We start from the raw sequence: 57,671 nt of genomic DNA, 5'->3' as shown, positions 1-57,671 counted from the left end.
ATTGAATTTTGATGTCGCCGAAATTGGTGTGAAGGGTGATCATGGTAAATACCTATTGCATGTTTTTTATTTGAAAGTGAGATTTTAGCGTAACTTAGCGCACATTCAAATGAAGAAATCTGGTTTGAATGAACAATTAAGTAGCGATTAGACCTCCATCTTCAATGGGAATAGGGTTATAATCGCCTCTAACTATTTCAAACCGTAATTATCTAGATAGAGATCATGCTAAAAATATACAACACATTGACGAGACAAAAAGAGGAATTCAAACCCATTCAAGCTGGCAAAGTCGGCATGTACGTCTGTGGCGTCACTATTTACGATCTCTGTCATATTGGCCATGGCCGCACATTTGTATCGTTCGATGTTGTTTCTCGCTACCTGAGATACTCTGGCTATGATCTTACGTTTGTACGTAATATCACTGATATTGACGACAAGATTATTAAGCGCGCTAATGAGAATGGCGAAAGTTGTGATTCGTTAACCGAGCGCCTTATTGGTGAGATGCATGCAGATTTTGATGCTCTTAACATGAAACGCCCAGATATTGAGCCACGAGCGACAGAGTTTATTAAAGAAATCATTGAGCTTGTTGAGCGCTTAATCGAACGTGGTTTTGCCTATGTTGCCGACAATGGTGACGTAATGTTCGAAGTGGGTAAGTTTGACGAATACGGTAAGCTGTCTAAGCAAGACCTAGAACAGTTACAAGCCGGTGCTCGTGTTGATGTAGACCGCGCTAAGAAAAGCCCACTGGATTTCGTACTGTGGAAAATGTCTAAGCCAGGAGAGCCAACTTGGGAGTCTCCATGGGGAGCAGGTCGACCAGGCTGGCACATTGAATGTTCTGCAATGAACTCTTCAATTTTAGGCGATCATTTTGATATTCATGGCGGTGGTTCTGATCTGCAATTTCCTCACCACGAAAATGAGATCGCTCAATCGTGCTGTGCACATGACACTCCGTATGTGAATACATGGATGCACAGTGGCATGGTGATGGTCGATAGAGAGAAGATGTCGAAGTCTTTGGGCAACTTCTTTACCATTCGCGATGTGCTTGAGCATTACGATCCAGAAACGGTTCGCTACTTCCTAATGTCAGGACATTACCGTAGCCAGCTAAACTACAGCGAAGATAACCTTAAACAAGCGCGCAGTGCTCTTGAGCGTCTATATACTTCTTTGCGCGGTTTAGATTTAAGCGTGGCACCTAAAGGTGGCGATGAATATATTTCTCGCTTTAAAGAAGCCATGAATGACGACTTCAATACACCGGAGGCGTATTCGGTACTTTTTGATATGGCGCGTGAAATCAATCGAATCAAGGCTGAAGATGGTCAAGCGGCGAGCGAGTTAGGTGCAGTAATGCGCGAGCTTGCTGACGTGATTGGTATTTTGTATCAAGAGCCGGATTCATTCTTGCAAGGTGATGCAGAAGGTGACGATGAAGTTGCTGAAATCGAAGCGCTAATCAAGTTGCGTAACGATTCACGCGCGTCCAAAGACTGGGCAAATGCCGATATGGCAAGGGACAAGCTAACAGAAATGGGCATTGTTCTTGAGGATGGTCCAGAAGGGACAACCTGGCGTCGTAAATAGTATTTCTTAGCCCTTGCTTGCAGGGGCTTCTTTTTGGTTTCTGGAAGTTGGAATTTCGTTTTGGCTCAAATGTATTTTTATTACTCGGCAATGAACGCCGGTAAATCGACGACTTTACTGCAGTCTTCGTTTAACTATCAAGAACGCGGTATGAACCCGGTTATTTTCACCGCCGCTTTGGATGATCGTTTTGGTGTAGGTAAGGTGAGTTCACGTATTGGTCTGCAATCGGAAGCGCAATTGTTTGGATCTGAATCGAACCTGTTTGATGATATTGCAACGATTCATGCTCAGGAAAAACGTCACTGCGTTTTGATTGACGAGTGCCAGTTCTTGTCAAAAGAGCAAGTTTATCAGTTAACGGAAGTGGTTGATAAGCTCAATATCCCGGTGCTTTGTTATGGCTTGAGAACCGATTTTCTTGGTGAGCTTTTTGAGGGCAGTAAGTACCTGCTTTCTTGGGCAGATAAGCTAGTGGAACTTAAAACCATTTGTCACTGTGGCCGTAAAGCAAATATGGTGATTCGAACTGACGAAAACGGTGTTGCGATTTCGGAAGGTGACCAAGTCGCTATTGGTGGAAACGATAAATACGTTTCAGTTTGTCGCCAACATTACAAAGAAGCGTTGGGTCGCTAAGTTGCGATGCGTCGTAGTAAAAAAAGGAAGCCCAACTGGCTTCCTTTTTTTGTTTTCGATTGTCTATAGAGCATCAAGGGTATGCTGAAATTTAAAATGATAACCTAGAGATTGCAATTTCTCGCTCGATATGACTTTGTCGGGTTTGGAGACAACATTGGGCAACGATGAATCAAGGCCAGCAGCGCGCAATGCCGCTCGATAGAATGTTGCTTTATCACAGGTTGACGGTGTCGTGGCATTGACGATGCAGTTGTTTAACGTGGTGGTGGCAAACATCAATGCGCCGATGGCATCATCCAGGTGCAACATATTGGCAGCAGCCTGGTCACTCACGGAAGAAAGTTTAGTCGCAAAGCGAGAAGGGTGACGATTGGGACCAATAAGGCCACTACAACGTACAATACAATAGTCAAGGGTTGAGCTTCTTACATGCTCTTCTGCCTGCAACATGATTTTGGCTTTTTCACTAAAATGTTCGCTATTGATGGCAATCGGTAAACTGGCCATATCTTCGTTCATGATCTCGGCTTTGTCTGGGTAGACAGTGGTTGAACTGACCATAATGATTTTTTTGACATCAGACGCTTTGGCTACTTCGACAAGTTGTTGCCATTGCTCGCTGTAATCTTCACCTCTACCTTGTCTAAACCCTGGCGGAAAAGCACCGATAATCATGTCGATCATATTGGTTTTTATCAGTTCTTCGATAGCCGCTAACCCCTCAAGAGAACGGTCATTGAGGTCACAAACAGCACCTTGTACCTGATGCTCATCGAGCAATTCGAGACCGTCAGAGGAGGTTTTTGTCGCAATCACATTATAGCCATGGCTTTTTAGCTTGAGACTTAAGGGGAGACCAAGCCAACCTGCGCCAATTAACAAAATATTCGCTTCGTTCATTTACATGCCCTCAAATAGAGATTTAACTAACTCTCTTAACTTCTTATGCGCAAAATCGCTGCTTTTACTTGAGTGTTGTATTAGCTCAACATTGCTGATCGCTGAGATCTTTTCAAACTCGATGGGGACTGGGATCAACGTTCCCTCTTTGAGAGCTTGTTTAGCAAGATAGCAGGGGATGAATGTCCAACCTAGTCCTGCTTTACACCATTCAATAAGCATAGCGTAACTGTCGGAAAACCAGACATCGGGACTTAAGAGTTGGTGCAGGCTACTTTCGTTTGAATTTCTTGAACTTATAACAAGTTGTCTATGCAGTGAAAGTACTTCGATATGAGGTGACACCGCTTGGGCGAGAGGGTGATCCGCGGCAACATAGATATCAAATTCGATGGCACCAACGTTTTCGAAATCAAGTGAAAAGGGTACGCTATATTCGCCAAAAATAAGCCCGGTAGTGGCACGACCCGACTGCACCATTTCGATGATATCTGCTGTCGAAGCCAGCAAACATTCAACTTGAACCCGAGGAACACTCTCGACCAATTTACATATGATCGGAGTGATTTTGTTAAGTGGCAATCCTTCATCGACCGCTAATATGATGGGTTCAAGTTCTTTACGGCTAAGAGAGAACGCCTGCTCACTGAGCCGATTGTGCTGCATAGAAACGGCTCTTGCATAAGGCAGTAGTTTATGTCCGGCGTCATTAAGTGTTGGATAGCGACCTGAGCGATCGAAGAGTTCGATACCGCAGTCGATTTCGAGATTCATTATGTTTTGGCTAACGGCGGATTGCACTTTCCCGAGCTTGCGCGCTGCTGCGGAGAAGGAGCCACAATCTACGGTAGCGATAAAGGCGTCTATTTGCTCAATACTTAACATATCAGTTTAACTTATGGTATCTAGTTACACATAACATAAATATTAACAGATAATCGACGATATAAAACAATCACATCCAGGTTATGTTGGTAACTAAATGAATTTTATAGAGAGAATGTTTCACGCGTTTAGCTTTGAATTGATAGCTCTCGCTATCATTGTGCCTGTTGTATCTTTTTTTTCTGGCACTCAATCGTATGAGCTTGCGGTAGTTGGGATTGGTATGAGTGTGTTTGCTGTGGCATGGAACTATGTCTACAATTTGATGTTTGATCGTTGGTATGGTGCCCGTCGTGAGGAGCGCAGTGCCAAACTCAGAGTATTACACGCGTTGGGTTTTGAAGGCGGTTTGATCTTTTTTACCATCCCATTGATCGCATGGTACCTGCAGGTGGGGCTGCTTGCCGCTGTGGTCATTGAAGGCGGGTTTCTCGTGTTCTTCTTTTTCTACACCACGATCTTCAATTGGCTTTATGACAAATACCAGCCATATCAATGGCTCTTCTCTCGTGGCGCTAATAGTGACAGTGTGAAAGGAGTGCGCGGAAAGAGCGAGTAATTACAAAGTTTAACGATATAAAAAAGGACAGCGTTTAGAATTAACTGTCCTTTTTTGACAATAACTGTTTCAGCGTCGCCTATTGGTGTTATAACTTTGCTGAAAGGACTCGAAGGATCTTATCTGCGTGTTCTGCAACCTCAATACCTTCATCCGTTAAATACCCACCGTCAGGCATTGTGCACAACCCTTTTTCGTAGAGGTATTGCACAGCATTTCTCATATCCTGTGATGCATCTTGATGAACTTTTATGCCGGTTGCGGCGCTACTTAAGTCGAACTGAAGCAGTAGGTTAAGTTGTGAAACGTTTTCGTTAGTGTATTTCATAGACAAACCTCAAAATTGCGTCTTTATGGAATCAACATAAGACGGTTGACGTATTGCTGCAATGAAATATTCAACAAAATGTTAGATTTGACCGCTTTATATTACTAGGAAGAGTACTTTCAGGAAGATTTGTTCAGTAATTAATCAAACAGCACTGGCTGCATGTATTCATTTGGACAAGACCGATGGGCTTGTGGGATATTCTCTGTAATCAGACAAAAAAGCTAGTTACTCTCCATTGATGTCAGTTAGCGTATTCAAAGTTGTGGAGACAAATAGTGCGAAATATTCGTAATGGGGCAATTTTAATTTTAGCGTTGGGGCTCGTTGGCTGCGCGTCTGCGCCATCAAAAACCGACTTGCAAAGCAACTTATCTGCGGAAGCCCTGGCTGAATTTCGCAGCCAGCAGTATCAAGAATTGGCGAAAGTGCATGCTCAGTGGTCAACATCTTTAGAAGGTGTTGAGTTTTTGAAAATCTATGCTCCGGAAAACTATAGGGAGATGATGTCTGCATGGAAAAATGCGCATCAGTTATTTATTGAAGTTCGAAAAGACCCAAGCCAGGTAGACAGCAAGCATTCGGTATTTTCAAGTGATACGTATTCAATCGCTTTTATGGATAGAATCAACACGGTTGAGTATCACTTCAATGCTATCCAAAGGCTAAAAGTTAGGGCTGATAAGATTCTGGGGCCTGCAATCGAAGAGATGGATTATCTGAACTCTTTGAATGCGCGCCAGTATTACCGATACGCCTATGACAGCGCCTATAAAGACTATGAGCGATTGTTTGAGTATCTTGTCGTTGGGGAAGATGAGCAAGCGGCCAGTTCTCAAGAAACGTTTTTGTCTAAAGCGAAAGCATTAGAGGTACGGGTCGTGTTGGCTACTTATGCCGTACCGCTGCAACAAGAAGTTGATGTACTCAGTAAAGCAAAGTATCACGAACTGGCTCCTCTGAGCTTTGGAAGGGTAGAGGGCGAAATTGCGAAGCTGGTACGAATGATCGAGAAAGACCCGCGATCTTTTGCTCTCTTCAAGCAGCAGGTGGATTCTGCTAACTTCGAATTGCGTCGCTTGAACGTTGTGGTTGCTGCGGTCAAAAAGATGATTGATATTGAAAAATCGAAATTTGAGCCAATTGTGTTGCAATCGGAATCGCAGTTGCATGCCATTTCAATCGCGGCGACGGGGAATGACTACCGAGATCAGTCATTAGAGCAGCAATCAGAACGAATAATGGCCGATGTTGAGTCTCTTCGAAACGCTGATGAGGCCAAGCGATTGACAAAAGAAAACACCCTGTTAAAAGAGCGTATTGCTTTGCTCGAGCAACAAACAGAGCAGCAAGCAATAATCGTGTCTCAGACGAGCAGCCATTCAGAGTTGATGAGAGCTCAGATGGATCGTAATGAGGAACAAATCCAAACCCTTGAACGTTTGGTTTCCTCGCTTAAAAAGCAGGCGAAGTCTCAGTAGTATTGCTAAGCTAGGGCAATAGAAAACCCTTATCTAAAAAAGCACCTTTCAAGGTGCTTTTTCTATTTCTGAAATCTAACAAGCCGTATATGGAGACATCTAAATTATATCTTTTATAACAATCGCCTGAGTAGGAACCCTCAAGGTGCTAGGTGATTATTTGTATAACTTGGCTAAATAGATCTTGATTTCATTATTAAATGGAGCGATTATCCGCGCCCTTTCCAATTGTAACTAAATGTTATTGAAGTCATGAACACGAATATGAACCAATTTGATGCGTTACTGCCACCACAAATGGCGGAGCGAGCGGCGGAAGCTGGCGTGGGAAAAGCAACTAAAGATCCGGTGAAGTCTTTTCTACTGGCGATCACTGCTGGCCTTCACATCGGCATTGCGTTTATTTTTTATACAACCATTACGACTGGGGCTGATGCTTTGCCTTGGGGTTTGACCCGTTTTATGGGCGGTTTGGCTTTTAGCCTTGGTTTGGTTTTGGTGATCATCACCGGAGGAGAGCTGTTTACCAGTTCTGTCCTTACCCTGGTCGCACGTGCTAGTGGCAAGATATCTTGGCGCGCTCTCTTTAAAAACTGGGTAGTTGTATATCTAGGAAATATGCTTGGTGCTTTGTTTCTTGTTGGGATTATGCTTACCGCAAAACAGTACATGTTCGATTCTGGTCAGGTAGGGCTTAATACCATCAATATTGCCCAGCACAAACTTCATCATGGCTTTTGGCAAGCCGTAGCATTAGGTGTGATGTGTAATGTACTCGTTTGCATTGCCGTTTGGATGACATTTAGTGGTCGAACACTGACAGATAAGATTGTTGTTATGGTGCTCCCAGTTGCAATGTTTGTTTCTGCAGGGTTTGAGCATTGTATTGCCAATATGTTTCAAGTTCCGATGGCGATTGGGATTAAGAATTTTGCTAGCCCTGAGTTTTGGCAAATGATTGGCCAGTCACCAGCGCAGTTTGCTGATTTGAATGTAATGACTTTTATCATGAATAACTTAATCCCAGTCACTATTGGCAATATCATCGGTGGTGGGATATTTGTTGGTATGTTGTACTGGCTTATCTACTTGCGAGACTAAACCCCGTCACTTGCAGGTAGCCAAATGCTACCGCTATAACAGATGATTATACCTTTACATAGACCATCGCCTTTGCTGCTTAATGTGATCAGCTCGCGATGGTTTTTTTATGTGCCTCTAACGTGTTGTACGCAAAGTAACCAAATTTATCCATAAATCAATTTTGTGATTCTCGTCACCCTTGAATTCAAGGGGAATTCGACTCACATGATAGTAATGTCGGTGGCTGTAGCTCAATTAGATTATCCACATATCCTGTGGATAAGTTGGTTCAAACTAGGTGAGTAACGTTGCAAACGCTTACTTGATAATTGTGATCAGCACCTTACCGTAAGGGGTAATGGCTCTTGCGACAGTAAACTTCAAACAAAAGGAAAGTGAAATGCTCATCATGACAAATATGGCAATCATGATGAGAAGTTGATATTTAATGGCAACAATTGGGCTAGCTCCACCCAATATCTGCCCGGTCATCATACCCGGTAATGAGACAAGTCCCGTCGTTGCCATCGTGGCAATGATTGGAGCCATTGCTTTTTGCAGAGCTGCCTGCAAAAAAGGTAAGGTTGCCAATTTAGGATGGGCGCCAAGCGAGATGGCAGCTTCATATTCCGACCATCGCTCTTCAAGGGAGGTGAAAAAGTGCTGCAGCGCTATGATATTTCCACTCAGGCTGTTGCCTAATAGCATACCAGCTAGGGGTATCACGTATTGGGCGCTGTACAAGGGGGTTGGTTGAACGATCAATAGGCACAGTACAGCGAGTATTGGTAATAGGCCAATACAAAGGGCGAGAGCGACGATTGGGAACAGCAGACGTTTAGTCAGTTGGCTTTTATTGAGTATGGCATTGGAGGCCACTAACACCATAACGATCAGCCAGGCAAGGTTGATCCAGATGTTATTGAGTTCAAATAGGTATTCAAGATAGACCCCAACAAGTAACAGCTGAAACGCCATCCGAAGTAAGCTCACCAGTGCTTCCCCGCCCAAGCCAAGATTGAAGTAGCGGTTAAGTGCAGCCGGTACGATTAACGAAGCGCAAAAAAGCACTAAATAAAACCAAGAAATATCAATGACGTTTTGCATATACAATGACTAATGATGATTCACCAATTGATAATCATACTGCATTCATTATGTTTTTTCAGAAGAATCCCAAATGCGGTATATCACCGTTCCCTAATGAAGTTGAGATGATATTTTTTGGTACAGGAATTCCTTCATTAGCCCGTATTATTCCCGCGTAATTGTTGATTTAACGTTACTTTGTCACATACTTATAACTCTATTAATTTTTCATATCTGTTCACATACTTACACATAAAATGGTAATTAAATACATCTCTGGATGACCTCAAAAAAGTGTTGATTAGTACGGTTTAGTAAGGGGTAAATGATTGAACCATACAATGAGTATGGTTTAACATTTTCCAATAAATAGAGTTAATGAATGAGGGGCTAGTAGGCTTGCTCATGGAAAATACACGATACAAAATAGGCAAATGTATGAGTGATGTTAATAAAGTTGAGAGTGCTGAAAAGCACGGTATGGAGTGGAAATCTTTTTTCTTCATCTGCGCCGTTTTCTTCCCTCTTTTGAGTGTGGCTATCGTTGGTGGTTATGGTTTTATCGTTTGGATGCTCCAGGTCTTCGTATTTGGTCCTCCTGGTATACACGGCTAGTTTTGTAGCCCTTTGTTCAATTACGATATTCAAGAGAGTGAGTCATGAAATCCTTTTTAATTAAACTTTGGCGTACGATTAGCCGCCCAGCTGTGCATATTAGCCTGGGCGTATTGACTGCTGGTGGCTTTATCGCCGGTGTTATTTTTTGGGGTGGTTTTAACACTGCACTAGAAGCCACTAATACCGAAGAGTTCTGTGTCAGTTGTCATACCATGCGAGATAATGTCTACGTAGAGCTACAAGAAACCGTCCACTGGAAAAACCACTCCGGTGTGCGTGCAACCTGCCCAGACTGTCACGTTCCTCATAACTGGACAGATAAAATTGCCCGTAAAATGCAAGCGTCTAAAGAAGTATTTGCGCAAATTTTTGGTGACTTAGATACGCCTGAAAAATTTGAAGAGCGTCGCTTTGAACTTGCTCGTCATGAGTGGGACCGTTTCTCAGCGAACAAATCTTTGGAATGTAAAAACTGTCACAACTACGAATCGATGGACTTCGAGAAGATGTCGCCGACAGCTCGTATTCAGATGAAGTCAGCGGCTGAGCGTGACCAAAGCTGTGTCGATTGTCACAAAGGTATTGCCCATAACCTTCCAAAAGATATGGACAAAGCAAGCGGCATCGTGGGTGACCTAGAACAGATCGCAAACGGCACATCATACTCGAAAGGTACAGAAGTGGTTTCTATTCGTCACCTTCCACTTTATACCAACGAAACGGGTACAACAGAGGCTGGGTTGTTAAGTCCGGCTAGTAAAGTTGAAATCGTGGATGTGAAAGGCGACATGATCAAGGTTGAAATTGATGGCTGGCGTAAAGCTAAGGGCTTTGGTCGAGTGATTCAAGAGGACTTTGGTAAAAACATTTCTACCGCGATTCTGACTCGTGAAGTTTCACAAAGTAGTGATGTGCAAATCGGTAAGAAGAAAGAGGATGAATTGACAGGTCTTCCATGGGAAGAAGTCGCAGTTGACCTATGGATGAAACAAGGCTCAATGGTCTCCGACTTTACTCCAATCTGGGATGCAGCAGGTGAAGCGTATCAAACTAACTGTTCAACATGTCATACACAGCCAGATGTTGCGCACTTTAGCGCTAACGGTTGGGTCGGTATGCTAGACGGAATGATCGCGTTTGTGAACTTCGACACAGATACAGAAGCATTGGTTCTTAAGTATCTACAGAAGCACTCTTCAGATTATTCTGAAGGTCACCACTAAATAGACGTCAATTGGAGTAATAAAATGGCAATTACAAGAAGAAGCTTTCTTAAAGGCATTGCAGGTTCGAGTGCAGCCACGCTGATTGGCCCAAGCTTATTAGCTTCGGCGTCTGCTAGTGCAGCGGAAACCGATGGAGTCTGGAAAACCTCTGGCTCTCACTGGGGCGCGTTTCGCGCCCGTGTGTGGGCGGGTAAAGTTCAGGAAGTAAAACCTCTTGAGGTGGATAAATACCCAACGGACATGTTAAACGGCGTTAAGGGTATTATTTACAGTCCGTCACGTGTTCGTTATCCAATGGTTCGTCTAGATTGGCTTAAAAAACACAAATACGCGGCGGATACTCGCGGTAACAATCGATTTGTACGTGTGACATGGGATGAGGCTCTAGACCTGTTCTACCGTGAGCTAGAACGCGTACAGAAAGATTACGGTCCATGGGCACTACACACAGGTCAAACTGGTTGGCGTCAAACTGGTCAAATGCACAGCTGCACTAACCATATGATGCGCGCGATGGGGCTGCACGGCTACTCGGTTAAAAAAGTGGGTGACTACTCAACGGGTGCTGGTCAGACAATCCTGCCTTACGTGTTAGGTTCTACAGAAGTATACGCACAGGGTACATCTTGGGAATTGATTCTGGAGAATAGTGACAACATTATTCTTTGGGCTAACGATCCGGTTAAAAACCTGCAGGTAGGTTGGACTTGTGAAACTCATGAGTCGTTTGCTTACCTAGAACAGCTGAAAGAGAAAGTCGCTAAGAAAGAGATCAACGTTATTTCGGTTGACCCGGTTAAAAACAAAACTCAGCGTTACCTTGAGAACGATCATATCTATGTTAACCCGCAAACTGATGTGGCGTTTATGCTTGGTATGGCTCATACCTTGTATAAAGAAGAACTGTACGATAAAGAGTTCATCGATACTTATTGCTTGGGTTTTGAAGATTTTATCAAATACGTTCAAGGTGAGAGCAAAGATAAAGTTGAAAAAACGCCAGAATGGGCATCAGAAATCTGTGGTGTTTCAGCTGACAAAATCCGTGAATTTGCACGTATGCTGGTTAAAGGCCGCACTCAAATCATGTTCGGTTGGTGTGTACAGCGCCAGGAACATGGTGAGCAACCCTACTGGATGGGGGCTGTGCTTGCGGCAATGATTGGTCAAATCGGCCTGCCTGGAGGTGGTGTGTCTTATGGTCACCATTACTCTGGGATCGGTGTCTCATCAACAGGCTTTGCAGCTCCGGGCTCATTCCCATTGAACATTGATCAAGGGCAAACGCCAAAGCACACAAATCAAGATTTCAATGGTTACAGCCGCGTTATTCCAGTGGCACGTTGGGTTGACAGTCTTGTTGAGCCGGGTAAGAAGATAAACTCGAACGGTTCCGTTGTGACCCTACCAGATCTTAAGATGATGGTATTCAGCGGCAATAACCCTTGGCATCACCATCAAGACCGCAACAGAATGAAGCAAGCGTTTAAGAAACTGCATACCGTGGTATCTATTGACTTTGCATGGACCGCGACATGTCGTTTCTCAGATATCGTTTTACCTGCCTGTACTCAGTGGGAACGTAATGATATTGATGGTTATGGTGCGTATTCAGGTCGCGGTCTAATAGCGATGCATAAGCTAGTTGATCCTTTGTTCCAGTCTAAAACTGACTTTGACATCATGACCGAGCTTACTCGTCGTTGGGGACGTGCTGATGATTATACTCGAGGCATGTCTGAGATGGAGTGGGTGAAGTCGCTGTATAACAACTGTAAAGATGCCAATAAAGGTAAGTTTGATCTTCCTGAGTTTGAAGAGTTCTGGGAAAAGGGTTTCCTTGACTTTGGTACGGGTAAACCATGGGTTCGTCACGCGAGTTTCCGTGAAGATCCTGAAATCAATGCACTAGGTACGCCTTCTGGCTTTATCGAAATCACCAGCCGTACTATTGGCAATATGGGCTATGAGCATTGTCAAGAGCACCCAATGTGGTTTGAAAAATCTGAGCGCTCTCATGGAGGGCCGGGTTCGGACAAACACCCTTATTGGTTACAGTCTTGTCACCCAGATAAGCGCCTTCACTCTCAGATGTGTGAATCTGAGGAGTACCGTGCAACTTATGCTGTACAAGGTCGTGAACCGATCTATATCAACCCACAGGATGCGAAAGCCAAAGGCATTAAAGATGGCGATTTGGTGAGAGTCTTTAACGACCGTGGCCAACTGCTTGCAGGTGCAGTCGTCACCGATAGCTACGCTTCGGGTGTAGTGCGTATCGAAGAAGGCGCCTGGTATGGGCCTCTAAGTGAGAAGATTGGCGCACTAGATACTTACGGGGATCCAAATACCTTAACTCAAGACATTCCATCGTCCGAGTTGGCCCAGGCTACTTCGGCCAATACCTGTTTAGTCGATTTTGAAAAGTTCACGGGCAAGGTACCACCGGTAACAGCCTTCGGTGGGCCGATAGAAGTGTCCTAACCTCATAGTTTAAGAATAAAACCCATCCTTCAGGATGGGTTTTTTATTATTAACCGTTATAGTAATTAATATTGATGTTGGAAGTCTTGTGAGGTGTTTATGACGGAATATATCCCATTGAAAAGTGGCGTTGATGCCTTACTGACTAACCATGATGTTCATTGTGAAGCGAACGGTGAACTATTGAGTTTTGAGTATCGTGGAATTCACCTTGAGCCTATTTCGACTCACTATCCGCTGGTCCAGTTTGAAAATCAAGTTGAGGTTGATGCTAGCCTCATTGGTGACGGATTTCAGATGTTATGTCAGACAGCCGGTACTCCAGAAAAGCTAAAGGACATTGGTCGTTGCCCTGATAACAATCTCAGTTATCGGATTTATCCCAATAAGGCGCCAAAACGATTTTACAATTACCTCGTGATAGAGCAGTCCACCGGATTTCAACTTTTTGGCTTTACCAGTTGCCATCGGTTTGCGGGCTATTTTGAACTACACCGGGGCCGTATCGGTACTGACATACTGGCCTATATCGATGGTGAAAACAGTGAACCGCAGCATTGGGCGAGTAATCGACTTGAATCCATAGCGGTCATCAAAGGAACAACGCTGGAAAGTGTGTATCTTCAATATAGTGAATTGATAGCCCAGTCTCATCCGGTTAGAAAAGGCGTGCAGCAACCAGTTCCGATTGGTTGGTGCTCTTGGTATGCATATTACGCTGATGTCACAGAGCAGCTTATTAAAGATAACCTGAGATGTATGCAGCAAGAGTTGCCCGAGCTTGAGTGGGTATTATTAGACGATGGCTATCAAGCGTATATGGGAGACTGGCTAACACCCTCTGATAAGTTCCCGGGTGGGGTAAAATCACTGATCCAAAACATTCGTGAGAGAGGTAAAAAGCCAGCAATTTGGTTGGCCCCATTTATTGCTCAAGCTGAATCCGAAGTCTTTCAGCAGCATCCAGATTGGTTTTTGCGCGATTCTCAAGGTCATCCCCTTAAAGCCGAAGAGGTGACTTATGGAGGTTGGCGCTGTACACCTTGGTATGTGTTGGATGCCTCTAATCCAGAAGTCATCGCTCATCTCACTCACTTTGTCAGTGTTATGCGTAACGAGTGGGGGGTTGAGATGTTTAAACTTGATGCCAATTATTGGGGGACTTTGAAAGGTGTTCGCCAAAAAGAGGGTATCACAGGTGTAGAAGCATACCGAATGGGAATGGAGGCCATAATAGAAGGGGCAGGAGACGCGCTAATTTTGGGCTGCAATGCGCCAATGTGGCCATCTTTAGGGTTAGTTGATGCCATGCGCGTGTCCGACGACGTTGAAAGGGATACTCAGCGCTTTGAACAGATCGCAAAAGAGACGTTTTATCGAAGTTGGCAGCACCAAAAATTGTGGCTCATTGATCCTGATTGCGCGACTTTTACATCATTGGCCAATCAAGCAACGGAACGTGCAAGTTACGAATTTCATCGTAATGTTTTGCTCGCCAGTGGGGGGATGTTGTTATCTGGAGACCCACTTCCAGAGTTAACGGGCTTTGCAAAGGAAAGTCTGAAACGTTTGATTGAGCGTCAAAAAGCCACAGGCCGAAGTGCTGAGTTTCATTCATTAAGTTTAAACCATGGATATTTAAAGCTCACTGAGCAAAAACATTTACATTGCCTTTTTCATAGCGATGAAGAGATCAATGAATATACCTTGACCTCTGATTTCGCAAGTGATTGGTACGACTTTTGGACGGGTGAAAAACTTAATGAGGAGCCTACACAGCTTATCGTTGTGCCGATCAACAGAGGTCTCGATAGCCGCGCGATACTATCGGTCATCTGAATCAAAGCTCAAATAGCAAGTAGTAGCCATACCCGGTAATCATTGCTGGCACCGCTGAATACAGTGAGGCAATAAGTGCCGCTTTTGGGGCCAGCGCGATTATCGGGAAAAGTGCGTCGCCATCATTGGATATGGCATTGGCAATCTGAGCTGACATGGGAACAGATCCGCTAAGGTATAGGCTGGTGATCAATAATTGTGGGCCACATCCAGGTAACAGTCCCAGCAGTACTCCCATCATTGGCATGTATGCGCCCCAATCAGATAGCCACAGCTTTAAATCGAGCGATGATACAAGCATCAGTAATTCGAATGCTAGGAACGTTGAAATGACCCAAGCACTGACAAAGTGCGTGTCTTGAGCGGCTTGTTGTATTGGGCTGGCTTTGGGCTGTTTAATATCCTCGCTCACGATACCCTGATAGCTTTTGACTTCATGACTAACACCCCACAACAGCATCATTGTGACGGATAACACAGCACCGAACCAATGGATACTTTGAGAAGGTAAGTTGGCGAGTTGCTCTATGTCTAACTGAAAAGATAATGCGATAGAAATCAACATGGAAGGAATTAGGGTTGCCTTCCAAAACAGTCCCTGACCGTTAATCGCCTTGTTATTTAGTGTTTCGGCCTTGCCTTTACGAACAGCTGCGTTCTGACAACATGTTTGTACTCGTTGAGTAAGGTTTTTAGCCTTTGGGCGCAGAAAGTCGTCATGATGAAAATGATTGACCAGCCAGCCAGAGAGGCAACCAACGACGACGCCACAGGCGATTAGGGCGACACCAGTATCGGGTTCACTAGCTAGCAGAAGAAAAGCGGCGTCGCCCATTGTTGCTGTAAGAACCGCGACAACTGACCCAAATCCCACTTTTCCTGCGATAAATTGGCTTGTGATGACGATAGCACCTCCACATCCGGGCAAGGCTCCAAGCAATGAAGCAACAATAACTTGGTTGCTGCGAGAGCCGTGGTAGTGAGTGAAGAAGTGGTTGTCTTGTGACATTCTATTTTTGATCGAGTGGTAAACGACCAGTGTAAACGCGACATAACATGAGACCGCCCAATAAGCGTCAGATAGAGCATTGAGGGTGGATTGCCGTGTTGTATCGACACACAATAGTGCGATCATGCTTACAGGAAGAATCAGCCGTTTGTATGAAAGTGACAAGTTTGCTAACTCAAAACTATTTAGAGTGGAAATAGATTTTACGTGTGACATAAACCGGCTCAATCGCAAATGAGAATTATTATCAATAATACATGGTTGAGAATAATTCTCAATGGTTTTGGGTTTTTACACGCGTTTTTGACTCAATCGCATTCAAAGCGATGACAAATTCTAAAATTCAGGTAAAGTAAGTGCCTTTGTGAGTAGTGCTGTAAGGACAATGGTCATTGCAGCAATCAATAGAACTTGATAGGAATAAAAATGATTCTAGTTGTCGGTCATAAAAACCCAGACAGTGATAGTATCTGCGGTGCTCTAGTTGCGGCGGAACTTCTTAAGTCTAGAGGTCTTGAAGCTAAGCCTGTTCGTCAAGGTGAAATCAATAGAGAAACACAGCACATCCTTGCGACAGCTGGAGTAGATCAACCTGAATTTCGCGATTCGGTAGCGGGCGAGAAAGTATGGTTAGTGGATTACACCGATCTTGCACAAGCGCCAGATGACATCAATGAAGCAGAAATCTTGGGTATAGTCGATCACCACCGCCTAGGCGACGTGATGACAGTAAACCCACTTGAAGCTTGGATTTGGCCTGTAGGTTGTACGTGTACAATTTTATTTAACCTATTCAAGATGGAACAAGCAGAAATCACCAAGCCTCTCGCGGTTCTAATGATGTCCGCAATTCTTTCTGATACAGTAGGTTTTGCTTCTCCGACGTGCACTCAAAAAGACAAAGATGCAGTTCAAGAGCTTGCGGCTATCGCAGGTATCGAAGATTTAGATGCGTTCATCAAAGCTCTATTGATTGCAAAAACCAACATCGAAGGCCTAACGGCGGCCGAGTTGGTTGAAAAAGACCTGAAAGCCTACCCGTTTAATGGACGTGATGTTGTCGTAGGTCAAGTAGAGCTTGCAACACTTGATCAAGTTGACGGCATGATCGAAGCACTTGAAGCGGACTTAGTACGTCGTTGTACTGAAGACAAGCTGGCGTTTGCTGCTGTGATGTTAACCGACATTACTACGGCTCAAACTCGTTTGATCTATAAAGGTGAGTGGGCTGAAAAACTGGTTAAGCACGAACAAGATGGCCAGTTAATGATGGAAAATACGCTAAGTCGTAAGAAACAAGGTTGGCCTTGGCTTCAAAACGAACTGGTATAACTCTTCGTTAGCCAAAATTTGTTAAGCCCTAGTACTTATTGTTAGTACTAGGGTTTTTTATTGCACTAGAATAATAGAAGTTCATTAGAACGTTTGTTTCCCAACCGATAGGTAGAACAAAAATGACCTCAACCTTAGATCCGCAACAAATCGAACAAATCTCAAATTACGATGGAGAAAAGCGGCTAAAGTACAGCATCAAGGAAATGGTGGCTCAAAGAGAAATTTGGATACTTACCGATGAGCATGGTTGTGTCATGCTAAATACGGAAGACGAAGACTGTGTACCCGTTTGGCCGCATCAAGAGTTTGCTCAGGCCTGGGCAACGGGCGAGTGGGAAGAGTGTAAGCCTGAAGCTATTTCGCTGAACAAATGGCATAGTCGCTGGAGCTATGGCTTAGAAGAAGACGAATTGTCTGTGGTCGTTTTTCCAAATCAAAATGAAGAAGGCGTTATTCTTTTTCCTGATGAATTTGATTTTGAATTAAAAAAGCAAGCCAGTAAGGCACGCTAACTCTTTGAGAACGATTAGCCTGTTTCTCTAACAACAGGCTAGTTTCACTTACCCATGGTATTGTGTTAACCCTGCTCTTTATTTTCCCTATTATCTTTAGTAGGTTATGTTATTTCTTCTACAGTTCGACTGAGGATGTTGTACATGACTGAACTTGAGAAAATGCTCGCAGGGGAAGACTTTGATACCCTTGATAAAAGCATACATGCACTAAGAACAAAAACGTTTTACGCGTTGCAAAAATTCAATTCGACGCCTCCAATGGAAGGTGCGGCCTTGTTTAAAGACATTGTTGGTGAATGTAAAGGGATGTGCGCAGTGATGCCGCCTTTTCACTGCGAGTTTGGTAAAACCATTACCATTGGTGATGGTGTCTTTATTAATATGGGAGTGACCATGTTAGATAATGCGCCCATCACGCTGGGTAACAATATTCTTATTGGCCCGAATACTCAGTTTTACACGCCATCACACCCACTTCACTATAAACCTAGGCGTGATTTTGAGACGACGTGCCTACCGATAACCGTCGAAGACGATGTATGGATAGGTGGTAATGTGGTCATTTGTCAGGGCGTTACTATTGGGGCTCGTTCAGTAGTTGCTGCGGGTTCAGTCGTAACAAAAGATGTACCTGAAGACACCCTAGTTGGAGGCTCTCCTGCTAAGGTAATAAAGCCACTCAACCAGGCTGACAACGAGTAAATGTTACTTATTTCAGAAGTATAACTGGGTCAAAAGGTCGAGGGAGCAAACTGCTCCCTTTGTTACGTTTAGCGATGGATGGGTGCTTTGTTGAAATGGCTTTCGACCATGCGTTGGGTGATATGATGCTGAGGATTGGCCAATACCTCTTGAGTGTCACCGTATTCGACTACTTCACCTTCATGCATCACCATCACTTTGTCGGTAATATGCTTAATGATTCCCAGGTGTTGGGACACATAAACAAACGATAGCCCCATCTCTTCCTGCAGTTCTAGAAACAAGTTGATGATCTGCGAGCGCATTGCCATGTCTAGACCGTTGAGAGCTTCATCGGCCACGATAATGGAAGGCTGAAGGATAAGGGCTCTTGCCAAGTTAACGCGCTGTTTTTGCCCTGTGGCAAGCATTTGCGGATAGTAATGAGCATGTTCTGGTAACAACCCGACTCGCATTAGAGTCGCTTTCACTCGGTTCATTCGAGCTTCAGGAGTCATGTTGGTGTTTCTTTTTAGCGGGCCTTCAAGGATCCTACCAATTTGAATGCGTGGGTTGAGTGACGTGTTCGGGTCTTGGAAAATCATGCGAATCAGCTTACAGCGTGTAGAGTAATCTTTATGCTCTAAACGCTCTCCATTGACTCTAATTTCACCGGATGTAGGCTCCACAACACCAGAAAGCATTCTCGCGAGGGTCGATTTCCCTGAGCCATTCTGTCCAATAAAACCAATGGTTTGTCCCGCTTCCAAACTAAAACTCACTGGTTTTACAGCATGTTGCACTTTGCGCTTAAATAGTTTGGAGCGCGTCGTGAAATCTTTGGCAAGATTGTTTACCTCGAGTAACGCACTCATTTATTTTTCTCCATATTAAGCGGAAAGTGGCAGCTAAATTTGTGATTTTTAATACGTCTAGCCCGTGGTATCTCGACGCACTGGCGCTGCGCATATGGACATCTTGGCCCAAGTCGGCAGCCTATTGGTAAGTGCTGCAGTGGGGGGATTGATCCTGGAAGTGACTGGAGTTTCTCTTTATGTGGGATCCAATCATTGAAGTCTGGCATCGCTCTTAACAAGGCAACCGTATAAGGGTGCTTTGGTGCTTGGAGAATTTTTTGGGTATCAGCAGATTCAACAGACTGACCGCAATACATGACCGTAATACGATTGGCCCATTGAGTGATGGTTGTTAAATCATGGCCGATCAATATGATAGTGGTATTGTTGAGCTGATTCATTCGGCTAAGCAGACGCAGGATTTGGGATTGAGTGATTGGATCCAAATCATTTGTAGGCTCATCTGCAATCAATAGTCTAGGCTTCGTGGCAATGGCCATCGATATCATGATCTTTTGGCATTCACCATCTGTTAGCTCGTGAGGATAGCTATTCATGACTCGGGTATGCTCTTTGATACCCACTTTATGCAGTAGGGCAATAGCTTGCTTTTTACGCCATTTGAATCGCTCCCACCATTTTCCGGTAAAAGATCGAGATGGTATCGATTCAATGAGCTGCTTGCCAACTTCTTCAGACGGGTCAAGACAGGTCGATGGCTCTTGAAATATCATAGCGACGTCACGAGCAATAACCCGACGGCGCTCTTTTGGGGTCAGTTGCAATAGGTCGATGTTTCCGAGTCGCATGCGGTCTGCAGACACTCGCCAATTGTCCTTACATACGCCAACAATCGCTTTAGCGACCAAACTCTTACCGGAGCCAGACTCACCAACCAAACCACGAATCTCCCCGTCATTGATGGTAAAGCTCATCTTATCGACGGCTTTAACCATCCCCTGTGGAGTTTCAATTTCTATGGTTAAGTGTCGGATATCTAATACTGGCATTATTCGGTTCCTGCATTTAGCGCGCTACGAACGCCTTCACCGACAATATTGACGACAACAACGGTAAAGAGTATTGCGAGACCTGGAAGGATCACTGTCCAAGGAGCAAGATAGAGAAGCTCCGCAGCATCGGCAAGAATTGCTCCCCACTCACTGCTTGAAGCTTGAGCCCCTAGGCCAAGAAATCCAAGAGCAGTGATGTCTAAAATCGCAATGGAAAGCGCAAACGTGAACTCAGCGGCAATCACGGTGAGAATGTTGGGTAATATTGAGTTCCAGAGTAAATAAAAGTCGTTCGCTCCGTCTAGCCGTGCTGCCATGATGTAGTCTTTTTCCACTTCGGTATGAACTGCCACATAAACGGAGCGGATAAAACGTGGGATCAGCGCCAAGCAAATCGCCAACAAAATATTGAATTCGCCAGTCCCTAAAAAAGCAACGAAGATAATTGCCAGCAGCAGCGAAGGGATCGACATAACTGTGTCGAGCAAGTGATTGAGCGTGCTCGACAATAAGCCTTTAGTCATTCCCGCTAGCACCCCAATCAAGCATCCAATCAACGCTGAAATGGAGGTGATAATAATCGCAGCACCAAAAGAGAGCCTTGAGCCATCAAGGATTCTAGAAAGAATATCCCGCCCTAGATCGTCGGTACCAAAAAAGAAATCGACAGTGCCTTTTGGATCCCATGACGGTGGAATCAATAGATTTGAACTTTGAGCCATTGGCTCGTAGGGCGTTAACCACGGCGATAATATGGTGAGGAGTAAAATAAATCCTAAACACCAAAGGCCGAACATAGAAAGGCTATTTGAGCGGAAACTGCGTCCAAATCGTTCCCATTGACCGGGGATATGTTCTTCCTGATAGACGTTATCGACTAGCATACCATTCCTTCCTTACCAATGGATTGATCATCGCGCCAACAAGATCTGAAACAATGCTCGCCGCAAGCACAATCGTCGCCACGACAATAACGCCAGCCTGAATTGAAGCATAATCTTGGTTAGACAGTGCATCAAGTAGCCAACGACCGATACCGGGCCAGTTAAAAATCGACTCTGTCATGATCGCCAGAGTGAGCATACTTGACAATTGAACACCCAGCTTCGGGATGATAGGGGGGATCGCGTTTCTCAGTACATGCTCAATAACGATTTCGTAATTGGACAAACCTTTTATTCGAGCCGCTCGGATATAGTTTTTACTCATCACCTCTGTTACTGAGGTCCTCATCATGCGAATGACCTGCATTGTTGGCGCCAAAGCCAAAACCAAACACGGCAATATCATATGCTCAATAACACTTTGCAAAGCTTTTGCTCGATATGGTCCCTCTGTTAAATAGGCATCAATCAGCGCAAACCCCGTGAGATGGTCAATTTCATACAACAAGTCGTAGCGCCCAGCGACAGGAAACCACTGAAAATTCAGTGAAAAATACATAATCATCAGTAACGCAATCCAGAATAGTGGTGCTGCGTAGCCAACCATGGAAGTAAACGAAATAATGGTATCAAGCCATTTGCCTTGCTTCATCCCAGCCAAAGTTCCAGCAGGAATGCCAATGACGACGGATAAGGTGAATGCAACCAGGCAGAGTTCTAACGTCGCTGGGAGTACAGCAGAAAGCTCTTGTGCAATAGGGACACCATCTTTGGTCAGCCCAAAATTAAGATGAGAAAGTTGTTGTAAATAGGCTAACCATCCAGTGAAAAAAGGCTGGCTGGTCCATACCGAGTCTGGCTCTAAGCGTAACAAAGAGAACCCAACCATGGTTAGCATTAACAATGTAATGATAAATAAATTGAATCGTCTGACAGAATACCAAAACATCTATTCGATCCTCTCTACTTCGTCAAATGGTTGAGCATTAAAAGGGCTGGTTTTGAAGCCCTTGAGCGACTTACTGTGCGCCTGGAATTTTTGGCCATGAGCAATAGGGATCACTGGCATTTCGGCGTTGAGGACGTTTTGCGCTTGTCGATACAAATTTAAACGATACCTGACTTCGCTCACCTCTAAAGCTAAATCCAAAAGGAAGTCAAAGTCAGAATTACACCACATCGATAAGTTGAGGCCTACTTTTTCAGATGAGCACGAAAGGAGCGGCCTTAAGTAGTTATCAGGATCGCCAGTATTACCTGTCCACCCGGTCAGTAATAGATCGACATTTTCAATGTTTGATAGTTCGGTTCTATCGACTCGTTCATCGGTAAGAATATTTAACTTTACGCCAATGTCGGCGAAATTTGCTTGAATGAGCTCTGCAGTTTTACGTGGGCTAGGGTTATATACGCGAGCCTCCAGCGGAACAGACATTGTCAATTCTAAGCCATCGGCGTAGCCAGCCTCTCTTAACAAAGCCATGGCATAGTTTCTATCGTATCTAACTTGAATGGGATCTTTTTGATGGGCCCAAGAACTTGGTGGCAATAAAGAGTAGGCCTTTTGACCGGTACCGTAATATACCGCTTCCAAGATCGAGTCTCGATTAATCGCTAAATTCAGTGCTTTTCGCACACGAGCATCGCTCAACGCACTGTGGCCTGTGTTGATCGCGATAAACGATACGTTCATTGCAGGTTTTGCTTTTAGTTCAATCGATTTCTCGTTTTGAATGACAGGGATTTGGCTAGAGATAGGGGAGTTAAGCACATCACACTCTTCTCGTAGCAACTTAGCCAATGCGCCAGCACCGCGATGTGAAATGTCAAACACAACTTGCGCCATTTTTACATCGTTTCGCCAATAATCAGGATTACGCTTTAAGCGTACTAAATCAGAGACTTGATATTCATCTAAGTAAAAAGGCCCCGTCCCTACTGGATGAGTATCAATTTGAATTTTATTGTCTTTAAATAGTAGTTGCCCAGCGTATTCCGCTGAATGGATGGGGGCGTGAGCCGTAGAAATGTTGGAGATAAATGAGTTATCAGGTTTGGTCAGGGTAAATTGTACTGTCTGATCATCAAGAGCAACGATATCTTTCACTAACTTACCAAAAGAGATCCCAGCAAACCATGGGTAAACGCTGTCGCTAACACTATGAAATGGGTTTTCTGGGTCGATAATTCGCTTAAAACTAAATACCACGTCTGTTGCAGTGAGTTTTCGCGTTGGGGTAAACCAGGCGGTGGTTTGAAAGTGAACATCTTCTCTTAACTTGAATGTGTATTGGGTGCCTTTTTCGTTAACACTCCATTGCGTTGCGATATTGGGTACTGGTTGGTGGCTATTGGGATCGAGTGTCAGCAAAGTATCGAATATTTGCGGAGCAATAGACTCGACAGTAATGCCACTGTCGACAAGTTGCGGATTAAAGGTGCTCGGTCGCCCTTGATCACAAAAGACAAAACCGTCTTTACGTATATCTGAGTGATCCACTTTATCTCCGCAGCCAGACAGGAAGGCAAGGCCGGTAAGAGCTATGGTAATTTGGAATAGTGCCTTCATAGTGCCGCTAACTTTTATTAAGAGAAGGGGAATTTGTCTTATGATCCGCATAATCTAACATTTTTTAATTCCTCACACCAAGCAATGTCATCACTTATCTATTGAATTGTTAGGGATAATTCTATTAAGAGTTCACATTTAGACCAATTTGTATTTTCGAACGAACCCTCTTAGTTGATCATAACTCAAACCCAGCAATTTCGCTGCCGCTCTCTGGTTGTATTGTGCTGACTGTAGTGCTTGTCTGATCACGCTGATCTCTGTGTCTTTTTGCCACTGTTTAAAATCGATAGGAAAGACGATACTACGTGGTTCGCTAGCCGTGGCAACCTCTGCCTCTTTTTTCGGGCTTTTAGGTTCAGTGGATTCTGCTTCGCTTTTTGATGCTTTAATGAGCTGAGAATCAAGTGAGTACTGAGATTCAAATGGATTGATTGTGAGATGGTTTATAGGCATTTCTTGGTTACCATGTTGATAGACGGCTCGCTCTACAACATTTTTTAGTTCTCGGACATTGCCTGGCCAACGATATTCACTGAGTAACAACCAAGCATGCTCACTAAAGCCAACGAAAAAAGGCAACCCAAGTTCTCGACACATTTTAATGGCATAGTATTCAGCAAGTAGTGCGATATCTTCACGTCGCTCGCGCAGAGGAGGAAGGTGGATGACATCAAATGCCAATCGATCAAGTAGGTCAGCTCTAAATTTATTTTGAGCCGCTAACTTCGGCAAATCTTCGTTCGTCGCACAGACTAAACGTACATTAGCATCAAGAGATTGGCTACCGCCCACGCGTTCATATTGGCCATATTCAATGACTCGTAACAGCTTTTCCTGTACAGAAAGTGGCGTCGTAGCCAGTTCGTCAAGAAACAAAGTGCCACTTTCAGCTCGCTCAAAGCGTCCCTGATGACGACCTTTAGCACCGGTAAACGCCCCAGATTCGTGACCGAACAGTTCTGAATCAATCAACCCTTCGCTCAGAGTCGAGCAATTGAGTGACACCAATGGTTGGTCCCAACGCTTTGATAAGTAATGCAGCCGCTGAGCAATGAGCTCTTTACCGGTACCGCGCTCACCGATAATTAATACGGGTCGCTCTATCGGAGCCAATTTGGAGACCTTATCTAGGACCGATAAGAAAGCAGGAGATTCACCGATGAGATTCTGGGCCATTAGATACTCTACTGTTGGTTTAAATTACCAAATGTTGGTAATCAAGCTTAGCATAGTATATAAAAATCGAATATAAATTGAGCTAATTAATTGATATATATCAACTAAACTACTTGGCACGGTATTTGGATGGAACAGAATATATATGAATAGCCAGAAATGACCTCCTGTCATGCAAATGTGCTATTCGTTGTAACCTTGAACATCAATTAGGAGAACTATCATGGGTATTTTTTCTCGCTTTGCTGACATCGTCAACTCAAACATTAGCGCTTTATTGGACAAGGCAGAAGATCCTGAAAAAATGATCCGCCTAATAATTCAGGAAATGGAAGACACGCTTGTAGAAGTTCGCACTAACTCAGCGAAAGCTATCGCTGACAAAAAAGAGTTGGCGAGAAAAGTGTCGGCGATGGAAGACCAAATTTCAGAGTGGCAACAGAAAGCCAGCTTGGCGATTACTAAGCAGCGTGAAGACTTGGCGCGAGCCGCGCTCATTGAAAAGCAAAAACTTGAGAAAATCATCAAAGGTTTGCATGATGAACAAACCTTAGTTGCCGAAACCATTGAAAAACTGACCAGTGAAATTGCCAAACTTGAAACGAAAATTGCTGAAACTCGAGCGAAACAACAGGCTCTGTTGATCCGAAACCAAGCCGCTCATAATCGTCGTGATGTCCAAAAGCATCTGCATACCAGCCGTACACATGAGGCAATGGCTAAGTTTGAACAATACTCCCGCAAGGTCGATGAGCTTGAAGCTGAAGCAGATTTGTACTCTCAGTCAGGTAATGCGAAATCACTCGATCAAGAGTTCGCAGAGTTACAGGCTCAAGATGAAATAGAGAAAGAGCTATCGAAACTCAAAGAGCAGATGAAGAAGAACGAAAAATAACCATGATTTAGGGGGAAAGAATGTCATCTTTTTTTATTGCAGGACCAGTAATTGTTTTTCTTATTTTCGTAGCCCCATTATGGCTTTTTCTGCACTATCGAAGTAAACGCAAGGCGGAAACTGGCTTATCGGGCGATGAACATCAAGAGCTTCAGCACCTGGCAAAAAAAGCAGAGCAAATGAAGCAGCGAGTAGAAAACCTAGAAAGGATCCTTGATGCTGAATCACCAAATTGGAGAAGCAACCATGATGCATAAGGAGCTTTATCGAGATCCTGTGAATGGTAAATTGACCGGTGTATGCGCAGGATTGGGGAATTATTTTGGTATTGAAGTGTGGTTAATTCGTATATTAGTGATTTCAGCCGCATTACTAGGGGGTAGTTTTTTAGTGATTTTGGCTTACATTGCGATGAGCCTTATGGTCGAAAAACAGCCTGATAACTTTGTTGAACAAATGAAGCATCAACAAGAACATCGACTAAAGAGCAAGCCATGGAAACAAGGCCAAACGGCAAAAGAACTACTGGCAACCATCTCACAAGACCTAGATTCTATGGAGAATAACGTAAGACAAATGGAAGCGTATGTCACATCAGAGACATTCCGTGTGAATCGAGAGTTTAGGGATTTATAAAAAATGGCACCGTAAGGTGCCTTTTTTTTCTTGGTCATTATAAAATTTCCAACTATTTATTAACCACTTATACTTTTTTCACGTTGGCAATTTTTGACTGAGTAAGCTATGTTTTTAAGACGTAAAAAACATGGATGATTTGCAATGTATAGAAAGTTGTTTGGTGTCGCTGTTGCATGCACTTTATTGACCGCCTGTGGAAAAGAGCCGCCACCAGTTCCCGAACCAGAATCTAGGCCGGCCAAACTCTTTTCTGTTTCTGTTGGTAATAGTAAGTTTGAGCGTGACTTTCCAGCGGTGTCTGAAGCAGGCGATCGCGCCGTGTTGGCGTTTCGCGTGCCGGGGCAATTGATGAGCATTGACATCCGTTCTGGGCAAAAGGTTGAAAAAGGGCAGCTGTTAGCGCGGTTAAATCCAGATGAATACACTTTGTTGGAGAAACAAGCCAAAGCAGTTTTTCGCTTGGCAGATGTTCAATATCAAAGGGCGTTAAAACTTCGTAAAGATCAAGTCGTTTCAGAGCAGGATTTTGATCAAGCCAAAGCCAATCGTAACTCTGCCCGGGCTTCTCTGTCTCAAGCCAGCGCCAATTTGGATTACACCAATTTATACGCCCCCTATGACGGAACGATTTCGATTATTCCCGCAGATAACTTTGAGTTTGTCCAGGCGAAAGAAGGGGTGATGAACATCCAGTCCGATACGTTAATGAAAGTGGTATTTCAGTTACCTGACAGGCTATTAAGCCGCCTGCAATCCAAAGCAGAAATTGACGCCAACATGATCTTTGATGCTGCACCCAACAATACTTATCCACTGACTTTTCAAGAAATTGATACGGAAGCTGATCCGAACACAGGTGCGTATAAAGTAACCATGATTATGGAAAGGCCGAGCGATGTTGGCATATTACCGGGCATGAGTGGCCAGGTTTCTGTGTCTGCATCTGGCTCGGGAGCAACGGTTATCCCTAATACTGCGCTTTTTGAAGAGGATGGTCAGGAGTGTGTTTGGCGAGTTGGAGATGAAGGTATTGTGGAAAAAGTTGCCGTATCGCTTGATGATCAAAGACGTATTATCGAGGGGTTAGAGGATGGTGACCAAATCATTATCTCTGGGGTGCGAAGTATGACGGCGGGGATGCGAGTTAGGGAATGGATTAAGGAGCGAGGCTTATGAGTGTTTCAAAGTACGCTGCAGCACTTATTTGCTCGGTATTTCTTATAGCCTGTAGCAAGCCTGAAATTGGCGTGAGAGATGAGGTTCCAAAAGTCAAAGTCACCGAGTTGGGAATCTCTGATTTAAAAAACCGCCTGTATTTTCCAGCGGTTGCTAATGCCGCTGAGCGCTCACACCTTAGTTTTCGTGTTGCGGGTGAAATCTTGCAAATTGAGCTAAAAGAGGGGGATTTTGTCAAAAAGGGAGATGTTCTGGCTAAGCTTGATCCTACCGATTATCGATTGGACGTTGATAATGCTCAGGCCAGATACAGTGTGATAGATAGCCAGTACCGACGTTCGAGCCCTCTAGTTAAAAAAGGACTGTTAGCTAAATCTCAATTTGATGAGATTGCCGCTCAAAGGTCGATGGCATTAGCTGAATTGGAATTAGCTAAATTGCGCTTGTCGTTTACCGAGCTAAAAGCCCCTGTCGATGGGGTTATTTCCAGAGTATCGGCTGAACAGTTCGAGAATGTCATTGTTGGACAGCAGGTGGTTAACATTCATAGTTTGGAAGAAGTCGAAGTGGTTCTGCAGCTTCCTGACCGTTTTTCGGTAAATCAGCCAACACCTGAAGCGTTGGCTAAAATTGAGTCCATTGTGCGCGTCCCCTCAGGCAATGAATACATTGCGAAAGTTAAAGAGTATACAACGGAGCCGGATCCAGCCCTTGGCACGTTTACAGTGACTCTAGTTCTGCCAATGCCAGAAACGGAGTTCATCTTGGATGGTATGGCCGTTGATGTGACTTCTAAAGCAAGAGATGTCGGGCTGAAAATCAACCTTGGTGTGACCGTTCCTATTGGTGCATTGTTTAATGCTGACGGAGACTCTCTAAGAGATAATGAGAAATTTGTATGGGTTGTCGACGATACGCAGACGGTATCGAAACGAAAGGTTGCCACTGGTAAGGTGTCACAGTCGACAGTACAAATTCTACAGGGTTTAGAAAGTAATGAGCGTGTCGTGACAGCGGGCGTGCCGAGATTAAGAGAAGGTATGACAGTGGAAGTAATATCGCAGGAGGCGAAATTATGAGTTCTCTAGAACAAAGCAAGCAGCCTCAAAGTGACGATGAGATAACGGGTGTTGCAGCCTACTTTATCCGCAACCGCGTGATCAGCTGGATGGTTTCTCTGATTTTCCTAATTGGTGGCGTGTCAGCCTTCTTTGGTTTGGGGCGCTTAGAAGATCCTGCGTTTACTATCAAAGATGCAATGGTAGTCACCGCTTACCCTGGTGCAACACCACAACAAGTAGAAGAAGAAGTGACGTATCCCATAGAAAAAGCAATTCAACAGCTAACCTATGTGGACGAGGTCAATTCCATTTCAAGTCGAGGCTTGTCGCAAATCACCGTGACCATGAAAAACAATTATGGCCCTGATGACCTCCCACAGATTTGGGATGAACTGCGACGCAAAGTGAATGATTTAAATGGTTCTTTGCCTCCAGGTGTACAAATGCCAACGGTTATAGACGATTTTGGAGATGTTTACGGTGTTTTGCTGGCTTTAACTGGTGAAGGGTACAGTTACAAGGAGATCCTGGACTATGTGGACTACCTGCGGCGCGAACTCGAGCTAATCGATGGTGTAAGTAAGGTCTCTGTTTCAGGGCATCAGCAAGAACAAGTCTTCATCGAAATCTCAATCAAACGCATGAGTGCGCTTGGCATTTCTCCAAAAACGATATTCAATTTGCTTGCTACCCAAAACGTGGTCTCTGACGCGGGTGCTACGAGAATTGGTGACGACTATATTCGTATCCAACCAACCGGTGAATTCTCGGATGTATCAGAACTTGGCAACTTGATCATTAACGAGAGTGGCTCTTCAGGACTGATTTATCTTAGAGATGTCGCGGAAATTAAACGTGGATTTGTCGAAGTTCCTAGTAACATCATAACATTCAACGGCGATCTCGCGCTTAATGTCGGAATATCATTTGCCAGCGGTGTCAATGTTGTGGAGGTGGGGAAACGTGTAGATAGGCGATTGGCCGAGCTTAAATACCAACAGCCTATCGGGATCGAAATCTCAGAGATCTATAGCCAGCCCAAAGAAGTTGACAAGTCAGTTCGAGGCTTTGTAATCAGCCTAGGGCAGGCTGTCGCGATTGTAATTGTTGTCTTGCTATTTTTCATGGGATTACGCTCTGGTCTTTTAATTGGTTTGATATTGCTGCTTACCGTATTTGGCACGTTTATTTTTATGCAATACATGGCGATCGATCTGCAGCGGATCTCATTAGGTGCTTTAGTTATCGCTTTAGGGATGCTGGTGGATAATGCCATTGTGGTGGTAGAAGGGATATTGATAGGTACTCAAAAAGGGCGAACCCGTTTACAAGCGGCGACAGATATCGTAACCCAAACCAAATGGCCTTTACTTGGTGCTACGGTCATTGCAGTGACTGCTTTTGCACCTATCGGTTTGTCAGAAGACTCAACAGGTGAATATTGTGGGACATTGTTCTCGGTGCTACTTATCTCATTGATGTTGAGTTGGTTTACAGCCATCTCGTTGACACCATTTTTTGCCGACATCTTTTTTAAAGGACAAAAGAATACGCAATCAGGAGAAGGCAGCGATCCTTATAACGGGTTTGTCTTTGTCGTTTATCGTCGATTCTTAGAGTTTTGTATGCATCGAGCATGGATGACAATGATGGTGCTGCTAGTGAGCTTGGTTGTTGCACTCTATGGTTTTACTCAGGTAAAGCAGGCGTTTTTCCCATCGTCAACAACACCAATATTCCAGGTCGATGTATGGTTGCCAGAAGGGACAGACATTCGAGCCACTAACACCAAACTTAAGGTACTTGAGAATTGGTTGGCTGACCAGCCAGAAGCCGAACACATTACCACAACAGCGGGTAAAGGGTTGCAGCGTTTCATGCTGACCTACGCACCAGAAAAAAGCTACGCTGCATACGGTGAAATCACTGTTAGGGTGACCAGTTTTGAGGTGCTTGAACCATTGATGAAGCGCTTTAGAGTTTACGTGAGTGACAGCTTCCCTGAGATTAATTACAAGCTTAAACAGATAGAGTTAGGTCCCGGTGGTGGTGCTAAAATCGAAGCGCGTATTGTCGGTTCTGATCCAACGGTGTTGCGTGGTATCGCCAAAGAAATTATGGACATCATGTATGCAGATCCAGGAGCGCATAATATTCGTCATGACTGGCGTGAGCGTACTATGGTGTTGGAGCCTATTTTCAACGAGAGTCAGGCTAGACGTTACGGCATCACAAAGTCGGATGTTGATGATGTACTGATGACCTCATTTTCTGGGAAGTCTGTTGGCTTGTACCGTGATGGCACGACGTTACTTCCTATCGTGGCAAGGCCTCCGGAAGATGAGCGTGTAGACATTAGAAACATCGAGGGTCTTAAAATTTGGAGTCCATCATTGGCTGCGTTTATTCCTTTCCAACAAGTGACACAAGGTTATGATTTACGTTGGGAAGACCCGCTGATTGTACGTAAGAACCGAAAGCGAATGCTGACCGTTTTTTCCGATCCAGATTTGCTGGGTGAAGAGACGGCGTCAACGTTACAAAAACGAATTCAACCTTTGGTTGAAGCGATCGAATTGCCGCCAGGATATTTTGTTGAATGGGGAGGTGAGTATGAGTCATCGAATGATGCTCAAGAGTCTCTATTTAAGACGATGCCGATGGGCTACCTGTTTATGTTCCTCATTACAATTTTCCTTTTTAATGCAGTGAAAGAGGCATTAATTGTATGGTTAACGGTGCCTTTGGCTGTGATAGGGGTAACGACGGGGTTGCTCGCATTAAATACACCATTTGGCTTTATGGCGCTTCTTGGATTTTTGAGTTTGTCTGGTATGTTGCTGAAAAACGGGATTGTTTTGCTTGATCAAATTGAAATTGAGATCAAATCAGGCAAAGAACCGTATCTTGCTGTTGTCGACGCGGCGCTGAGTCGTGTGCGTCCAGTGTGTATGGCAGCGATAACGACAATTTTAGGGATGATCCCGCTGCTACCAGATATCTTCTTTAAACCCATGGCGGTGACCATTATGTTTGGATTGGGCTTTGCCACAGTTCTTACTTTGATTGTTGTGCCAGTCTTGTATCGATTATTTCATCGGGTGAAAGTAGTCAACTAATAGCAGAGGCACTGGCTAAGGGCCGTGCCTTTTAATTTATCTAAGGAAAAGTAATGTGCAAACGTTGCCCTTGGCTTGATGAAAGCAAGCCGGACTATGTGGAGTATCATGACAAGGAGTGGGGCGTTCCTGTCTTGGATGATAAAACGATGTTCGAATTTCTAGTGCTAGAGTCTGCACAAGCCGGTCTGAGTTGGTACACCATCCTAAAGCGACGAGAAGGCTATCGTAATGCCTTTGCTAATTTCGATGTCGATAAAGTCGCGTGTTTTACCAAAGAAGATGAAGCTCGATTGGTTATTGACTCAGGGATAATACGTAACCGAGCTAAAATCAGTGCCACGATAAATAACGCGAAATGCTATCAAGAGATCCAGCGCGAGTTTGGGTCTTTTGTAAATTACATCTGGGGATTTGTCGGTAACAGAGTGATTGTTAATCAATGGTCATCACTTGAAGATTACCCTGCGACGTCACCGGTTTCAGATGCACTTAGCAAAGATATGAAGAAACGTGGCTTTAAGTTTGTTGGCTCTACCATATTGTACGCTCATTTGCAGGCTGCAGGGCTTATCAATGATCACAGCGTTGATTGCTATCGAAGACAAAAGATCATTGATAGCTATGAAAATCTTGGCTTGCAATGGCAAGACGGCTAGCATTACCCAATCAAAAAGCCCTAATGAGTCATTAGAGCTTTTCTGTGGTTATTTGAGAAATAAAGCAGGTCTATACATGCAGCTTTTCTTGAAGAACCGAGTTGTAACGTTCTAACCCGGCAGCCAAATCGGCAATAAGATCGTCAGTATCTTCAAGCCCGATATGAAGTCGAATCAATGTGCCTTCAAAGTTTGGATTCGCAACGGTTCTTAAAGAGTGAAAGCTTTTCGGCTCGTTAGCCAAAATTAAGCTCTCAAAGCCGCCCCATGAATACCCCATACTAAAGTGTTTCATGCCATCTAGCAGGGCGGTTGTTGCCTGAGGGCAAGTGGTTTTTAACACAAATGAGAATAGGCCGTTGCCGCAGCTAAAGTCGCGATGAAAATACTCGCTGCCAGGGCACGTTTCTAGCGCCGGGTGACGGACGTGATCTACTTCAGGGCGAGATTGTAACCAGTTGGCCACCGTTAAGCTGTTGGCTGCGTGTTGCTTAAGACGTAGTTCGAGAGTACGGATCCCTCTAAGTCCTAAATATGCATCGTCTGGTGAAACACACTGACCCATAAGGTAGCTCTGTTCACGTAGTTGGTCCCAGCACTTTTCATTGGCAACAGCGGTGCCAAGCATTACGTCGGAGTGGCCAATGATGTATTTGGTCGCTGCCTGAATAGAGATATCAACACCAAAGTCAAATGGAGAGAAACCAACACCAGCACTCCAAGTATTATCTAACATGACAATCACATCATGCTCGTGTGCAACGCGAGTCATGGTGGGTACATCCTGTACTTCCATGGTAATTGAGCCAGGGGATTCTAAAAATAGGATCTTGGTATTTGGACGAATTAATTCGCGAATACCAGCACCAATTACCGGATCATAGTAAGTTGTTTCAATTCCCATTTTCTTAAGGATTTTGTCGCAGAAGTCTCTTGTCGGCTCATAGCATGTGTCGACCATCAAAATATGATCGCCAGTTTCTACAAAAGAAAGTATTGAGTTTGAAATGGCAGCCGTACCACATGGATACAGTGCACAGCCAGCGCCCCCCTCAATTTCTGTCATAGCATCTTGAAAAGCAAAATGAGTAGTAGTGCCGCGGCGCCCATAAAACAGCGTTTTGTTTGCTCGGTTAATGGTCGCGTGTTGCTTTTCAGCTACGGTGTTAAAGACAACGGTTGAAGCGCGCTGAACAGGGGGATTAACCACGCCTTTTGTCCACTTTTTATCTCGACCTGCGGTGACAAATTTTGTTGTTTTACTTTCTGACATTGCGATTCCCTGTCCTTAATGTTTTGGATTGCTTAGTGCAATAAACCATGAAGAGAGATGAGTTTCAAGAACTAGAGGTAACTTGTTATAAAGAATAAAGTATTACGTGCTACTTGAAGCGCTTGTGGAGTATCAGTGGTATTTGGTTACACGCGTTAGAATCGTTAAAATTGGTAAAAAGAGAGCAAACTAGCTCTCTTTTTACCATATCGAATTATAGAGTGCGTATCTTACAGTAACGGGTTGAACAAATAGAAAATACGCTCAAAAAAGCGATTATATAGGCTTCGCCTGTGCCAAGTTTCCATATCAACTGTATCGGATTGTGCCATATAATTTTTTTGTAATGAGTACATTTCCTTTGTGAAAACAGGATCTTCCACTGCTAAGGTCAGTTCAAAGTTTAGCCATAGACTGCGCATATCAATATTGACTGTACCGACAAGACAAAACAGTTCATCAATCACAACCGACTTAGTGTGCAGTAACCCCCCGTAGAACTCATGAATTTGTACGCCAGCTTCCATTAATTCAGTGTAGAACGCACGCGACGCCCATTTCACCATTAACGAGTCATTTTTTTGTGGGATGATCAATTCCACCTTCACGCCTCTTTGCGCGGTCATTTTGATGGTTTCAAGCAAATCGGCGCTAGGAACAAAATAAGGCGTTGTGATTGTTACTGAATGATTAGCTTGGTGCATTGCAAGGGTCAGGACTTGATAAATCAAGTGTTCAGGCATTCCGGGGCCAGAAGGCACCACCTGGATGGGTTTGGAGTCAATAGGGATCTCTATCTCACATTCAGGTTGTACTGGGAATGAGCGCTCTCCAGTTTCGACTTCCCAATCCCAGCAATGTATTGCAGACAGAACATTAACCGTTGGCCCCGTCACTCTAACCATGATGTCGATCCATTGTCCCACTCCTGAACCCTGCTTGAAGTACGCAGGGTCAACCATATTCATTGAACCGGTATAGGCTATATCGTCATCAATAACAATGATTTTTCGGTGCTGGCGAAGGTCGAGTCTACGAAGAAAAATACGCCAGGGACTGACCTCTAAGCCCTCGACTAGCGAGACGCCATTATCCTTGAGCATTTTAGCCCAGTGGCTGCGAAAGAAAGTATTGCTGCCGGCCGAATCGAGTAAGACTTTTACATCTACTCCTCTCTTAGATGCATGAATTAGGGCAGACGCCACAGAATCAGCTAAACCACCGGGATACCAAATATAAAATACCATTCTGATTGAATGTTGCGCTTCTTCGATGTCTTGAATCACGGAACGTAAAATCTGTTCGGGTGTAGTTTGAAGATCTAACGTGTTTCCGCATAGGGCAGGGATCCCAATTCGGTTATTACACAAATAGTCAATTTTGGAAATATGGATCCCTAACTGATCGGGGACATGGGCTGTGCAGTCATTTAGCTTATGGAACCAATTACCAAATGGCTGGAACATATCTTTAGCTCGATCGGCTCTTTTTCTGCCAAGATTTAACTCACCAAACATGAAGTAGCAGATAACGCCTACGACAGGAATGATGTAAATAACCATTAGCCAGGCGAGCGAAACACTCACAGAGCGTCTTTTAAGCACGACCCGTATGGTTACACCAGCGACAAGCAACCAATAGACGGCAAGTCCAGCTAATGTAAGAAAATGATAGACCTTGTCCATAGAGTCCAATTAATCAAAAGAAGTTATTAAGATAATAATGTTTAAAAGAGAGTTTTGGAATACAAGGGCGAATGTTAACGCAATTTCATACGTTACAAAGGATAAATCAAACCGTTATATAAGCTATGCGGCGGGTGATTGTTGTGCTCGCAATGTTATTGTTGGTTAATAGTTTTGATGTTTGGTTGCAATGGTGGGGTGTTATTTTAAAGTTAATGTGAAAATTGGACTAATATAGCGCTGGGGCTTTCAATCCTACAGTGAAGCTGTTTTACTTACCACTAACTTAAAGTTATCTGCCTGTGCGTGAGGTGTAAAGTTTATTGCACACCTGTTCTGGCAGCATTAATTCAATAGAAATACTGGTAATAAAATCATGGCAAGTAGTTCGAGGGGACAATTTTCTTCAAGGATAGGATTCATCATGGCAGCCGCTGGCTCGGCTGTTGGGTTAGGTAATGTTTGGGGCTTTCCGACGCAAACTGCAAGTAATGGCGGTGCTGCGTTTTTGGTTATGTACCTGCTGATGATGGTTTTGCTAGCGTTTCCGATGTTGGTGGCTGAATTAACTATTGGTCGATATGGCCAATCAAATCCTATAGCATCGCTAAAAAAGATCTGGGTTAGAAATCAGGCGTTGGCTATCGTATTTGGCAGCATTGCAATGTTAGCAGCGTCGCTCATTCTTAGCTTCTACGCCATATTGGCTGGATGGCTCATTGGATTTGGCGCAGCGCCCGTTATGGAGCTAGTAGGGCTCAAGGGTTTTGCCGAGTGGCTCGAAACATACGGTGTGGCGAGAAACCTTGTGCTAACGGTTCTTTTTATGGGCTTGACCGTTTATGTGGTTCAAAAAGGGGTGGCGAATGGCATTGAGAAGTGGTCTACACGCTTAATGCCTCTGCTGTTTGTTCTCTTCGCAGTCTTGATTGGATATATTTTCACTCAAGAGGGAGCTATTGAAGGCCTGGAAATGTATTTGATCCCTGATTGGAGTCATGTCAATGCCGGGCTGGTCGTCAACGCTATGGGTCAGGCTTTCTTCTCTCTGTCATTAGGGGTTGGGGCGATGATGGTATATGGCTCGTATCTAAAAAAGGACATTAATATTGTGCGAACGGCGGGCCAGGTCGCAGTTATTGACACTGGTGTTGCGTTATCGGCAGGATTGTTGATTTTGCCAGCGATGTTTGTTGCTAAGCACAATGGGGTGCAGATCTTTAATGAGGTTGGTGAGCTGATTAGTTCGGGTAACCTGGTATTTACGGTACTGCCGAGCCTGTTTGATACGATGGGGCCCATTGGCGAAGTTATTGGGTTGGCGTTTTTTGCACTCATGGTTATCGCGGCGTTGACCTCGTCAATTGCTATGCTAGAAGTGCCTGTGGCGTGTTTGCATGAAGAGCTGAATATACGACGTGAGAAAGCAGCTAAAATTCTTGGTCTGGCCATTTTGATTCTTAGCGTTATTATCGTTGTGAACTTCTCTAGCCTGTTTGATCTGGTCGCAACGATTTCAACAATGTATATGCAACCTCTGCTAGGCGTCGTGTGGGCAATTGTCATCGGATGGATCTGGCATAGAAACAAACAGCTAGAAGAAATAAAACAAGGCAACCCGGACATTGAACAAGGGTGGTTTTGGAAGATTTGGCCATGGTACGTTAAATTTGTCTGTCCAATTGCCGTTTTGACCGTGTTCCTGTATCCACAGCTCTGATGTGAAAGCTGCCTTTTAGGCAGCTTTTGTGTATCATCGACGACATTATTTAACGGACTGTAAACGATTTATGTTCGATCTCGTATACGCGTGTGATGACTTTGTGGTGATCAACAAACACCCTAATGTCAGCGTACATAAAGATGATGGTGATACAATGCTGGTACACGATGTTGCCAAAGCATTGCAATGTGAAAAACTCTATCTGGTGCATCGACTCGACAAGATGACATCAGGTTTGCTATTGCTGGCCAAAAGTAACCAGGCAGCCAGTGTGCTATCCCAGCTTTTTGCTCACAAAAAAATAGAGAAGTACTACCTCGCGCTCGGAGCTAAGAAACCTAAAAAGAAACAAGGTTTAATCGAGGGGGATATGGAACGGTCTCGACGAGCTTCCTGGAAATTATTGCCATCGAAGGTGAATCCGGCAATCACCCAGTTTTTTTCTTTGTCGGCGAAGCCGGGTGAACGACTCTTTTTATGCCGACCTCATACAGGTAAAACCCATCAAATTCGAGTCGCGTTAAAGTCTATAGGTTCTCCGATAATTGGGGACCCTATTTACAATCCAAGTAGCGATGCCGACAGAGGTTATTTGCATGCGTTTGCGTTGCGTTTTGGATTTAATGAAGAGTCATTTGAATTTACCTGCGATCCTCGAGAATTTGCTGCTTGTGGTAGTAAATGGACAGAGCCAGTAGTGAGCGAAAATATTAATCAGTGGAGTGAACCTTGGAGTCTACAATGGCCGAAAATCAAGTAATAAGCGAAATGCTAGCCAGCGAGTTACCCGTATTTTTTGAAGAAGTAACTCAACAGTTGACCAGTATCCCCAATGAAATTCGCCGTCTTTTTCACGGCAGAGGAAAGCACTGGCCGGGACTTGAGCAGATCACTTGCGACTGGGTGCAAGGCCAAATGATCGTCAATGTGTTTAAGAGTGTTGATGACGAGTTTCTGCAAACTCTAAAAGTGGGTTTAGATGCATTGGCTCAATCGGAACTCTGGCAAAAGCGCAGTGGCTCATGTATTGCGATACAGCATCGCTATCAAGAAGGCGCTCCTACAGAGGTTCTCTATGGGGAATTAGATTCCCGACCTGTAGTGATAGAGTCTGGTTGTCAGTATCAACTTGATATTGGTCGAAATCAGAACTTTGGTTTGTTTCTGGATATGCGTCTTGGTCGAAATTGGGTACAACAAAGAGCTCAGGGTAAGAAGGTGTTAAACCTATTTGCCTACACCTGTGGTTTTTCCGTGGCAGCAATTCAAGCAGGGGCCTGCGGTGTTATGAATGTTGATATGTCGCGTTCATCGCTCAATAAAGGTCGCGATAACCACCGCCTTAATCAACATGATTTATCGAAAGTGTCCTTCTTAGGGCATGATATCTTTCGCTCTTGGGGCAAAATTAAAAAGGGTGGGCCTTATGACATGGTGATTATTGATCCGCCATCGTTTCAGAAGGGAAGCTTTGCCTTAACCAAAGACTACAAAAAGATACTAAAGCGTCTGCCTGAGTTATTAAACGAAGATGGGGTTGTTATGGCGTGTGTTAACTCCCCAACAGTTTCTCCTGACTTTCTTATCGAAAGTATGCAGCTAGAAGCGCCGGCACTAGAGTTTCAATACCGTTTAGATAATCCACCTGAGTTTATTGATGTGGATGAAAGCGCGAGCTTGAAAGTGATGATTTTCCAATAGATAGAATGAACCCTAGCGACAACATGCAGCTAGGGTTTTTCTATTCGATTCTACTTAACAAAGACGTGGATATTTAGTTTACCCAGTCTCTGAGCTTGAAGGTCAAAGTATGCTCAGAACCCTTTAAAACTAATGACTCTTTAGTCAGTGTCATTTCGCTCCAATCGGATAGTGTCTTAGACATAGACATTTCAATGTTCATGGCATCATCGCCACACATTTTCATTGTCATGCCCATTTGTTTGACACGGAACTTACCGTCTTCAAGTTCACCCTGGCCAAAGTAATTGTTGCAGCCCGCGTTACCGTTCACGGTCATATTCTCTCCGACTTCCAAACGAGGCGTTTGGCTCTTGTCTTCAACAGAGATCATTTGTCCATCAATTTTTGCTAAGTTCCAGTTGTGATGTTGAAGATCTTGCGGTGTGATAACTTGTACGCTCTTTTCCGAATTAGAATTCTGCGCTGAACAAGCTGTGATCAAAACGGGCAGTACAACAGCAGCGAGTAGCGCTTTTTTGTTAATCTTCATTTAGTTGGCTCCAAGTAGGTGTGATATTGAATAAGCATATTTAATAAAACACTGTTTTTTGTCAGCAGTAGGTTAGCTTTAGTATAGTGGACTTTCAATACTGAATTTCGAAGTCATGGATTCGTATTCAGATCTTTAATCGCGAGACTATGTACCTCATCTTGCTTTATGACTATTCTTCTAATAGTTAGTTCAACAGAGGGAAAAGATGGAACAACTCGAGTTTTTTCAAGTACCCAGCCCCTGCGTCGGCGTATGCACAGTAGACAATCGCGGGTATTGTCAAGGTTGCATGCGCAAAAGGGAAGAACGCTTTAATTGGTTATCCTATACCTCAGCACAGCAACTTCATATCATAAAGCTGTGCAAGCAACGCTACTATCGGAAAATGAAAAAGGAAAGACTGCAGCAGAGTATCGAAGAGCAAGCTGACATTAATGGTCAACAAGAATTGTTCTAACTGGCTAAATTCGATTAACTTTCAGTTAGTTGTTAAATTTTTTGCGCGTTTTCATCTCTATGTTATGAATTTCTTTGTTGTGCGCTTAGCATAATTATACTTATCGTCTCTACTTAGCGTGAAGGGCGTCAAATCTGTGATGTTCATTCAAAATAGTAATGGTAATTAGACGTAAATTCTGTTTATTATAAATTGTTACAAATATAACAATAATGAATGGATGCATGCGAATACTGATATGTGATGACTCATCAATAGCGAGAAAATCTCTTGGTAATTGTATTGATACGACTCAAAATGTATCAATATTGTACGCCAATGATGGTGCCCAAGCGCTTGATATATTGAGCCAGCATCACGTTGATGTTTTATTTCTTGATATCACTATGCCCGTTATGGACGGTTTTGAAGTGCTACTCGCTCTTCAACCCATACCTAGTAACTTAAAAGTTGTTATGGTGTCAGCAGATATCCAAGATAAAGCGAAACAGCGGTGTTTCGAACTTGGAGCCAAAGCTTTTATCGAAAAGCCTCTTCATCCTAATTCGGCCATTCCATTATTTCATGATTTAGGCATTGAGTTTTGTCAATTTAAACTGAAGCAAGCTTCCTTGACACGTGTGGAAAGTATCGAGTGCTTCAGAGAAATTGCCAATATAGCATTGGGGTCTGGCGCGGCAACGATTGCCGATCATCTACAAGAATTTATTCAGCTTCCTGTTCCCGTTGTCGGTGAAATCACTTTTGGTGAAGTCACCATGACCATTCAAGATTCATTGGCACGAAAAAATACCTGTGCAGTTTCTCAACGCTTTGTGGGCGGAGGCCTACATGGTGAAGCGTTGGTTTGTGTTCGCAGTGACTGTGTGACTTTGGTGGGGCAGCGATTAGGGTTTGATACTACAGACTCTTCTCATGATGAGATCATCGTGAATGTTGTTAATTTGCTGGTGTCGTCCTTTTTAATATCTTTATCCAATCAATTGGGTATCGAATTTTCATTGCGCCAGCCACTTCGTGTCGAAGAGTTCTTTCCGAAGAAATCTGAAATGAAAGACACAGAACAGATATTTGTTATTGAATACACCTACGAAGCCGAATCTATGGATCTCGGTTGTGACATTTTGTTGTTACTCGACGCACCATCGGTTGATGTAATTTGCCAGTTGATGGAGGGCTCCTATTGACGACCATGACGCTTGACTTGTCCGATTTCCATTGGACGATGCAACTTGTTGATACGTTAGACGCAGGGCTCATTGTGATCGACCGAGATTACCAGGTCTGTGCATGGAATAGTTTCATGCAAAATTACAGTGGCGTTAATGCGGATAAAATCATGGGGCAGAACTTGTTTGAGCATTACCCCAATTTACCCGTGAAATGGTTGAAGGCAAAAATAGCGTCGACAGAGATACTGAAAACGCGCGGCTTCTCGAACTGGGAAGATCGGCCCGTCATTTTTGAGTTCCAGAATTTTTCGCCCGTCTCACAGGGGCTTGAAAACATGTACCAGAATATGGTTATTACACCACTCAAATCACCGCGCGGAGAAGTCACGCATTTTGCGATCATGTTGCAAGACGTCTCGGATGTTGCCAAGAGCAAGATGTTTTTGAAACGATCCAATGCAAAGTTGGCCGAGATAGGGCGCACAGACGGGCTGACAGGCCTATATAACCGGACCCATTGGGAGAGGTGCCTGATTGATGTTTATCAGGAATGCAAAACCAAGGGACAGGTAGCGACTCTGGTTATGTTCGATATCGATCATTTTAAAAGTGTTAATGACAACTTTGGTCATGCGTTCGGTGATGAAGTGATAAGAGCGGCCGCAGAGCAACTCATTCATACCGCGCGGGGCGACGACGTGTGTGGGCGCTATGGTGGTGAAGAGTTTGCGGTGCTTTTAAAAGAGACAACGGCAGAACAGGCGTTTTATTTTTCCGAAAGACTGCGAAAACGCATTGAGCAATCGGTAGTGATGTGCTCGGAACATGAAGCAAGTTACACCATCAGCCTTGGTGTGTGCCAATTTGACTCAGATTACAGTAGTCATATCGATTGGCTAAAACGAGCTGATAAAGCTCTTTATCAGTCAAAAATGGCAGGTCGAAATCAAACATCAGTTGTTAAAACATGCTAGTTATTCGCCGTACAGTGGTTCACTCACTCACTCACTGACTGCCATACAATTAGGTTAGTTACAGCGCTGATTGTTTGCGATATAGCAGCCACACAATCGCACCTAGTACCCCCAATACAACGCCGCTAATTGCCAAGAAAGCCATGACATGAGCAACAGCATTAAGCTCAAATAGCCAGCCAACAATAAAAGTCCCGATAGCAAATCCTAGTGAAATCGCGGCAGCGACAAGCCCTTGAGTTGCAGCGGGTGTCATTGGGCTTAACTCATCGGCAAGAGCGGCTAATGAAATATCGTTCCAAGCACCATTGATGATAGAAAAAATGATCAATGACATTGGTAGTAAACTTAGTAATGAGTGACCAAACATTGCCCAAATACTCACGCCGACAATTAAGTTGATTAAAACGGTAAGTAGCCACAAACCGATAGAGCCGTGGCGCTCCATCCATTTTCCGGCAGGCACAAGTGCAAATATTGTCACAAGAGCAGAAAGAGCCATTCCAAACGCCGAGTTTGACAACTCGATTGAAAACCCTTTGTTAATAATGAGCGGTCCCATTTCGACCATATTTGAACCCACAAACATTGAAATGAACGTGGTAAAAATAAAAGTGAGCCAAAGTAGCCACGTTCTGCCATGAGTAGCATTCTCGTGCGTATCGGCTTCTGAGCGGTGGCAGGGCAGCGGGGCGGGAGGATTCAGGCACAGTATCGTGAAACAGCAAATGTCTAAGATCAATAGGGCCGAAATCTGTAAGTTAGTGGAGTAGTCCAAGCGATCCATTAATCCAACTACAGATCCAGCAATAACCACTCCAAGCATTTGTAGTTGAAAAAGTAGTTTCAGGCTTTTGGCCTTGTCGGAGCTATTAGGATTAAGTTTCACCGCGAAGGTGGGGTTTAACACAAACAGCAAGTTGCTACCGAGACCAAACAACAAGGCTATCAGCCAGTAGTAGCTATCGCACTGCGCGGGGTAAAGTAACAACGCCAATGCGGAGATATGACACAAAAGTGCAAATCTTAGCATTGGTCGATGCGCATGGAATTTGTCGGCAAGGCCACCAAGCATTGGAGCGACTAAACCGCTTAGCCCCAATATGAGCATCGCCTGACCAACTAAAAGGCCGCTGCCCGTTCTCTCTAGAATGGTAGGGCCAAAGAGTATAGCGATACCAATCCACTGAACGATACCTATTGACGCTTGACTGACAGACCAAAGTTGACTCTTGAGCATGAAACGACCTTAAATTGGGTGCAACATGCTATTTTAATCGTTACCGCTAGTCTATTTACCGTCACTCACCGTCAACTTTTCTGAACTGAATACTTGGTTAACGTCAATTGTATGAGTGCCTGCCATTGCTTTCTTTGCTGGACCAATTCGCACTTGGCTTGCGCAAGGCGGATCGCGACCAGAGAGCGCTCATAGCTTTCACTCATGCCTTTCTGACTTATCTGCAGAAAATGCTTTTTGGTTTCATAAAACTCTGTCACGCTTCTGGTTAGGCGTAAGAACTCATTTTCTAGCTCAGTCAGCGCCTGTTGAGTACCAGAGCAAGAGGCCAAAGAGTGTTGGGTGTTTTGCAATGTTTGCTTGGCTTTTGCCAGCTCGATTTTGCTGCTTGGTGCTTTCTTTAGCTTGCTAGTAAGTTTAAAAAAGGATGCAGCTTTGATAAACCATTTAGTGGGATCAAATTGCCACCAATAAATTCCATTTCGATAATCATTCTCGAAAATATGGTGATAGTTATGATAGCCCTCACCAAAGGTTAAAAACGCCAATAACCCGTTGTCCTTTGCAGTATTTTTATTGGTGTACGGTTGGCTGCCCCAAAGGTGGGCCAAAGAGTTGATAAAAAAGGTGGTGTGATGGCTTAACACTAAGCGCAGTACGCCCACAATAAGTAACATTCCTATAATGTCACCGTGCAGGAAACCGAGCAGTATCGGAACTCCAAAGTTCATGGTAAGAGCCAGGGGAAGATAGTGCTTGTGTTGCCAGGTAACCACTTTGTCTTTTTGTAGATCTCGGCAGTTTCGGTAATCACTGTAGCGTTCGCTTTGATACTCACGCAACATCCAGCCAATATGAGAATACCAAAATCCTCTTTTAGCTGAATAGGGGTCTTTATCGTTGTTGTCGACGTGCTTATGGTGCACCCGATGATCTGATGACCAATGAAGAGCGCTATTTTGTAGGGCAAACGCACCACCTAAAGCGTAGATATACTTAAGTGACTTGGATGCCTCATAAGCCTTGTGAGACCATAGTCGATGATATCCGGCAGTAATTGACATACCACAATAAGTGAAGCTGATGACTAACCATACAAAGTGGGCGGTGGAGTATCCATAGAAGTACCCATAGAGTGGAACAAGAACAATTGCGACTATGAACGTCGATAGAAACAGTACGATGTTGAGCCATATTAGGGGCGGTTTGCTTTCATTAGCCACGGGGAATCTCCTTTAGTGTACACTTGTACGCTAGAATATCAGCGTACACGTGTAAGTCAAAAGGTATCGTTATCAAAAGTGCTACAAGATTTAACGCGCAGAGCACTTGATAGCAAAAAAACAAAAAGGTGCCATATAGGCACCTTGTGAATTTCGTGTGTCTTCGTTAAAAGGGAGTACGTTATCCGAACGCGGCGGCCGCTTGCATTAACAGGCCACTAATGTATGCACCATAAGTGCCCAAAGCATAACCAAGAACGGCAAGTAAGATCCCAACTGGAGCCAAAGCCGGATGGAACGCTGCTGCTACCACAGGAGCTGAAGCTGCACCACCAACGTTCGCTTGGCTACCAACAGCCATAAAGAACAGCGGAGCACGGATTAACTTTGCAACGCCAATCATCAGTAATGCATGGATTGTCAACCAGGTAATACCAATTAAGAAGTATCCAGGGTTGTCGAGAATTGCAGTGACATCCATTTGCATACCGATAGTCGCGACTAGAATGTAGATAAAAGCAGAGCCGATTTTAGACGCGCCAGCATGCTCTAAAGAGCGTGATGACTTAAACATAGAAGCGATAAGGCCTAGGGTGGTCGAGATAACAATTAGCCAGAAGAAACCAGACGTTAGGCTGTATTTTTCTAGGTAGGGAGCGTTCAACTCAATCCATGGTGCGATTTTGTCACTAAAAAAGTGAGCAACGCCGGTTAAACCAAAGGCTACCGCAACAATCTTTACAATGTCGGTTGTGGTGATAGGGCGAGCGTTTTCTTTCTCATAAGCGGCAACTGTATGCTTAAGTTCATCAATACTGGTCGTGTCCGCTTTGAGCCACGCATCCATTTTTTTCTGGCGGCCGGCCATAATCAACAAAATAGCCATCCAAATGTTAGCGCAGATTACATCGACGGTAATCATGGCTGAAAATAGTGTGCCATCTACATTGAATACTTCTTTCATAGCAGCCTGGTTAGCGCCACCGCCAATCCACGATCCTGCAACAGTTGTTAGGCCACGCCAAACATCACCTGCAACTAACTCTGGGCTAATGAAATCAATAATGATGATCGCAGCAGGTCCGCCAATCATGATACCAAGCGTGCCGGTTAAAAACATGATGATGGCTTTTGAACCCAATCCACAAATCTTTTTAAGGTCTGCAGATATGATCAGTAGTACCAACGCAGAGGGGAGTAGGTAACGACTCGCCACAAAATATAAATTTGAATTCGCTGCGTCGATTAGCCCTGCAGTGTTAAGAAGTGAAGGTAAGAAGTAGCAAAGCAGCAGGCCAGGAACGACGGAATAGAATTTTTTGAGTGCTGGGTGATCACTCTTTTCGGTGATGAATACCACGCCGAGAATGACGGCAAGCAATCCCATGGTAACCGCATCATTTGTAATCATTGTTATACCTCTATTGATGTGTGTTTTTGCAAGGTGGTGGACTATACAATCTGAAACATTCTGTGACAAATATCTGTAAATTAATGAATCGATTAGGTTAAATGCCACTTTTTACTACATGTCGTTAACATTTGTAGCTGGGTTTATAACGCGAGCACTCGCCTTTTGAGCACAAACTGAGTATCAAATACTCTCTTGATCATTAACTAAAGCATCCACCTTGATAAAGAATTTCATTTTTGATTGTTCTTGTGAATCTTGATTGAATGAAAGGTATTCAAAGGAAAAGGCAGGTGAATGTGTGCTGTTGAATGTGTTGAAAAAATGTGGCTTGCGGAAAAATTACAATGCTACTTGTGTGATCTGAATCACGAAATGTGTGGTGTTGATTTGGAGGAATTCACGCTCTTAGAAAGAAATATTCATATTCAGTGATTTTTGAATGAGTTGTGATCGACTTATCAAATGACATTTGCAACTTAGGAAAACGTTTGCTTTGCAAAGAAGATATCGGTAACTTGCAAACAAATGTTTGCAATACGGACATGTGTTATGACTGAGCGAGAGCAGCAAGTTCTAGACATCCTTAAAAATGATCCTTTGATTCAACAAAATGTGTTAGCAGAGAAGCTGGGCTGCAGTCGCAGTGCGGTTGCTGGCCATATTATGAATTTGATGCGTAAGGGCTTTATACAAGGAAAGGGTTATATTATCGCTCCAGAAAAGTATGCAGTGGTTATTGGTGGTGCCAATATGGATTTGTGTGGGCGTTCTGATAACACATTGATTGTTGGTGACTCTAACCCAGGCTCGCTAACAAGCAGTGCTGGTGGCGTCGGGCGCAATATCGCAGATAATATGGGACGTTTAGGCAGCTCTGTTCAGTTTATCGGAGTTGTCGGAGGTGACGCTTGGGGAGAGCAGTTACTGCAATCTTGCCGAAACGCTCATGTGGGGGTTGAACATAGTTTGGTTATGTCGGGAAGAACCTCAAGTAATTACCTCTCTATTCATGGTCCTGACGGAGAAATGCAGTTAGCTCTGAATGATATGAAACTCATCGATGAGCTCAACTCAGAACAGCTAGCTAAGCGCTCGGGCGTACTCAATCGCAGTTCTGCGATCGTTATTGATGCCAATTTGAGTGACAGTGCGCTTGATTATCTATTTCATGCACATGGGGATAAAGCGATACTGGTCGATCCCGTCTCTTCCGTTAAAGCTTCAAAGCTTATTCCGTATTTGTCACATATCCACACGTTAAAGCCGAATCGCTTGGAAGCTGAGCTGCTATCTGGCGTCACAATCAATAGTGATGAGGATCTACCAACAGTTGCAAATACACTGCATGGTAAAGGTGTAAAACACATTTTAATCAGCTTAGGTGCGAAAGGGGCGTATGCCAGTGTCGATGGCGTCGGCCAGCGTATCTCTGCAGAAAAAACACAAGTTAACAATGTCACCGGCGCGGGCGATGCTCTAATGGCGGGTCTATCACATGGCTTCCTGCAAGGCTGGTCATGGGACGAAACGGTCAATTTTGCATTAGGTGCAGCGCGTCTGGCATTGCTTGCCAATACCACCATTAACTCTGTTATGTCAGAGCAAGCGGTACATAATTTATTAGAGGAATCGTTTACATGTTAGAGAAATACTTAGATATCCAACCTGAGGTTGCACAAGCGCTTGCGAATAATCAGCCAGTTGTTGCACTTGAATCAACAATTATTTCTCATGGTATGCCATATCCGCGCAATGTTGAAACGGCTCTATTGGTTGAAGAAACCATTCGCGAACAAGGTGCGGTTCCTGCAACAATTGCAATTATTGAAGGGCGTTTAAAGGTCGGTCTGAGTAAAGAAGAAATCGAATACCTTGGAAAAGCCGGAACAGCGGTCACCAAAGTGAGCCGTCGAGATATTCCATTTATGGTTGCAGGCAAAAAAGATGGTGCGACCACGGTTGCAGCGACCATGATTTTGGCAGAAATGGCGGGTGTAAAAGTATTCGCGACAGGTGGAATTGGTGGCGTTCATCGCGGCGCTCAGGAAACCTTTGACATTTCGGCTGATCTGCAAGAGCTAGCCAATACCGATGTGGCAGTAGTTTGTGCAGGCGCGAAGTCAATTCTTGATCTTGCGTTAACTCGTGAATACCTAGAAACCCAGGGCGTACCCGTTATTGGCTATCAAACGGAGAGCCTGCCAGCTTTCTATACTCGAGAAAGTGAGCACAGCGTAGATTACCGATTAGATACGGCGCAAGATATCGCAATGGCATTGAAAGCCAAATGGGAAATGTCACTTAAAGGTGGTGTTGTGGTGGCTAACCCAATCCCTAAAGAGTATGCAATGCCAGTTGAAGTGATCACCAATGCGATCGATACAGCACTAGCTGAAGCCGAAGAGCAAGGTATTGCGGGCAAAGAATCAACGCCTTTCTTGTTGGCTCGCGTGTGTGAACTCACCGGTGGCAACAGCCTGGATTCGAACATTCAGTTAGTTCTTAACAATGCTCGTTTAGGTGCGGCTATCGCAAAATCATACTGTGCATAGCCTTTAAAGCTAAAAACTCAAAACATAGAGCGTAATTGTTAGAGATTGACGCTGTCCATGCACGAAAACCACTCCTATCTTTGAGGGAGTGGTTTTTTTATCTATCTGTATAAAAAGAAACTCACAATCTGTAGTTCGTGCCATTTAGGCTGTGTGGTAGAATGCGCTGCGATTTTTAGACAAGCCCGTCTGTTATTTTTTTCTTACTTTCGAGAGTGAATATGTCATTTTCTGCACTTGGACTGAGTGATTCCATTGTCAAAGCCGTTACAACAAAAGGTTATGACACACCGACTGAAATACAAAACAAGGCGATACCTATTGTCCTAGCTGGCGATAACTTGATCGCCGCAGCGCAAACCGGTACCGGTAAAACAGCCAGCTTTGTATTGCCTATTTTGGAACGCCTCGCTAAAGGTGAAACACAGCGCAAGAAGCGTATTCGCTCTCTGATAGTCGTGCCTACGCGCGAATTGGCCATCCAGGTGGACAACAACATTGCCGCCTACGCTAAACACACGGCCATTAAATCTTTGGCTGTGTATGGTGGTGTTGATGATAAGCCATCCAAGCAAAAGCTGATTGATGGTGTCGATATTCTTGTTGCTACGCCTGGGCGACTTCTGGATCTCTATACCCAACGAGCGGTTCATTTCGAAGAAATCGAAGTGTTGGTATTGGACGAAGCCGACAGAATGCTGGATATGGGTTTTATTGAAGATATCAATAAAATCATCGCTCGCGTACCTGAAGATTCACAGAGCCTCCTATTTTCGGCCACTTTGTCAAACCCAGTTAGGGATTTAGCTCGCTCAGCTATTCACAACCCTAAAGAGATTTCCATTGCTAAGCACAGTGCCTCTAAAGCCAATATCGAGCAGTGGTTAACTACGGTAGACAAGGATAAAAAATCCTCGTTGTTGAGCCACCTAATCAAGGAAAATGAATGGGATCAGGCATTGATCTTTATTGAAACCAAGCATGGCGCGGCAAAACTGGTTTCTCAATTAGAAAAACGCGGTATTGATGCTGAAGCCATCCATAGTGGACGGAATCAGGCGGTTCGAGCCCAAGTATTGGAAGACTTCAAAGCGGGCAAGATTAAGTATCTGGTGGCAACAGGTGTCGCGGCGCGCGGACTCGATATTCAGGATTTAAGCCGAGTCGTGAATTACGACTTACCATATCCAGCGGATGATTACGTGCACCGAATTGGCCGAACCGGGCGAGCAGGGGCGATAGGTGAAGCTATCTCTTTAGTATCGAAAGATGATTTTAAAAACCTTTGTATGATTGAAAGTCGTCTCGGTCACTTAATCGAGCGTCGAGAAATCGAGGGTTTTGCCCCGCGTAAAGAAGTGCCTATTTCTATTCTGAACTATGTGCCTAAGCATAAGCGTCAACAAAATAAGGATTGAGGCTGATACAATGAAAGACCTTAATTTTGAAGCTGCGATTTTTGATATGGACGGACTCTTGCTTGACACCGAGCGTGTCTGCATGAAAATCTTTAGCCAAGCTTGTGAGACCTTACAGGTTCCATTTAAAAAAGACATTTACCTGAGCATCATTGGTTGTAATGCAGCGGGAATAGAAAAAATATTCCGAGCGGGCTACGGTGATGACTTTGATTATCCAGCGGTCAATCGTGAATGGCGTGAACGATATCAAAATGTGGTGATGCACGAGGCTATTCCAGTAAAAGAAGGGGTTGTTCAACTACTTAACTGGTTAAAGGGCAATGATATCCCGATTGCCGTTGCGACCTCTACCCAACGAAATGTCGCAGAGCGTAAACTTGAGTTAGCGGGCTTAAACCACTATTTTGATCACATCAGCACTGGTTGCGAAGTCGAACAGGGTAAACCTCACCCTGAAATTTACTTGTTAGCGGCTAAGCGGTTAAATATCGCCCCGGATAAGTGCCTTGCTTTTGAGGATTCAAACAATGGTGTGCGCTCCGCAGTAGCTGCCAACACGATCACATATCAAATCCCCGATTTGGTTGAGCCATGCCAAGAGGTTTTGGCTTTGGGTCATAAGGTTAGATCTTCGCTTAATAGCGTTTATCAAGAATTGGCGTAGCAACGCAAAATTGCCGCTTTAAGGTGAAATCTCTGGCTTAACTCATTACTATTGCTAGTGTTTTAAGCCTGCTCAACACAGGGAGTTTAAGTTGAAGCAAACACAACGTCATCGAGAAATACTGTCCATGTTGGCACAAAGTGGCTTTTTGACCACAGAGGAATTTGTTGACGAGCTGAGTGTAAGCCCACAGACGATTCGACGCGACTTAAATGAACTAGCGAATCAAGGTGTGATCAGTCGACATCATGGCGGCGCATCTTTGCATTCAAGTACTGAGAACGAAGCGTATTCCACTCGAAAGATTCACTTCCAAACAGAGAAGTCTTACATCGCTAAGCAATTGGTTAAACGTATTCCCAATGGCTCCTCTTTGTTTATCGATATCGGTACGACCACCGAAGCGGTTGCATCGGCACTCTTAGAGCACCGGGATCTTAAAATAGTGACTAACAATATCAATGTTGCCAATATTTTAAGAGTCAAAGACGACTTCACGGTGATTGTGGCAGGCGGCCAGATCCGTAATAAGGATGGCGGCATTATTGGTGAGGCGGCGAAAGAATTCATTGAGCAGTTTCGTTTGGATTTTGGCATTATTGGTATATCGGGTATTCATGAAGATGGCAGCTTGTTGGACTTTGATTTTTCTGAAGTGCGAATCGCTCAAGCGATCATCGCGTGCTCTGGGCAAACGATTCTAGCGGCGGACAGCAGTAAGTTTAATCGCGGAGCAATGGTAAATTTGGGGCATATCTCTCAGGTCGATGCGCTGTATACCGATATTTTGCCTCCGGCGAGTTTGGTCGAAGTGATTGAGCAAAATGATGTCGATTTGATAGTCTGTCAGTAAAGCGGCTTTCCACGTACTAAGCGTTGGCCTGTCGAGTTCACAATAGAAAAGGTGAGTTTATACTCACCTTTACGTCATTTATGAATAGCAAATCTTTCCGCTAAGAGCGCGTTCGTTTAATTGCGTTTAACCAACCCTTGTAGAGCTGCTCGCGAGCACTGCGATCGAGCTTGGGAGAGAAGGTTCTTTCTATCTCTTTCTTATCCGCCAGTTCCACTCTTGAGTTCCAAAAACCAACCGCAAGTCCGGCTAGCATTGCAGCGCCTAACGCTGTTGATTCCCTAATCACAGGGCGAACAACTTTGTTACCCATAATGTCGGCTTGAAACTGCATCAAAAAGTCATTGGCTACAGCGCCACCGTCAACACGAATTTGGTTCAGTTTTATGCCTGAATCTTCTTCCATGGCTAGAAGGACATCCCGGCTTTGGTAGGCAATGGACTCAAGTGCAGCGCGAATAATATGATTACGATTGGTGCCTCGCGTCAGACCCGTTAGTGAGCCTCTTGCATGTGGATCCCAATACGGAGCACCCAAGCCAACAAAGGCAGGCACAAGATAAACACCATTGGTGTCGTCCACTTTTTCTGCGAAGTATTGGGTGTCTGAGGCATCTTGGATCAGACCAAGTTCATCTCGAAGCCACTGAATCGTAGCACCGCCCATAAATACGCTGCCCTCTAACGCATAGGTAACTTCGTCACCAATCTGATAGCCGATTGTGGTTAGCAAGCCATGTTTAGAATTGATGGCATTGCTTCCTGTATTCATTAGTAGGAAACAACCAGTGCCGTAGGTGTTTTTTACCATGCCCTTTTTAAGACATTGCTGGCCAAAAAGAGCCGCTTGCTGATCGCCAGCGATGCCACTTATTGGAATATCAACACTGCCGCCGCCAATGTTTGTATAGCCGTAGATTTCGCTGCTTGATTTTACTTCCGGCAACATGGCTTTTGGGATGTTGAAGAGATCCAGCAGAGTTTGATCCCATTGCAAGGTATGAATATTAAAAAGCATGGTTCTTGAAGCGTTGGTCACATCGGTGACGTGCGATTTACCGTGCGTCAACTTCCAGATAAGCCATGTATCTACTGTTCCGAAGAGCAACTCACCATTTTCAGCTTTGTCGCGTGCGCCTTCAACGTTGTCTAATATCCACGCGATTTTTGAACCTGAAAAATAGGCGTCGATGACTAAACCAGTGGTTTGACGGATATAGTCCTCATGCCCGTTACTTTTGAGTTGGTCGCAGTACTCTGCGGTGCGGCGACACTGCCACACGATAGCATTGTAAATAGGCTGGCCAGTATTTTTATCCCAAACGATAGTGGTTTCTCGTTGGTTGGTAATGCCTATAGCAGCGACTTCGTCATTCTCAATGTCCGATTGAGCAAGAACTTCCGTAAGGGAGGAGCGCTGAGTCGCCCAAATCTCCATTGGATCATGTTCAACCCATCCTGCATTAGGGTAGATCTGGGTAAATTCACGCTGCGCGGTACTGACAATATTCGCATCATGGTCAAAAATAATGGCTCTGGAGCTGGTGGTGCCTTGATCCAATGCAACGACGACTTTGTTATTTTTTCCCATATTGTCCTCTTCCTAATTTGAACAATTACTCGCTCCATGTGACTTTCGTTTTCGCAAACAATGACCAGTGAAATGTCACATCTAATTGTCAATAATGTTAAATAATTAATTGGTGTTTTGCAAAGATATGGCTCTCATTCCTCGCTATATAGGACTTTGTTCACTATTTTCTTGTGATGTATAAATAATGCTCGATCTTTTCGTTTTTGATGCTTATATTAACTATAAATGAGCACAAACGAACATATACGAATTTAAACGAGTGTGTCTGAGTATGGATAATTATCAAAAGCATTATGATTTGGTGGTAGTTGGTGGTGGGATCAATGGTGTCGCTGTTGCTGCTGATGCCGCCGGCCGAGGCCTGAAAGTGGCCTTGTATGAGATGAATGATCTGGCCTCGGCTACTTCGTCTGCGAGTAGCAAACTGATTCATGGTGGATTGCGTTACCTCGAACATTATGAGTTTCGTTTAGTCTCAGAGGCACTGGCTGAGCGCGAAGTTCTGTTAAAAAATGCGCCTCATCTAGTTTCACCATTGCGTTTTCAGCTCCCCCATCGCCCACACTTGCGTCCGGCCTGGATGATTCGAGCCGGATTGTTTCTCTACGACAACCTGGGCAAGCGAATCTCTTTACCAGGCAGTAAGCATGTCAGGTTTGATGAATCTGGTCCTTTACTGCCCGAAATGAAAGAAGGTTTTGAATATTCAGATTGTGCCGTTGATGACTCACGACTGGTGGTGATTAACGCCAAACTCGCACAACAAAAAGGCGCTCATATTGCCACATGTTCTAAATGTGTTGGTGCAAAGCGCAGTGAAGATAACTGGGACATTGATATAGAAAACACCTTGACGGGTGAGGTCGAAACAGTGAGAAGCAAAGCGTTAGTCAATGCAGCTGGCCCATGGGTCGACCGTTTTTTTGATTCTCAACTCAAAATGCGCTCGCCAAGAGGGATCCGTTTGGTGAAAGGAAGTCATGTGATAGTGCCAAAAATGTATCAGGAAAATCACGCCTTTATTTTGCAAAACGAGGACAAGCGCATCGTGTTCGTTTTACCTTATCTAGATCGCTACTCGGTGATAGGCACGACTGATGTGGAATTTTCCGGAGACCCTGCTGAGGTCAAGATAGATAATGAAGAGATTGAATATCTGTGCGAGATTGTCAATCAACATTTTAACAATAAAGTGCTACCCAATGACGTCATCTCAGCTTGGTCGGGCGTTCGACCGTTATGCGAAGATGAATCGTCGGATGCGCAAGCGGTAACAAGAGACTACACCATTGAGCTTGACCAATCAGTCGCGTCAGCACCGCTATTGTCAATCTTCGGCGGCAAGTTGACGACGTATCGAAAACTTGGACAAGCGGCCGTTGATAAGCTTTTGCCCTTTTTCCCACACATGGGATCAGGTTGGACAAAAGATGCCGTCTTACCAGGGGGGAATTTCTCGTGCCGAGATGCTTTTATCGAACGCGTTCATAAAGATTATGCCTGGCTTGATATTGCTATTATTTGTCGTTGGGTTAAGGCCTATGGAACACTCGTTTACCAGTTCCTTGAAGGAAAAACATCGACGACTGAATTAGGGCATTGTTTTGGCCACGGTTTATTTCAAGCTGAAGTGGACTATTTGATTGACCAAGAGTGGGCAGTGTCTGTTGACGATATTTTATGGAGAAGAAGTAAACTCGGTCTTGAGTTTAGCCAGGAAGAAGCAGAAGTCTTGGCGCAGTACTTAGTGACAAAGCAGGCGGGGCAGCAAGCTTTGAAGTGCGTGAGTTAACGTTTAACCGCAAGGTGATGGCTCGACAGTTCCGCCCCAATGACAAGTAAGGTTGCAGCCCAATGTGAATTGGGCGATAACAGTAGCCCTGAGCACAAATTTCGGTTAGCATGCTCGACCTTTTTTCTTGTGGTTGAGGTGCAAATGTACATAGGATTTGATTACGGAACGGCTAACTGTTCGGTGGCTGTTATGCAAGGTGACCAACCAGAGTTGGTCGCGCTGGAAAAGGGCAACCCGTATATTCCCTCAACAATTTGTGCTCCTACTCGTGAATCGGTTTCCGAAGACTTGTTTCGATTTCGCGACATCCAACCGAGCGGTGATATCGGTGAACGCCTATTGCGACGTTCTATTGCCTTTAATAAGGAAGAAGATATCCGCCTAGAGCAGGACGATGTCCACTATGGTGAAGGCGCACTTAATACCTATTTGCAAGAGCCTGGTGAGGTCTACTATGTCAAATCCCCCAAATCATTTCTTGGTGCTTCAGGACTTCATGAGAACCAATTGAGTTTTTTTGAAGATCTTGTTTGCAGCATGATGGCCAATATTAAACATCAAGCCGAATCACAACTTGAGCAAACCATACATCAGGCGGTGATCGGAAGGCCGATCAACTTTCATGGCCGAGGGGGGGAAGCGGCGAACAAACAAGCCATCAGCATACTCAGTTCTGCCGCAAAAAGAGCAGGGTTTCAAGATGTTCAATTCCAATACGAACCCGTTGCTGCGGGTTTAGAGTATGAAGCGTCACTAACTAAAGATATGACGGTATTGGTGGTTGATATTGGTGGTGGTACCACCGATTGCTCGTTAATTCAGATGGGACCAAGCTATCGCACGTTATCAGATCGTAGTGCCAGTCTACTTTCCCATAGTGGTCAAAGAGTGGGAGGAAATGATCTGGATATCTATCTAGCGTTTAAACGCCTTATGCCTGCGTTTGGATTAGGGAGTAAAGCGACGAGTGGCATTGACATGCCAATCACTCAGTTTTGGAATCCAATTGCAATCAATAATGTAGAGGCACAGAAGTCGTTCTATGCTCGACAAAACCTGGCGGATTTAAAAACACTACAGAAAATGGCACAGGATCCAAGCAAACTTTCCCGATTATTGCAGGTCTATTTTGATACGTTAGGGCATCATTTAGTGCGCAAAGCAGAAGAGGCCAAAATCGCGCTGTCTGACAACCAGCATTTCGCTGCCAAATTGGCTCACCTTAGCGATGCGATTGAAATCGACATTAGTCAGTCGCAGATGATTGAAGCCATCGATTCACCAAAAAGTAAAATGATAGAATTGGTTAAAGAAGCGGTACAACGGGGACAAACTCAGCCAGACGCGATATTTATGACGGGAGGCTCGGCTCGTTCGCCGATCTTACGTGACGCGGTTCAGCAGGTGTTACCTAATGTTCCGGTGATTGGTGGTAATTACTTTGGCTCAGTAACAGCAGGCCTGGCTCGTTGGGCGCAGACCTGCTATGCATAACTTGTGAACTACCCAGCGACACGCAATGCGTGACCTCTGGGTTATCTCGCCAACGTTCTATAAGGTTATTCGCAAGGTGGTGCCAGGTGGATAAGCGCTAAACCACCTTGTGACGTTTCTCGATATTTCTTATTCATATCTTTACCTGTTTGATACATGGTATCAATAACTTTATCAAGAGAAATCAGGCATTTACTTGTTCTTTTTAGGGCCATTCGAGAGGCGTTGATCGCTTTCATTGCTCCCATCGCATTACGTTCAATACAAGGAACTTGAACCAGACCGCCAATAGGGTCACAAGTCATCCCTAGTGAATGCTCCATCGCGATTTCTGCGGCAATGCACATCTGTTCGTTGCTGCCACCACGGAGCGCGGTTAATCCTGCCGCGGCCATCGAAGAAGAAACTCCGACCTCGCCCTGACAGCCAACCTCGGCACCCGATATGGAGGCGTTGGTTTTGTACAAAATGCCAATCGCGCCAGAAACCGCAATAAAATCTTTAAGCTGTTTGGTGTCCAGCTCTTTGATAAAACGATGGTAATACATGAGCACCGCTGGGATGACGCCGGCGGCGCCATTCGTTGGGGAGGTAACCACTTGGCCGCCAGCCGCGTTTTCTTCGCTGACCGCAAAAGCAAAGAGGTTGATCCAATCCATGATTTCCATCGGATCATTCTCAATAGCGGCATTCGCTTCCAGTTTCTTAAGAAGGTTAGGGGCTCTGCGAGTTACATTAAGGCCGCCGTCTAAGATGCCTTCTGTCTCAAAACCACGTTCCATACAGCGCGTCATCACGCGCCAAATCTGCTCGGTTTTAGCATTAATCTCTTCGATGTCCTTGAAAGCCAACTCGTTGCGAAGCACCATGCCGCCAAGGCTCATACCGTGCTTTTCAGCAAGCGCTAGCATTTCATCGGCACTGTTAAATGGAAAGCTCACACTGACGTCTGTTTGTGATTTTCCACTCGTAAGCTCGTCAGCCGTGGCGATAAAACCACCGCCAATGGAGTAGTAGGTTTCGAAACCAATACGATTCCCTTCACTATCAAAGGCAGAGATGGTCATACCGTTTTCGTGAAGAGGGAGGTTTTCCTCGTGAAAGATCATGTCGCGCTTATAGTTGAACGCAATCTCATGGATTCCAGAAAGAGGCAGAACGCCATCGGTAATGGCCTTGCGCATCGTGGCGTTAGCGCTAGATATTTTGATGGTATCGGGTTGATTACCTAAAAGACCAAGAATGGTGGCGCGATCGGTATGGTGTCCAATACCAGTTAGCGACAGTGAACCGTATAGGTCTATTCGAATGCGGGATACCGATACCAGTTTTTTAGAAATCAACTGAGAGAATTGATAGCCAGCGATCATAGGGCCATTTGTATGGGAACTTGACGGGCCTACGCCAACTTTATAAATGTCGAAAATGGACAACATAACTTTATACCTTATTACAGCAGTACTGAATCGAGCCAGTCAGAGAGGCTGAAATGCAATCCAACTTTAATGCTTGCTTATTCGCTCTACCATCAAATGCTATTTGTATTTTAATAAAGTCTAGATGCTGAG

52 protein-coding genes (1 of these 52 cut by a window edge) are annotated in these 57,671 nt (G+C 44.4%); 32 read left to right on the top strand and 20 right to left on the bottom strand.

Features of this window, described 5'->3' with window-relative positions:
- A protein-coding gene (locus tag LNL84_RS11985; RefSeq protein WP_244357656.1) for a peptidylprolyl isomerase crosses the window boundary here: on the bottom strand, window positions 1-43 show its start. 452 nt of this gene lie to the left of the window's left edge; only the first 43 of its 495 coding nucleotides appear in the window; it begins with the start codon at window positions 41-43; the stop codon falls past the left edge of the window.
- Window positions 44-225: 182 nt separating this feature from the next.
- Between LNL84_RS11985 and cysS the strand changes: the two genes are divergently transcribed.
- Together cysS and LNL84_RS11975 are read left to right on the top strand one after the other, a co-directional pair.
- A complete protein-coding gene (cysS, locus tag LNL84_RS11980) occupies window positions 226-1,608 on the top strand; it encodes a cysteine--tRNA ligase (protein WP_244357654.1) in 1,383 nt (460 codons plus the stop codon).
- A gap of 60 nt (window positions 1,609-1,668) precedes the next feature.
- Window positions 1,669-2,247: a thymidine kinase gene (locus tag LNL84_RS11975; RefSeq protein WP_244357652.1), complete on the top strand. Its 579-nt coding sequence runs from the start codon at window positions 1,669-1,671 to the stop codon at window positions 2,245-2,247.
- A 63-nt stretch (window positions 2,248-2,310) separates the two neighbouring features.
- Here LNL84_RS11975 and LNL84_RS11970 read toward each other — a convergent pair whose 3' ends face one another.
- Window positions 2,311-3,150 (bottom strand): NAD-dependent epimerase/dehydratase family protein, encoded by an 840-nt coding sequence (locus LNL84_RS11970; protein WP_244357650.1) that lies wholly within the window; start codon window positions 3,148-3,150, stop codon window positions 2,311-2,313.
- Window positions 3,151-4,035, bottom strand: coding sequence for a LysR family transcriptional regulator (locus LNL84_RS11965; protein ID WP_244357648.1), 885 nt, complete (start codon window positions 4,033-4,035; stop codon window positions 3,151-3,153).
- 97 nt (window positions 4,036-4,132) lie between these two features.
- Here LNL84_RS11965 and LNL84_RS11960 point away from each other — a divergent pair, with 97 nt between their 5' ends.
- The gene (locus tag LNL84_RS11960; protein WP_244357646.1) at window positions 4,133-4,594 is read left to right on the top strand and encodes a PACE efflux transporter; all 462 of its coding nucleotides are present in this window, start codon (window positions 4,133-4,135) and stop codon (window positions 4,592-4,594) included.
- A gap of 88 nt (window positions 4,595-4,682) precedes the next feature.
- Here the strand turns inward: LNL84_RS11960 and LNL84_RS11955 are convergent, their stop codons facing one another.
- Entirely contained in the window at window positions 4,683-4,922 is a 240-nt protein-coding gene (locus LNL84_RS11955; RefSeq protein WP_244357644.1) for a TIGR02647 family protein, read from the bottom strand.
- A 278-nt stretch (window positions 4,923-5,200) separates the two neighbouring features.
- Between LNL84_RS11955 and LNL84_RS11950 the strand changes: the two genes are divergently transcribed.
- Together LNL84_RS11950 and focA are read left to right on the top strand one after the other, a co-directional pair.
- A complete protein-coding gene (locus LNL84_RS11950; protein WP_244357642.1) occupies window positions 5,201-6,403 on the top strand; it encodes a hypothetical protein in 1,203 nt (400 codons plus the stop codon).
- 264 nt (window positions 6,404-6,667) lie between these two features.
- A complete protein-coding gene (gene focA / locus LNL84_RS11945) occupies window positions 6,668-7,504 on the top strand; it encodes a formate transporter FocA (RefSeq protein ID WP_244357640.1) in 837 nt (278 codons plus the stop codon).
- Window positions 7,505-7,804: 300 nt separating this feature from the next.
- Here focA and LNL84_RS11940 read toward each other — a convergent pair whose 3' ends face one another.
- A complete protein-coding gene (locus LNL84_RS11940) occupies window positions 7,805-8,593 on the bottom strand; it encodes an ABC transporter permease (protein WP_244357638.1) in 789 nt (262 codons plus the stop codon).
- A 420-nt stretch (window positions 8,594-9,013) separates the two neighbouring features.
- Here LNL84_RS11940 and torE point away from each other — a divergent pair, with 420 nt between their 5' ends.
- From torE to LNL84_RS11920, 4 genes are all read left to right on the top strand, one after another.
- On the top strand, window positions 9,014-9,190 hold the full coding sequence (torE, locus tag LNL84_RS11935; RefSeq protein ID WP_244357636.1) for a trimethylamine N-oxide reductase system protein TorE: 177 nt from the start codon (window positions 9,014-9,016) through the stop codon (window positions 9,188-9,190).
- 44 nt (window positions 9,191-9,234) lie between these two features.
- On the top strand, window positions 9,235-10,416 hold the full coding sequence (gene torC / locus LNL84_RS11930; RefSeq protein ID WP_244357634.1) for a pentaheme c-type cytochrome TorC: 1,182 nt from the start codon (window positions 9,235-9,237) through the stop codon (window positions 10,414-10,416).
- Between the two features lie 24 nt (window positions 10,417-10,440).
- A complete protein-coding gene (torA, locus tag LNL84_RS11925) occupies window positions 10,441-12,903 on the top strand; it encodes a trimethylamine-N-oxide reductase TorA (RefSeq protein WP_244357632.1) in 2,463 nt (820 codons plus the stop codon).
- A gap of 99 nt (window positions 12,904-13,002) precedes the next feature.
- Window positions 13,003-14,742, top strand: a complete 1,740-nt coding sequence (locus LNL84_RS11920) for a glycoside hydrolase family 36 protein (RefSeq protein WP_244357630.1) — start codon at window positions 13,003-13,005, stop codon at window positions 14,740-14,742.
- A 1-nt stretch (window position 14,743) separates the two neighbouring features.
- On the opposite strand, the gene LNL84_RS11915 is transcribed toward LNL84_RS11920, so the two are convergent.
- The gene (locus tag LNL84_RS11915) at window positions 14,744-15,967 is read right to left on the bottom strand and encodes a putative manganese transporter (RefSeq protein WP_244357627.1); all 1,224 of its coding nucleotides are present in this window, start codon (window positions 15,965-15,967) and stop codon (window positions 14,744-14,746) included.
- Window positions 15,968-16,177: 210 nt separating this feature from the next.
- Between LNL84_RS11915 and LNL84_RS11910 the strand changes: the two genes are divergently transcribed.
- The 3 genes from LNL84_RS11910 (at window position 16,178) to LNL84_RS11900 (ending at window position 18,303) form a co-directional block, all read left to right on the top strand.
- The gene (locus LNL84_RS11910) at window positions 16,178-17,083 is read left to right on the top strand and encodes a manganese-dependent inorganic pyrophosphatase (RefSeq protein WP_244357624.1); all 906 of its coding nucleotides are present in this window, start codon (window positions 16,178-16,180) and stop codon (window positions 17,081-17,083) included.
- Window positions 17,084-17,205: 122 nt separating this feature from the next.
- Complete coding sequence (locus tag LNL84_RS11905; RefSeq protein ID WP_244357621.1) at window positions 17,206-17,598, top strand: DUF2750 domain-containing protein; 393 nt, start codon at window positions 17,206-17,208, stop codon at window positions 17,596-17,598.
- Between the two features lie 144 nt (window positions 17,599-17,742).
- Window positions 17,743-18,303, top strand: coding sequence for a sugar O-acetyltransferase (locus LNL84_RS11900; RefSeq protein WP_244357618.1), 561 nt, complete (start codon window positions 17,743-17,745; stop codon window positions 18,301-18,303).
- Between the two features lie 68 nt (window positions 18,304-18,371).
- Here the strand turns inward: LNL84_RS11900 and LNL84_RS11895 are convergent, their stop codons facing one another.
- From LNL84_RS11895 to pspF, 6 genes are all read right to left on the bottom strand, one after another.
- A complete protein-coding gene (locus LNL84_RS11895) occupies window positions 18,372-19,157 on the bottom strand; it encodes a peptide ABC transporter ATP-binding protein (protein ID WP_244357615.1) in 786 nt (261 codons plus the stop codon).
- Entirely contained in the window at window positions 19,154-20,149 is a 996-nt protein-coding gene (locus LNL84_RS11890) for a peptide ABC transporter ATP-binding protein (protein WP_244357612.1), read from the bottom strand. The genes LNL84_RS11895 and LNL84_RS11890 overlap by 4 nt, the downstream gene beginning before the upstream one ends.
- On the bottom strand, window positions 20,149-21,036 hold the full coding sequence (locus LNL84_RS11885; RefSeq protein ID WP_244357609.1) for an ABC transporter permease subunit: 888 nt from the start codon (window positions 21,034-21,036) through the stop codon (window positions 20,149-20,151). Before LNL84_RS11885 ends, LNL84_RS11890 begins: the two co-directional genes overlap by 1 nt.
- A complete protein-coding gene (locus LNL84_RS11880; RefSeq protein ID WP_244357606.1) occupies window positions 21,023-21,985 on the bottom strand; it encodes an ABC transporter permease in 963 nt (320 codons plus the stop codon). Before LNL84_RS11880 ends, LNL84_RS11885 begins: the two co-directional genes overlap by 14 nt.
- A complete protein-coding gene (locus LNL84_RS11875; protein ID WP_244357603.1) occupies window positions 21,986-23,605 on the bottom strand; it encodes an ABC transporter substrate-binding protein in 1,620 nt (539 codons plus the stop codon).
- 138 nt (window positions 23,606-23,743) lie between these two features.
- The gene (pspF, locus tag LNL84_RS11870; RefSeq protein ID WP_244357601.1) at window positions 23,744-24,784 is read right to left on the bottom strand and encodes a phage shock protein operon transcriptional activator; all 1,041 of its coding nucleotides are present in this window, start codon (window positions 24,782-24,784) and stop codon (window positions 23,744-23,746) included.
- 223 nt (window positions 24,785-25,007) lie between these two features.
- Between pspF and pspA the strand changes: the two genes are divergently transcribed.
- The 7 genes from pspA (at window position 25,008) to LNL84_RS11835 (ending at window position 32,333) form a co-directional block, all read left to right on the top strand.
- Window positions 25,008-25,679 (top strand): phage shock protein PspA, encoded by a 672-nt coding sequence (gene pspA / locus LNL84_RS11865; protein WP_244357597.1) that lies wholly within the window; start codon window positions 25,008-25,010, stop codon window positions 25,677-25,679.
- Window positions 25,680-25,699: 20 nt separating this feature from the next.
- Window positions 25,700-25,936 carry an envelope stress response membrane protein PspB gene (pspB, locus tag LNL84_RS11860; protein ID WP_244357594.1) on the top strand — a complete coding sequence of 79 codons (237 nt, stop codon included), beginning with the start codon at window positions 25,700-25,702 and terminating at the stop codon, window positions 25,934-25,936.
- Window positions 25,929-26,315: an envelope stress response membrane protein PspC gene (pspC, locus tag LNL84_RS11855; protein WP_244357724.1), complete on the top strand. Its 387-nt coding sequence runs from the start codon at window positions 25,929-25,931 to the stop codon at window positions 26,313-26,315. Before pspB ends, pspC begins: the two co-directional genes overlap by 8 nt.
- Before the next feature lie 144 nt (window positions 26,316-26,459).
- Entirely contained in the window at window positions 26,460-27,494 is a 1,035-nt protein-coding gene (locus tag LNL84_RS11850; protein ID WP_244357591.1) for an efflux RND transporter periplasmic adaptor subunit, read from the top strand.
- Window positions 27,491-28,573, top strand: a complete 1,083-nt coding sequence (locus LNL84_RS11845) for an efflux RND transporter periplasmic adaptor subunit (RefSeq protein ID WP_244357588.1) — start codon at window positions 27,491-27,493, stop codon at window positions 28,571-28,573. Before LNL84_RS11850 ends, LNL84_RS11845 begins: the two co-directional genes overlap by 4 nt.
- Window positions 28,570-31,674 carry an efflux RND transporter permease subunit gene (locus LNL84_RS11840; RefSeq protein ID WP_244357586.1) on the top strand — a complete coding sequence of 1,035 codons (3,105 nt, stop codon included), beginning with the start codon at window positions 28,570-28,572 and terminating at the stop codon, window positions 31,672-31,674. Before LNL84_RS11845 ends, LNL84_RS11840 begins: the two co-directional genes overlap by 4 nt.
- Before the next feature lie 53 nt (window positions 31,675-31,727).
- Complete coding sequence (locus LNL84_RS11835) at window positions 31,728-32,333, top strand: DNA-3-methyladenine glycosylase I (protein WP_244357583.1); 606 nt, start codon at window positions 31,728-31,730, stop codon at window positions 32,331-32,333.
- Between the two features lie 70 nt (window positions 32,334-32,403).
- Here LNL84_RS11835 and LNL84_RS11830 read toward each other — a convergent pair whose 3' ends face one another.
- Window positions 32,404-33,606 carry a cystathionine beta-lyase gene (locus LNL84_RS11830; protein ID WP_244357580.1) on the bottom strand — a complete coding sequence of 401 codons (1,203 nt, stop codon included), beginning with the start codon at window positions 33,604-33,606 and terminating at the stop codon, window positions 32,404-32,406.
- Between the two features lie 230 nt (window positions 33,607-33,836).
- Complete coding sequence (gene cls / locus LNL84_RS11825) at window positions 33,837-35,291, bottom strand: cardiolipin synthase (protein ID WP_244357577.1); 1,455 nt, start codon at window positions 35,289-35,291, stop codon at window positions 33,837-33,839.
- 376 nt (window positions 35,292-35,667) lie between these two features.
- On the opposite strand from cls, the gene LNL84_RS11820 reads away from it, so the two are divergent.
- The 3 genes from LNL84_RS11820 (at window position 35,668) to LNL84_RS11810 (ending at window position 38,715) form a co-directional block, all read left to right on the top strand.
- Entirely contained in the window at window positions 35,668-37,011 is a 1,344-nt protein-coding gene (locus LNL84_RS11820; RefSeq protein ID WP_244357574.1) for a sodium-dependent transporter, read from the top strand.
- 70 nt (window positions 37,012-37,081) lie between these two features.
- Entirely contained in the window at window positions 37,082-37,774 is a 693-nt protein-coding gene (locus LNL84_RS11815) for a TIGR01621 family pseudouridine synthase (RefSeq protein ID WP_244357572.1), read from the top strand.
- Window positions 37,775-37,782: 8 nt separating this feature from the next.
- Window positions 37,783-38,715, top strand: coding sequence for a class I SAM-dependent methyltransferase (locus LNL84_RS11810; RefSeq protein WP_244357723.1), 933 nt, complete (start codon window positions 37,783-37,785; stop codon window positions 38,713-38,715).
- Window positions 38,716-38,788: 73 nt separating this feature from the next.
- Here the strand turns inward: LNL84_RS11810 and LNL84_RS11805 are convergent, their stop codons facing one another.
- Window positions 38,789-39,247 (bottom strand): META domain-containing protein, encoded by a 459-nt coding sequence (locus LNL84_RS11805; protein WP_244357569.1) that lies wholly within the window; start codon window positions 39,245-39,247, stop codon window positions 38,789-38,791.
- A 208-nt stretch (window positions 39,248-39,455) separates the two neighbouring features.
- Here LNL84_RS11805 and LNL84_RS11800 point away from each other — a divergent pair, with 208 nt between their 5' ends.
- The 3 genes from LNL84_RS11800 to LNL84_RS11790 all read left to right on the top strand — a co-directional run bounded on the left by LNL84_RS11800 (window position 39,456) and on the right by LNL84_RS11790 (window position 41,853).
- Window positions 39,456-39,707 carry a DUF1289 domain-containing protein gene (locus LNL84_RS11800; RefSeq protein ID WP_244357566.1) on the top strand — a complete coding sequence of 84 codons (252 nt, stop codon included), beginning with the start codon at window positions 39,456-39,458 and terminating at the stop codon, window positions 39,705-39,707.
- 224 nt (window positions 39,708-39,931) lie between these two features.
- Window positions 39,932-40,894, top strand: a complete 963-nt coding sequence (locus LNL84_RS11795) for a response regulator (RefSeq protein WP_244357564.1) — start codon at window positions 39,932-39,934, stop codon at window positions 40,892-40,894.
- A 5-nt stretch (window positions 40,895-40,899) separates the two neighbouring features.
- Window positions 40,900-41,853 carry a sensor domain-containing diguanylate cyclase gene (locus LNL84_RS11790; protein WP_244357722.1) on the top strand — a complete coding sequence of 318 codons (954 nt, stop codon included), beginning with the start codon at window positions 40,900-40,902 and terminating at the stop codon, window positions 41,851-41,853.
- A gap of 58 nt (window positions 41,854-41,911) precedes the next feature.
- On the opposite strand, the gene LNL84_RS11785 is transcribed toward LNL84_RS11790, so the two are convergent.
- The 3 genes from LNL84_RS11785 to LNL84_RS11775 form a co-directional block, all read right to left on the bottom strand.
- Window positions 41,912-43,093 carry an MFS transporter gene (locus LNL84_RS11785; RefSeq protein ID WP_244357561.1) on the bottom strand — a complete coding sequence of 394 codons (1,182 nt, stop codon included), beginning with the start codon at window positions 43,091-43,093 and terminating at the stop codon, window positions 41,912-41,914.
- A 71-nt stretch (window positions 43,094-43,164) separates the two neighbouring features.
- A complete protein-coding gene (locus LNL84_RS11780; protein ID WP_244357559.1) occupies window positions 43,165-44,316 on the bottom strand; it encodes an acyl-CoA desaturase in 1,152 nt (383 codons plus the stop codon).
- 181 nt (window positions 44,317-44,497) lie between these two features.
- On the bottom strand, window positions 44,498-45,727 hold the full coding sequence (locus LNL84_RS11775) for a DUF819 family protein (RefSeq protein WP_244357556.1): 1,230 nt from the start codon (window positions 45,725-45,727) through the stop codon (window positions 44,498-44,500).
- Between the two features lie 552 nt (window positions 45,728-46,279).
- On the opposite strand from LNL84_RS11775, the gene LNL84_RS11770 reads away from it, so the two are divergent.
- The 5 genes from LNL84_RS11770 to LNL84_RS11750 all read left to right on the top strand — a co-directional run bounded on the left by LNL84_RS11770 (window position 46,280) and on the right by LNL84_RS11750 (window position 51,220).
- Window positions 46,280-47,374, top strand: a complete 1,095-nt coding sequence (locus LNL84_RS11770; RefSeq protein ID WP_244357553.1) for a PfkB family carbohydrate kinase — start codon at window positions 46,280-46,282, stop codon at window positions 47,372-47,374.
- Entirely contained in the window at window positions 47,368-48,282 is a 915-nt protein-coding gene (locus tag LNL84_RS11765; RefSeq protein WP_244357550.1) for a pseudouridine-5'-phosphate glycosidase, read from the top strand. Before LNL84_RS11770 ends, LNL84_RS11765 begins: the two co-directional genes overlap by 7 nt.
- Window positions 48,283-48,503: 221 nt before the next feature.
- The gene (locus tag LNL84_RS11760) at window positions 48,504-49,700 is read left to right on the top strand and encodes a DEAD/DEAH box helicase (protein WP_244357548.1); all 1,197 of its coding nucleotides are present in this window, start codon (window positions 48,504-48,506) and stop codon (window positions 49,698-49,700) included.
- 10 nt (window positions 49,701-49,710) lie between these two features.
- Complete coding sequence (locus LNL84_RS11755; protein WP_244357545.1) at window positions 49,711-50,367, top strand: HAD family hydrolase; 657 nt, start codon at window positions 49,711-49,713, stop codon at window positions 50,365-50,367.
- Between the two features lie 91 nt (window positions 50,368-50,458).
- Complete coding sequence (locus LNL84_RS11750) at window positions 50,459-51,220, top strand: DeoR/GlpR family transcriptional regulator (RefSeq protein WP_244357542.1); 762 nt, start codon at window positions 50,459-50,461, stop codon at window positions 51,218-51,220.
- Window positions 51,221-51,320: 100 nt separating this feature from the next.
- Here the strand turns inward: LNL84_RS11750 and glpK are convergent, their stop codons facing one another.
- Window positions 51,321-52,811, bottom strand: a complete 1,491-nt coding sequence (glpK, locus tag LNL84_RS11745) for a glycerol kinase GlpK (protein WP_244357539.1) — start codon at window positions 52,809-52,811, stop codon at window positions 51,321-51,323.
- Window positions 52,812-53,085: 274 nt separating this feature from the next.
- Here glpK and glpD point away from each other — a divergent pair, with 274 nt between their 5' ends.
- Both glpD and yegD read left to right on the top strand, forming a co-directional pair.
- Entirely contained in the window at window positions 53,086-54,606 is a 1,521-nt protein-coding gene (glpD, locus tag LNL84_RS11740; protein ID WP_244357536.1) for a glycerol-3-phosphate dehydrogenase, read from the top strand.
- Window positions 54,607-54,750: 144 nt separating this feature from the next.
- A complete protein-coding gene (gene yegD, locus LNL84_RS11735; protein ID WP_244357534.1) occupies window positions 54,751-56,103 on the top strand; it encodes a molecular chaperone in 1,353 nt (450 codons plus the stop codon).
- Window positions 56,104-56,168: 65 nt separating this feature from the next.
- Here yegD and LNL84_RS11730 read toward each other — a convergent pair whose 3' ends face one another.
- The gene (locus LNL84_RS11730) at window positions 56,169-57,539 is read right to left on the bottom strand and encodes an L-serine ammonia-lyase (RefSeq protein WP_244357531.1); all 1,371 of its coding nucleotides are present in this window, start codon (window positions 57,537-57,539) and stop codon (window positions 56,169-56,171) included.
- Window positions 57,540-57,671 lie beyond the last annotated feature (132 nt).

This window comes from Vibrio gelatinilyticus, from assembly GCF_022836845.1.
In the GTDB taxonomy this organism is placed as follows: Bacteria; Pseudomonadota; Gammaproteobacteria; order Enterobacterales; family Vibrionaceae; genus Vibrio; species Vibrio gelatinilyticus.
Note: the sequence above shows the minus strand (reverse complement) of the source record. Positions and strands in the feature narration are given on the sequence as shown.

Bases quoted from the DNA above. Each gene is read 5' to 3' on its own strand.
- LNL84_RS11850 (WP_244357591.1), top strand. From the start codon at position 26,460: ATGTATAGAAAGTTGTTTGGTGTCGCTGTTGCATGCACTTTATTGACC.
- pspA (WP_244357597.1), top strand. From the start codon at position 25,008: ATGGGTATTTTTTCTCGCTTTGCTGACATCGTCAACTCAAACATTAGC.
- focA (WP_244357640.1), top strand. From the start codon at position 6,668: ATGAACCAATTTGATGCGTTACTGCCACCACAAATGGCGGAGCGAGCG.
- LNL84_RS11770 (WP_244357553.1), top strand. From the start codon at position 46,280: ATGACTGAGCGAGAGCAGCAAGTTCTAGACATCCTTAAAAATGATCCT.
- LNL84_RS11895 (WP_244357615.1), bottom strand. From the start codon at position 19,157: ATGAGTGCGTTACTCGAGGTAAACAATCTTGCCAAAGATTTCACGACG.
- LNL84_RS11820 (WP_244357574.1), top strand. From the start codon at position 35,668: ATGGCAAGTAGTTCGAGGGGACAATTTTCTTCAAGGATAGGATTCATC.
- pspC (WP_244357724.1), top strand. From the start codon at position 25,929: ATGCATAAGGAGCTTTATCGAGATCCTGTGAATGGTAAATTGACCGGT.
- glpK (WP_244357539.1), bottom strand. From the start codon at position 52,811: ATGGGAAAAAATAACAAAGTCGTCGTTGCATTGGATCAAGGCACCACC.
- LNL84_RS11810 (WP_244357723.1), top strand. From the start codon at position 37,783: ATGCTAGCCAGCGAGTTACCCGTATTTTTTGAAGAAGTAACTCAACAG.
- LNL84_RS11840 (WP_244357586.1), top strand. From the start codon at position 28,570: ATGAGTTCTCTAGAACAAAGCAAGCAGCCTCAAAGTGACGATGAGATA.
- LNL84_RS11765 (WP_244357550.1), top strand. From the start codon at position 47,368: ATGTTAGAGAAATACTTAGATATCCAACCTGAGGTTGCACAAGCGCTT.
- LNL84_RS11845 (WP_244357588.1), top strand. From the start codon at position 27,491: ATGAGTGTTTCAAAGTACGCTGCAGCACTTATTTGCTCGGTATTTCTT.
- torC (WP_244357634.1), top strand. From the start codon at position 9,235: ATGAAATCCTTTTTAATTAAACTTTGGCGTACGATTAGCCGCCCAGCT.
- LNL84_RS11965 (WP_244357648.1), bottom strand. From the start codon at position 4,035: ATGTTAAGTATTGAGCAAATAGACGCCTTTATCGCTACCGTAGATTGT.
- LNL84_RS11885 (WP_244357609.1), bottom strand. From the start codon at position 21,036: ATGCTAGTCGATAACGTCTATCAGGAAGAACATATCCCCGGTCAATGG.
- LNL84_RS11875 (WP_244357603.1), bottom strand. From the start codon at position 23,605: ATGAAGGCACTATTCCAAATTACCATAGCTCTTACCGGCCTTGCCTTC.
- cls (WP_244357577.1), bottom strand. From the start codon at position 35,291: ATGGACAAGGTCTATCATTTTCTTACATTAGCTGGACTTGCCGTCTAT.
- LNL84_RS11730 (WP_244357531.1), bottom strand. From the start codon at position 57,539: ATGTTGTCCATTTTCGACATTTATAAAGTTGGCGTAGGCCCGTCAAGT.
- LNL84_RS11760 (WP_244357548.1), top strand. From the start codon at position 48,504: ATGTCATTTTCTGCACTTGGACTGAGTGATTCCATTGTCAAAGCCGTT.
- cysS (WP_244357654.1), top strand. From the start codon at position 226: ATGCTAAAAATATACAACACATTGACGAGACAAAAAGAGGAATTCAAA.
- LNL84_RS11970 (WP_244357650.1), bottom strand. From the start codon at position 3,150: ATGAACGAAGCGAATATTTTGTTAATTGGCGCAGGTTGGCTTGGTCTC.
- LNL84_RS11955 (WP_244357644.1), bottom strand. From the start codon at position 4,922: ATGAAATACACTAACGAAAACGTTTCACAACTTAACCTACTGCTTCAG.
- LNL84_RS11910 (WP_244357624.1), top strand. From the start codon at position 16,178: ATGATTCTAGTTGTCGGTCATAAAAACCCAGACAGTGATAGTATCTGC.
- LNL84_RS11900 (WP_244357618.1), top strand. From the start codon at position 17,743: ATGACTGAACTTGAGAAAATGCTCGCAGGGGAAGACTTTGATACCCTT.
- glpD (WP_244357536.1), top strand. From the start codon at position 53,086: ATGGATAATTATCAAAAGCATTATGATTTGGTGGTAGTTGGTGGTGGG.
- torE (WP_244357636.1), top strand. From the start codon at position 9,014: ATGAGTGATGTTAATAAAGTTGAGAGTGCTGAAAAGCACGGTATGGAG.
- LNL84_RS11905 (WP_244357621.1), top strand. From the start codon at position 17,206: ATGACCTCAACCTTAGATCCGCAACAAATCGAACAAATCTCAAATTAC.
- LNL84_RS11920 (WP_244357630.1), top strand. From the start codon at position 13,003: ATGACGGAATATATCCCATTGAAAAGTGGCGTTGATGCCTTACTGACT.
- torA (WP_244357632.1), top strand. From the start codon at position 10,441: ATGGCAATTACAAGAAGAAGCTTTCTTAAAGGCATTGCAGGTTCGAGT.
- LNL84_RS11815 (WP_244357572.1), top strand. From the start codon at position 37,082: ATGTTCGATCTCGTATACGCGTGTGATGACTTTGTGGTGATCAACAAA.
- LNL84_RS11830 (WP_244357580.1), bottom strand. From the start codon at position 33,606: ATGTCAGAAAGTAAAACAACAAAATTTGTCACCGCAGGTCGAGATAAA.
- LNL84_RS11790 (WP_244357722.1), top strand. From the start codon at position 40,900: ATGACGCTTGACTTGTCCGATTTCCATTGGACGATGCAACTTGTTGAT.
- LNL84_RS11960 (WP_244357646.1), top strand. From the start codon at position 4,133: ATGAATTTTATAGAGAGAATGTTTCACGCGTTTAGCTTTGAATTGATA.
- LNL84_RS11755 (WP_244357545.1), top strand. From the start codon at position 49,711: ATGAAAGACCTTAATTTTGAAGCTGCGATTTTTGATATGGACGGACTC.
- LNL84_RS11915 (WP_244357627.1), bottom strand. From the start codon at position 15,967: ATGTCACACGTAAAATCTATTTCCACTCTAAATAGTTTTGAGTTAGCA.
- LNL84_RS11890 (WP_244357612.1), bottom strand. From the start codon at position 20,149: ATGCCAGTATTAGATATCCGACACTTAACCATAGAAATTGAAACTCCA.
- LNL84_RS11940 (WP_244357638.1), bottom strand. From the start codon at position 8,593: ATGCAAAACGTCATTGATATTTCTTGGTTTTATTTAGTGCTTTTTTGC.
- LNL84_RS11805 (WP_244357569.1), bottom strand. From the start codon at position 39,247: ATGAAGATTAACAAAAAAGCGCTACTCGCTGCTGTTGTACTGCCCGTT.
- yegD (WP_244357534.1), top strand. From the start codon at position 54,751: ATGTACATAGGATTTGATTACGGAACGGCTAACTGTTCGGTGGCTGTT.
- LNL84_RS11835 (WP_244357583.1), top strand. From the start codon at position 31,728: ATGTGCAAACGTTGCCCTTGGCTTGATGAAAGCAAGCCGGACTATGTG.
- LNL84_RS11880 (WP_244357606.1), bottom strand. From the start codon at position 21,985: ATGTTTTGGTATTCTGTCAGACGATTCAATTTATTTATCATTACATTG.
- LNL84_RS11775 (WP_244357556.1), bottom strand. From the start codon at position 45,727: ATGATTACAAATGATGCGGTTACCATGGGATTGCTTGCCGTCATTCTC.
- pspF (WP_244357601.1), bottom strand. From the start codon at position 24,784: ATGGCCCAGAATCTCATCGGTGAATCTCCTGCTTTCTTATCGGTCCTA.
- pspB (WP_244357594.1), top strand. From the start codon at position 25,700: ATGTCATCTTTTTTTATTGCAGGACCAGTAATTGTTTTTCTTATTTTC.
- LNL84_RS11785 (WP_244357561.1), bottom strand. From the start codon at position 43,093: ATGCTCAAGAGTCAACTTTGGTCTGTCAGTCAAGCGTCAATAGGTATC.
- LNL84_RS11795 (WP_244357564.1), top strand. From the start codon at position 39,932: ATGCGAATACTGATATGTGATGACTCATCAATAGCGAGAAAATCTCTT.
- LNL84_RS11800 (WP_244357566.1), top strand. From the start codon at position 39,456: ATGGAACAACTCGAGTTTTTTCAAGTACCCAGCCCCTGCGTCGGCGTA.